Source organism: Streptomyces sp. NPDC051740, assembly GCF_044453165.1.
GTDB lineage: Bacteria > Actinomycetota > Actinomycetes > Streptomycetales > Streptomycetaceae > Streptomyces > Streptomyces atrovirens.
Genome location: NZ_JBITCL010000020.1, coordinates 1 through 54,594, shown reverse-complemented (window position 1 = coordinate 54,594; position 54,594 = coordinate 1). Strand labels below are relative to the sequence as shown.

General features: G+C 71.3%; 55 protein-coding genes and 1 tRNA gene (1 of these 56 only partly in view). 22 read left to right on the top strand and 34 right to left on the bottom strand.

Going from position 1 to position 54,594, the window contains the following annotated elements; translation table 11 throughout:
* Positions 1–356: the 3' portion of a MarR family transcriptional regulator TamR gene (gene tamR / locus ACIA6T_RS27815; protein WP_399449218.1), read on the top strand. 142 nt of this gene lie to the left of the window's left edge; 356 of the gene's 498 nt are visible here — the last part of the coding sequence; the start codon falls outside the window, past its left edge; its stop codon occupies positions 354–356.
* On the opposite strand, the gene ACIA6T_RS27810 is transcribed toward tamR, so the two are convergent.
* A complete protein-coding gene (locus ACIA6T_RS27810) occupies positions 315–1,082 on the bottom strand; it encodes a LuxR C-terminal-related transcriptional regulator (protein WP_399449216.1) in 768 nt (255 codons plus the stop codon). The genes tamR and ACIA6T_RS27810 overlap by 42 nt on opposite strands.
* A gap of 301 nt (positions 1,083–1,383) precedes the next feature.
* Between ACIA6T_RS27810 and ACIA6T_RS27805 the strand changes: the two genes are divergently transcribed.
* Positions 1,384–1,824, top strand: coding sequence for a GNAT family N-acetyltransferase (locus ACIA6T_RS27805; protein ID WP_399449215.1), 441 nt, complete (start codon positions 1,384–1,386; stop codon positions 1,822–1,824).
* A 3-nt stretch (positions 1,825–1,827) separates the two neighbouring features.
* On the opposite strand, the gene galK is transcribed toward ACIA6T_RS27805, so the two are convergent.
* From galK to galT, 3 genes are read right to left on the bottom strand one after another with little or no spacing between them, the layout of a single operon-like run.
* Positions 1,828–3,000, bottom strand: a complete 1,173-nt coding sequence (gene galK / locus ACIA6T_RS27800) for a galactokinase (protein ID WP_399449214.1) — start codon at positions 2,998–3,000, stop codon at positions 1,828–1,830.
* A 28-nt stretch (positions 3,001–3,028) separates the two neighbouring features.
* Positions 3,029–4,009, bottom strand: a complete 981-nt coding sequence (galE, locus tag ACIA6T_RS27795; protein ID WP_399449213.1) for a UDP-glucose 4-epimerase GalE — start codon at positions 4,007–4,009, stop codon at positions 3,029–3,031.
* Positions 4,006–5,067 carry a galactose-1-phosphate uridylyltransferase gene (gene galT, locus ACIA6T_RS27790; protein ID WP_399449212.1) on the bottom strand — a complete coding sequence of 354 codons (1,062 nt, stop codon included), beginning with the start codon at positions 5,065–5,067 and terminating at the stop codon, positions 4,006–4,008. The genes galE and galT overlap by 4 nt, the downstream gene beginning before the upstream one ends.
* 176 nt (positions 5,068–5,243) lie before the next feature.
* Between galT and ACIA6T_RS27785 the strand changes: the two genes are divergently transcribed.
* Both ACIA6T_RS27785 and ACIA6T_RS27780 read left to right on the top strand, forming a co-directional pair.
* Complete coding sequence (locus ACIA6T_RS27785; protein WP_399449211.1) at positions 5,244–6,923, top strand: sodium:solute symporter family protein; 1,680 nt, start codon at positions 5,244–5,246, stop codon at positions 6,921–6,923.
* A gap of 21 nt (positions 6,924–6,944) precedes the next feature.
* Positions 6,945–7,256 (top strand): hypothetical protein, encoded by a 312-nt coding sequence (locus ACIA6T_RS27780; protein WP_385195672.1) that lies wholly within the window; start codon positions 6,945–6,947, stop codon positions 7,254–7,256.
* A gap of 169 nt (positions 7,257–7,425) precedes the next feature.
* Here ACIA6T_RS27780 and ACIA6T_RS27775 read toward each other — a convergent pair whose 3' ends face one another.
* The 9 genes from ACIA6T_RS27775 to rsmI form a co-directional block, all read right to left on the bottom strand.
* A complete protein-coding gene (locus ACIA6T_RS27775; protein WP_385046599.1) occupies positions 7,426–8,106 on the bottom strand; it encodes a LuxR C-terminal-related transcriptional regulator in 681 nt (226 codons plus the stop codon).
* Positions 8,107–8,312: 206 nt separating this feature from the next.
* Positions 8,313–10,184, bottom strand: coding sequence for a PQQ-binding-like beta-propeller repeat protein (locus tag ACIA6T_RS27770; protein ID WP_399449210.1), 1,872 nt, complete (start codon positions 10,182–10,184; stop codon positions 8,313–8,315).
* A 68-nt stretch (positions 10,185–10,252) separates the two neighbouring features.
* Positions 10,253–12,028: a PQQ-binding-like beta-propeller repeat protein gene (locus tag ACIA6T_RS27765; RefSeq protein ID WP_399449209.1), complete on the bottom strand. Its 1,776-nt coding sequence runs from the start codon at positions 12,026–12,028 to the stop codon at positions 10,253–10,255.
* Positions 12,029–12,265: 237 nt separating this feature from the next.
* On the bottom strand, positions 12,266–14,080 hold the full coding sequence (locus tag ACIA6T_RS27760; RefSeq protein ID WP_399449208.1) for an ABC-F family ATP-binding cassette domain-containing protein: 1,815 nt from the start codon (positions 14,078–14,080) through the stop codon (positions 12,266–12,268).
* 130 nt (positions 14,081–14,210) lie between these two features.
* Complete coding sequence (locus tag ACIA6T_RS27755) at positions 14,211–15,110, bottom strand: 4-(cytidine 5'-diphospho)-2-C-methyl-D-erythritol kinase (protein ID WP_399449207.1); 900 nt, start codon at positions 15,108–15,110, stop codon at positions 14,211–14,213.
* Positions 15,107–15,988: a 16S rRNA (adenine(1518)-N(6)/adenine(1519)-N(6))-dimethyltransferase RsmA gene (rsmA, locus tag ACIA6T_RS27750; RefSeq protein ID WP_399449205.1), complete on the bottom strand. Its 882-nt coding sequence runs from the start codon at positions 15,986–15,988 to the stop codon at positions 15,107–15,109. The genes ACIA6T_RS27755 and rsmA overlap by 4 nt, the downstream gene beginning before the upstream one ends.
* 34 nt (positions 15,989–16,022) lie before the next feature.
* A complete protein-coding gene (locus ACIA6T_RS27745; RefSeq protein WP_399449204.1) occupies positions 16,023–16,913 on the bottom strand; it encodes a TatD family hydrolase in 891 nt (296 codons plus the stop codon).
* 30 nt (positions 16,914–16,943) lie between these two features.
* Complete coding sequence (locus ACIA6T_RS27740; RefSeq protein WP_399449203.1) at positions 16,944–17,351, bottom strand: hypothetical protein; 408 nt, start codon at positions 17,349–17,351, stop codon at positions 16,944–16,946.
* A gap of 246 nt (positions 17,352–17,597) precedes the next feature.
* Positions 17,598–18,446: a 16S rRNA (cytidine(1402)-2'-O)-methyltransferase gene (gene rsmI, locus ACIA6T_RS27735; RefSeq protein WP_399449202.1), complete on the bottom strand. Its 849-nt coding sequence runs from the start codon at positions 18,444–18,446 to the stop codon at positions 17,598–17,600.
* Between the two features lie 85 nt (positions 18,447–18,531).
* Between rsmI and ACIA6T_RS27730 the strand changes: the two genes are divergently transcribed.
* The 3 genes from ACIA6T_RS27730 (at position 18,532) to ACIA6T_RS27720 (ending at position 23,860) form a co-directional block, all read left to right on the top strand.
* Positions 18,532–20,292 (top strand): dolichyl-phosphate-mannose--protein mannosyltransferase, encoded by a 1,761-nt coding sequence (locus ACIA6T_RS27730; protein ID WP_399449201.1) that lies wholly within the window; start codon positions 18,532–18,534, stop codon positions 20,290–20,292.
* 149 nt (positions 20,293–20,441) lie between these two features.
* Positions 20,442–22,082, top strand: a complete 1,641-nt coding sequence (locus tag ACIA6T_RS27725; protein ID WP_399449200.1) for a penicillin-binding transpeptidase domain-containing protein — start codon at positions 20,442–20,444, stop codon at positions 22,080–22,082.
* A 107-nt stretch (positions 22,083–22,189) separates the two neighbouring features.
* A complete protein-coding gene (locus ACIA6T_RS27720) occupies positions 22,190–23,860 on the top strand; it encodes a penicillin-binding transpeptidase domain-containing protein (RefSeq protein ID WP_399449199.1) in 1,671 nt (556 codons plus the stop codon).
* Positions 23,861–23,864: 4 nt separating this feature from the next.
* On the opposite strand, the gene ACIA6T_RS27715 is transcribed toward ACIA6T_RS27720, so the two are convergent.
* A complete protein-coding gene (locus tag ACIA6T_RS27715; RefSeq protein WP_399449198.1) occupies positions 23,865–24,224 on the bottom strand; it encodes an SsgA family sporulation/cell division regulator in 360 nt (119 codons plus the stop codon).
* Positions 24,225–24,414: 190 nt separating this feature from the next.
* Between ACIA6T_RS27715 and ACIA6T_RS27710 the strand changes: the two genes are divergently transcribed.
* The 4 genes from ACIA6T_RS27710 (at position 24,415) to ACIA6T_RS27695 (ending at position 28,258) form a co-directional block, all read left to right on the top strand.
* Positions 24,415–25,473, top strand: coding sequence for an energy-coupling factor ABC transporter permease (locus tag ACIA6T_RS27710; protein ID WP_399449197.1), 1,059 nt, complete (start codon positions 24,415–24,417; stop codon positions 25,471–25,473).
* Position 25,474: 1 nt separating this feature from the next.
* Positions 25,475–26,236 (top strand): cobalt ECF transporter T component CbiQ, encoded by a 762-nt coding sequence (gene cbiQ, locus ACIA6T_RS27705; protein WP_399449196.1) that lies wholly within the window; start codon positions 25,475–25,477, stop codon positions 26,234–26,236.
* Positions 26,224–26,994, top strand: a complete 771-nt coding sequence (locus ACIA6T_RS27700) for an energy-coupling factor ABC transporter ATP-binding protein (protein WP_399449195.1) — start codon at positions 26,224–26,226, stop codon at positions 26,992–26,994. The genes cbiQ and ACIA6T_RS27700 overlap by 13 nt, the downstream gene beginning before the upstream one ends.
* A 103-nt stretch (positions 26,995–27,097) precedes the next feature.
* Entirely contained in the window at positions 27,098–28,258 is a 1,161-nt protein-coding gene (locus ACIA6T_RS27695; protein ID WP_399449194.1) for a serine hydrolase domain-containing protein, read from the top strand.
* On the opposite strand, the gene ACIA6T_RS27690 is transcribed toward ACIA6T_RS27695, so the two are convergent.
* Together ACIA6T_RS27690 and ACIA6T_RS27685 are read right to left on the bottom strand one after the other, a co-directional pair.
* Complete coding sequence (locus tag ACIA6T_RS27690; protein ID WP_399449193.1) at positions 28,255–28,530, bottom strand: DUF1876 domain-containing protein; 276 nt, start codon at positions 28,528–28,530, stop codon at positions 28,255–28,257. The two genes, ACIA6T_RS27695 and ACIA6T_RS27690, sit on opposite strands and share 4 nt — an antisense overlap.
* Before the next feature lie 85 nt (positions 28,531–28,615).
* Positions 28,616–29,461, bottom strand: a complete 846-nt coding sequence (locus tag ACIA6T_RS27685) for an EamA family transporter (RefSeq protein WP_399449192.1) — start codon at positions 29,459–29,461, stop codon at positions 28,616–28,618.
* A gap of 93 nt (positions 29,462–29,554) precedes the next feature.
* Between ACIA6T_RS27685 and ACIA6T_RS27680 the strand changes: the two genes are divergently transcribed.
* Positions 29,555–29,821 carry a type II toxin-antitoxin system Phd/YefM family antitoxin gene (locus tag ACIA6T_RS27680; protein WP_385046654.1) on the top strand — a complete coding sequence of 89 codons (267 nt, stop codon included), beginning with the start codon at positions 29,555–29,557 and terminating at the stop codon, positions 29,819–29,821.
* Positions 29,814–30,080, top strand: coding sequence for a type II toxin-antitoxin system RelE/ParE family toxin (locus ACIA6T_RS27675; protein WP_399449191.1), 267 nt, complete (start codon positions 29,814–29,816; stop codon positions 30,078–30,080). Before ACIA6T_RS27680 ends, ACIA6T_RS27675 begins: the two co-directional genes overlap by 8 nt.
* Positions 30,081–30,175: 95 nt before the next feature.
* Here the strand turns inward: ACIA6T_RS27675 and ACIA6T_RS27670 are convergent, their stop codons facing one another.
* Positions 30,176–32,383 carry an MMPL family transporter gene (locus ACIA6T_RS27670; protein WP_399449190.1) on the bottom strand — a complete coding sequence of 736 codons (2,208 nt, stop codon included), beginning with the start codon at positions 32,381–32,383 and terminating at the stop codon, positions 30,176–30,178.
* 103 nt (positions 32,384–32,486) lie between these two features.
* Positions 32,487–33,086, bottom strand: a complete 600-nt coding sequence (locus tag ACIA6T_RS27665) for a TetR/AcrR family transcriptional regulator (RefSeq protein WP_399449189.1) — start codon at positions 33,084–33,086, stop codon at positions 32,487–32,489.
* A gap of 174 nt (positions 33,087–33,260) precedes the next feature.
* On the opposite strand from ACIA6T_RS27665, the gene ACIA6T_RS27660 reads away from it, so the two are divergent.
* Positions 33,261–36,509 (top strand): S41 family peptidase, encoded by a 3,249-nt coding sequence (locus ACIA6T_RS27660; RefSeq protein WP_399449188.1) that lies wholly within the window; start codon positions 33,261–33,263, stop codon positions 36,507–36,509.
* A gap of 109 nt (positions 36,510–36,618) precedes the next feature.
* Here the strand turns inward: ACIA6T_RS27660 and ACIA6T_RS27655 are convergent, their stop codons facing one another.
* The 4 genes from ACIA6T_RS27655 to ACIA6T_RS27640 form a co-directional block, all read right to left on the bottom strand.
* Complete coding sequence (locus tag ACIA6T_RS27655) at positions 36,619–36,816, bottom strand: hypothetical protein (protein WP_399449187.1); 198 nt, start codon at positions 36,814–36,816, stop codon at positions 36,619–36,621.
* A gap of 76 nt (positions 36,817–36,892) precedes the next feature.
* Entirely contained in the window at positions 36,893–37,777 is an 885-nt protein-coding gene (locus ACIA6T_RS27650; protein WP_399449186.1) for an SDR family oxidoreductase, read from the bottom strand.
* The gene (locus ACIA6T_RS27645) at positions 37,774–38,703 is read right to left on the bottom strand and encodes an alpha/beta fold hydrolase (protein ID WP_399449185.1); all 930 of its coding nucleotides are present in this window, start codon (positions 38,701–38,703) and stop codon (positions 37,774–37,776) included. The genes ACIA6T_RS27650 and ACIA6T_RS27645 overlap by 4 nt, the downstream gene beginning before the upstream one ends.
* Positions 38,700–40,238 carry a flavin-containing monooxygenase gene (locus ACIA6T_RS27640; protein WP_399449184.1) on the bottom strand — a complete coding sequence of 513 codons (1,539 nt, stop codon included), beginning with the start codon at positions 40,236–40,238 and terminating at the stop codon, positions 38,700–38,702. The genes ACIA6T_RS27645 and ACIA6T_RS27640 overlap by 4 nt, the downstream gene beginning before the upstream one ends.
* Positions 40,239–40,415: 177 nt before the next feature.
* Here ACIA6T_RS27640 and ACIA6T_RS27635 point away from each other — a divergent pair, with 177 nt between their 5' ends.
* Together ACIA6T_RS27635 and ACIA6T_RS27630 are read left to right on the top strand one after the other, a co-directional pair.
* Positions 40,416–41,045, top strand: coding sequence for a MerR family transcriptional regulator (locus tag ACIA6T_RS27635; RefSeq protein WP_399449277.1), 630 nt, complete (start codon positions 40,416–40,418; stop codon positions 41,043–41,045).
* A gap of 241 nt (positions 41,046–41,286) precedes the next feature.
* Positions 41,287–42,177, top strand: a complete 891-nt coding sequence (locus tag ACIA6T_RS27630; RefSeq protein WP_399449183.1) for a recombinase family protein — start codon at positions 41,287–41,289, stop codon at positions 42,175–42,177.
* Positions 42,178–42,262: 85 nt separating this feature from the next.
* Here ACIA6T_RS27630 and ACIA6T_RS27625 read toward each other — a convergent pair whose 3' ends face one another.
* Positions 42,263–43,066: an exodeoxyribonuclease III gene (locus tag ACIA6T_RS27625; protein WP_399449182.1), complete on the bottom strand. Its 804-nt coding sequence runs from the start codon at positions 43,064–43,066 to the stop codon at positions 42,263–42,265.
* A 50-nt stretch (positions 43,067–43,116) separates the two neighbouring features.
* Between ACIA6T_RS27625 and ACIA6T_RS27620 the strand changes: the two genes are divergently transcribed.
* On the top strand, positions 43,117–43,593 hold the full coding sequence (locus ACIA6T_RS27620; RefSeq protein ID WP_399449181.1) for a GNAT family N-acetyltransferase: 477 nt from the start codon (positions 43,117–43,119) through the stop codon (positions 43,591–43,593).
* Positions 43,594–43,606: 13 nt separating this feature from the next.
* On the opposite strand, the gene ACIA6T_RS27615 is transcribed toward ACIA6T_RS27620, so the two are convergent.
* Genes ACIA6T_RS27615 through ACIA6T_RS27600 form a run of 4 tightly spaced genes read right to left on the bottom strand, consistent with a single transcriptional unit; the run spans position 43,607 to position 44,974 of the window.
* Positions 43,607–43,930, bottom strand: a complete 324-nt coding sequence (locus ACIA6T_RS27615; protein WP_399449180.1) for a hypothetical protein — start codon at positions 43,928–43,930, stop codon at positions 43,607–43,609.
* Positions 43,927–44,388, bottom strand: coding sequence for a DUF6247 family protein (locus tag ACIA6T_RS27610; protein ID WP_399449179.1), 462 nt, complete (start codon positions 44,386–44,388; stop codon positions 43,927–43,929). The genes ACIA6T_RS27615 and ACIA6T_RS27610 overlap by 4 nt, the downstream gene beginning before the upstream one ends.
* A complete protein-coding gene (locus ACIA6T_RS27605) occupies positions 44,385–44,726 on the bottom strand; it encodes a hypothetical protein (RefSeq protein WP_399449276.1) in 342 nt (113 codons plus the stop codon). Before ACIA6T_RS27605 ends, ACIA6T_RS27610 begins: the two co-directional genes overlap by 4 nt.
* The gene (locus ACIA6T_RS27600) at positions 44,726–44,974 is read right to left on the bottom strand and encodes a hypothetical protein (RefSeq protein ID WP_399449178.1); all 249 of its coding nucleotides are present in this window, start codon (positions 44,972–44,974) and stop codon (positions 44,726–44,728) included. Before ACIA6T_RS27600 ends, ACIA6T_RS27605 begins: the two co-directional genes overlap by 1 nt.
* A gap of 170 nt (positions 44,975–45,144) precedes the next feature.
* On the opposite strand from ACIA6T_RS27600, the gene ACIA6T_RS27595 reads away from it, so the two are divergent.
* The 4 genes from ACIA6T_RS27595 (at position 45,145) to ACIA6T_RS27580 (ending at position 47,997) form a co-directional block, all read left to right on the top strand.
* Complete coding sequence (locus tag ACIA6T_RS27595) at positions 45,145–45,438, top strand: GntR family transcriptional regulator (RefSeq protein ID WP_399449177.1); 294 nt, start codon at positions 45,145–45,147, stop codon at positions 45,436–45,438.
* A gap of 314 nt (positions 45,439–45,752) precedes the next feature.
* The gene (locus ACIA6T_RS27590; RefSeq protein WP_399449176.1) at positions 45,753–47,033 is read left to right on the top strand and encodes a ricin-type beta-trefoil lectin domain protein; all 1,281 of its coding nucleotides are present in this window, start codon (positions 45,753–45,755) and stop codon (positions 47,031–47,033) included.
* A gap of 128 nt (positions 47,034–47,161) precedes the next feature.
* A complete protein-coding gene (locus ACIA6T_RS27585) occupies positions 47,162–47,641 on the top strand; it encodes a hypothetical protein (RefSeq protein WP_399449175.1) in 480 nt (159 codons plus the stop codon).
* Positions 47,638–47,997 (top strand): hypothetical protein, encoded by a 360-nt coding sequence (locus ACIA6T_RS27580; protein ID WP_399449173.1) that lies wholly within the window; start codon positions 47,638–47,640, stop codon positions 47,995–47,997. The genes ACIA6T_RS27585 and ACIA6T_RS27580 overlap by 4 nt, the downstream gene beginning before the upstream one ends.
* A gap of 97 nt (positions 47,998–48,094) precedes the next feature.
* Here the strand turns inward: ACIA6T_RS27580 and ACIA6T_RS27575 are convergent.
* The 7 genes from ACIA6T_RS27575 to galU form a co-directional block, all read right to left on the bottom strand.
* Positions 48,095–48,168, bottom strand: a tRNA-Ala gene (locus ACIA6T_RS27575).
* Positions 48,169–48,228: 60 nt separating this feature from the next.
* Positions 48,229–49,431, bottom strand: a complete 1,203-nt coding sequence (gene glpR, locus ACIA6T_RS27570; RefSeq protein ID WP_399449172.1) for a gephyrin-like molybdotransferase receptor GlpR — start codon at positions 49,429–49,431, stop codon at positions 48,229–48,231.
* Positions 49,432–49,603: 172 nt separating this feature from the next.
* Entirely contained in the window at positions 49,604–50,242 is a 639-nt protein-coding gene (locus tag ACIA6T_RS27565) for a GNAT family N-acetyltransferase (protein WP_399449171.1), read from the bottom strand.
* Between the two features lie 26 nt (positions 50,243–50,268).
* Positions 50,269–50,811 (bottom strand): molybdenum cofactor biosynthesis protein B, encoded by a 543-nt coding sequence (locus ACIA6T_RS27560; protein WP_399449170.1) that lies wholly within the window; start codon positions 50,809–50,811, stop codon positions 50,269–50,271.
* Complete coding sequence (gene moaC / locus ACIA6T_RS27555; RefSeq protein WP_399449169.1) at positions 50,808–51,329, bottom strand: cyclic pyranopterin monophosphate synthase MoaC; 522 nt, start codon at positions 51,327–51,329, stop codon at positions 50,808–50,810. The genes ACIA6T_RS27560 and moaC overlap by 4 nt, the downstream gene beginning before the upstream one ends.
* Before the next feature lie 86 nt (positions 51,330–51,415).
* Positions 51,416–52,738, bottom strand: a complete 1,323-nt coding sequence (gene glp, locus ACIA6T_RS27550) for a gephyrin-like molybdotransferase Glp (protein ID WP_399449168.1) — start codon at positions 52,736–52,738, stop codon at positions 51,416–51,418.
* The gene (galU, locus tag ACIA6T_RS27545; protein WP_399449167.1) at positions 52,735–53,646 is read right to left on the bottom strand and encodes a UTP--glucose-1-phosphate uridylyltransferase GalU; all 912 of its coding nucleotides are present in this window, start codon (positions 53,644–53,646) and stop codon (positions 52,735–52,737) included. The genes glp and galU overlap by 4 nt, the downstream gene beginning before the upstream one ends.
* 167 nt (positions 53,647–53,813) lie before the next feature.
* On the opposite strand from galU, the gene ACIA6T_RS27540 reads away from it, so the two are divergent.
* Positions 53,814–54,353: a 5-formyltetrahydrofolate cyclo-ligase gene (locus tag ACIA6T_RS27540; protein WP_399449166.1), complete on the top strand. Its 540-nt coding sequence runs from the start codon at positions 53,814–53,816 to the stop codon at positions 54,351–54,353.
* The last annotated feature ends 241 nt before the right edge of the window (positions 54,354–54,594 follow it).

The following is a 54,594-nucleotide window of genomic DNA, read 5'->3' as shown; positions in this document are numbered from 1 at the left end:
ACGGCCTGGAGTCCTGGGAGTTCGACGTCCTGACCGCGCTGCGCCGCGCGGGCACCCCGTACCAGCTCTCGCCGGGCCAGCTCCTCACACAGACGCTGGTCACGTCGGGCACGATGACCAACCGCATCGACCGCCTCACCAAGAAGGGCCTGGTGGAGCGGCTGCCCGACCCCAGTGACCGGCGCGGTGTCCTGGTCCGGCTCACGGACGAGGGCCGTGACCGCGCCGACCAGGCACTGGCCGGACTGCTGGCGCAGGAGCGGGCGATCCTCGGGGAGCTCACCCACGCCCAGCGCAGCGAACTGGCCGGGCTGCTACGCCAGTTGACCGCCCCGTTCGACAACATTCCCGGTTAGGTCGGCGGGTCCGACACCCGCCCGCCGGGCGAGGGCCACCGCGGCGAGGGTGGAGTGCACGCCCAACTTCCCGAGGACGTTCTGCATATGGGTCCGTACGGTGTGCGGGGACAGATACAGGCGCTCGGCGACCGCCTTGCGCCCCAGCCCCGCGACCATGCACCGCAGCACCTCCCGCTCGCGCGGGGTCAGGGACTCCACGAGCCGTTCGCTCTCCGTGCGGTGCCGCCGGGCGGCGGTCAACTCCCTCAGCACGCCGGTGAGCAGCGCGGGCGGCAGATGCGTCTCGTCGCGCAGCACCCCCCGTATGACGGTGAGCAGCCGGTTCAGCGAGCAGTCCTTGGCCACCCATCCGGAGGCTCCCGCCTGGAGGGCGAGCGCGGCCCGGGCCGGGTCGTCCTTCTCGGCGAGGACGACGATCCGTACCTGCGGCTGCGCCGAACGCACCCCGGTGACCAGCGATATCCCGTCGACGAGCCCGTCCTCGTCACCGGCCTGCACGGGTACGGCCGGCCGGCCGCCCGGCACCTTGCCGCCCAGGTCGGCGTCGACGAGCAGCACGTCGAACCGCCGCCCCTCGGCGGCCGCCCGCTCCAGACAGCGCAGCGCGGCCGGGCCGCTGCCCGCCGCGGACACGTCGACGTCCGGCTCCGCGGCCAGGGCCGCGGCCAGTGACTCGGCGAAGATGCGATGGTCGTCGACGACCAGGACTCGAACGCGAACCACGAAACCCCCTTCCCCAAGCTCCCCTCGGAGCAGGGGACTACCCCGTCGTCGGAGGACGACACCGGCGCGGGTACGACGCCGAGGCCCTGTCACCCCACTCACCGGACGTGGGACGGGCCGCCGCGGCCGCACGGCCGCCGCCGCGCGACAACCGCCGCCCCACCTCGGACGCCGTACCCGACTGTCTCGCCCCCTGAACGGCGCCGGCCCCCACCGGCGCTGTTCATCAGAGTACGGGCGGGGGCCGGGAGCGGAAGGTTATTTGCAGAACTGGCGGCCTTACGCGTTTATGGTGAGCCGCATGTTTCGTCTTGAGACAGAAGTCGACAGAGCCCGACGTGATCTGCTCCACAAGCGGCTGAAGGACACCAATACGGCGGCCTCACCGGTCCTGCGCGCCCTGCGCGGAACCCCGGCCGAACGTGAGACGCCTTTGCACGTGTGGGCATCGGACGCGAACGGTGATCTCGCGGGCGGTCTGGTCGGCCACACCTGGACCGCCTGGCTGCACGTGACCTACCTGTGGGTCGACGCCCGCCACCGGGGAGCGGGCCTGGGCTCCCGCCTGCTGACGGAGGCGGAACGCCTCGCCACCGGCCGCGCCTGCACGGCCTCCCGCGTGGAGACCTGGGACTTCCAGGCCCCGGCCTTCTACCGGAAGCACGGCTACGAGGTGGTGTGCGTGATCCCCGACTACCCGCCGGGGATCACGGAGTACACCCTGACGAAGCGGCTGGGCTGAGACTCAGCGCAGCCGCCGCGCGCCCGCCGCCGGGACCGCCTCGAAGACGCGGGGGGCGGTGAAGCCGGCCGCCGCGAAGGCCTCCTCCACCGCCTTGGTGATCGTCGGGACGTCGGCCTCCTCCGCCAGGACGATGGCCGAGCCGCCGAAGCCGCCGCCGGTCATGCGGGCGCCGAGGGCGCCGGAGGTGACGGCGGTCTCCACCACCAGGTCGAGTTCGGGGCAGGAGACGCGGAAGTCGTCGCGCAGGGAGGCGTGGCCCTCGACCAGGACGGGGCCGATGGCCCGGGTGTCGCCCGACTCCAGCAGGGAGACGACCCGTTCGACCCGTGCGTCCTCCGTCACCACGTGGCGGACCAGCCGGCGGACCTCCTCCTCGTCGCCGAGCCGCTGAAGCGCCGTCTCCAGTTCCTCGTACGGCAGGTCCCGCAGCGCGTCGACGCCCAGCAGGGCCGCGCCCTTCTCGCAGCCGGCGCGGCGCTTGCCGTACTCGCCCTCGCTGTGGCTGTGCTTGACCTGGGTGTCGACGACGAGCAGGCGCATGCCCTCGGCGGCCAGGTCGAAGGGGATCTGGCGCTGGGAGAGGTCACGGGTGTCGAGGAACAGGGCGTGGCCGGTCTCGCAGCAGGCGGAGGCCGTCTGGTCCATGATGCCGACGGGGGCGCCGACGTAGACGTTCTCGGCGCGCTGGGACAGGCGGGCCAGCTGCCAGCCGCGCAGACCGAGGCCGAACAGGTCGTTCAGCGCGAGCGCGACCACGACCTCCAGGGCGGCCGAGGACGACAGGCCCGCACCCGCCGGGACCGTCGAGGCGAGGTGGACGTCCGCGCCGGTGACGGTGTGTCCGGCCTCGCGCAGCGCCCACACCACGCCCGCCGGGTAGGCGGTCCACCGCTTGTCGGACTCGGGGGCCAGGGCGTCGACCGTCAGTTCCACGACCGGGCCGTCCACGTCGGCGGAGTGCAGCCGCAGGACGCCGTCGTCGCGCCGGGACACCGCCGCGACCGCGGTGTGCGGCAGGGCGAAAGGCATGACGAAGCCGTCGTTGTAGTCGGTGTGCTCGCCGATGAGGTTGACCCGGCCCGGTGCCGCCCACACTCCGTCCGGTGCGGACCCGTACAGCTCCTCGAACCGCTCGGCGACGGACCCCGCGACGGCCCCGCTGGACTCGCTCATGCCCTGACCCCTGCCCCTTCGTGACGTTCTACTTGGCCTGTTCGGCCTGCTTGGCGCGCTGCTGCGCGAACTCCCACGCGTCCGCGACGATTCCCGCGAGGTCGGCGCGCGACGGGTTCCAGCCCAGCTTCTCGCGGGCGGTGGCGGCCGACGCCACCAGGACCGCCGGGTCGCCGTCCCGGCGGGGTGCCACGACCTCGGGGATCGGGTGGCCGGTGACCTGACGGACCGTCTCGACGACCTCGCGGACGGAGAAGCCGTTGCCGTTGCCGAGGTTGCAGATCAGGTGCTCGCCGGGCGCGGCGGCCCGCAGCGCGAGCAGGTGGGCCTCGGCCAGGTCGGCGACGTGGATGTAGTCGCGTACGCAGGTGCCGTCGGGCGTCGGGTAGTCGTCGCCGTAGACGGAGATCGCGTCGCGCCGGCCCTGGGCGACCTGGAGCACGAGCGGGATGAGGTGCGACTCGGGGTCGTGCCGCTCGCCGTACCGCCCGTAGGCGCCGGCCACGTTGAAGTAGCGCAGGGAGACCGCGCCCAGTCCGTGGGCGGCCGCCTCGCCGGTGATCATGTGGTCGACGGCGAGCTTCGAGGCGCCGTAGGGGTTGGTGGGGCTGGTCGGCGCGGTCTCGACGATCGGGACCTGCTCGGGCTCGCCGTACGTCGCCGCCGTGGAGGAGAACACCAGCCGGCGCACGCCCGCCTCGCGCATCGCGGCGAGCAGCGCCATGGTGCCGCCGACGTTGTTGTCCCAGTACTTCTCCGGCTTCACCACCGACTCGCCGACCTGTGAGGAGGCGGCGAAGTGCAGCACGCCGTCGAACGACGGGTCCAGCCATTTGGCGGCGTCGCGGATGTCGCCCTCGATGAACGACGCGCCCGCGGGAACGCCCTCCCGGAAGCCGGTGGAGAGGTTGTCGAGGACGACGACCTCGTGACCGGCCTCGATCAGATGCTGGGCGACGACACTGCCGACATACCCCGCACCCCCGGTGACCAGGTACTTCCCGCTCATGAACTCGCTACCTCTCGCAGTCGCTCGGCCGCGCGCTCCGGCGGCACGTCGTTGATGAACACGTTCATGCCGGACTCGGAACCCGCGAGGAACTTCAGCTTGCCGGACGTACGGCGGATGGTGAAAAGCTCGAGGTGGAGCGCGAAGTCGTCACGCGTGACGCCGTCGAACTCCTCCAGCGCGCCGAACGGGGCCTGGTGCCAGGCCGCGATGTACGGCGTCGGAGGCTCGCCCTCCCCGAAGATCCGGTCGAAGCGCTTCAAGAGTTCCAGATACACCTGGGGGAACTCTGTGCGCGCCGCCTCGTCCAGTGCGAGCAGGTCGGGCACCCGGTGCTTGGGGTAGAGGTGGACCTCGTAGGGCCAGTGCGCCGCGTACGGCACGAAGGCCACCCAGTGTTCACCCTCAAGGACGATCCGCTCGTCGGCCCGTTCCCGCTCCAGCACGGCGTCGAACAGGTTCTCGCCGCCCGTCGCCTCCTTGTGTGCGGCCACTTGGCGCAGCATCAGGGCGGTGCGGGGGGTGGTGAAGGGGTAGGCGTAGATCTGCCCGTGCGGGTGCTGGAGGGTGACGCCGATCTCGGCCCCCCGGTTCTCGAAGCAGAAGACCTGTTCGACGGAGGGCAGATGCGACAGCTCGGAGGTCCGGTCGGTCCAGGCGTCGAGCACCAGTCGCGTCTGCCGCTCGCTCAGACCGGCGAAGGAGGAGTTGTGGTCGGAGGTGAAGCAGACGACCTCGCACCGGCCCGAGTCCCCGGCCAGCGAGGGGAAACGGTTCTCGAAGACGACCACGTCGTACGACGAGTCCGGGATCTCGCTCAGCCGGTCGCCCTCGGAGGGGCACAGCGGGCACTCGTCGGCCGGCGGGTGGTACGTACGCCCCTGGCGGTGCGAGGCGATGGCGACGGAGTCGCCCAGCAGCGCGTCGCGGCGGATCCCGGACGTGGTGACGGTGGCGTCCAGCGGACGGCGGTCGGCGGCGTCGCGGACGGTGTCGTCGGCCAGGTCGTAGTAGATGAGCTCGCGGCCGTCGGCCAGCCGGGTCGAGGTCTTCTTCACTGCCGCACTCCTCTGCACCCGCCAATCACTCAACACAATCAAACATAACACATCACAACTCACCAGCAAGCCCTGTTCATCACGATCAAACAAAGAACGCCATGGGAAGTGTTCAGTCGCTGAACACGGAGGCATAGGTTCCGCGCCGGATCAGTTCGCGAACGAAGCGAGTGTGTATGCAAACCCCCACATACCTAGCCGCAGAGCTTCGACTCCCCACCAACTGGCTGGACTACACGATCCTCGGGATCTACTTCGTCGTCGTGCTGGGCATCGGCCTCGCCGCCCGCCGCTCGGTCAAGACCAGCCTCGACTTCTTCCTCTCCGGCCGCTCCCTGCCCGCCTGGGTCACCGGCCTGGCCTTCATCGCGGCCAACCTCGGCGCCACCGAGATCCTCGGCATGGCGGCCAACAGTGCCCAGTACGGCGTCTACACGACCCACTGGTACTGGATCGGCGCCATCCCCGCGATGGTCTTCCTGGGCCTGGTGATGATGCCGTTCTACTACGGCAGCAAGGTCCGCTCGGTCCCCGAGTTCCTGCTGCTGCGCTTCGACAGGGCGGCCCACCTGCTCAGCTCGATCCTCTTCGCGGCCGCGGCCATCCTGATCGCCGGCGTCAACCTCTACGCCCTCGCGATCGTCGTCGAGGCCCTCCTCGGCTGGCCGCAGTGGGTGGCGATCGTCGTCGCCGGCTTCTTTGTTTTGGCCTACATCACCCTCGGCGGCCTGTCCTCGGCGATCTACAACGAGGTCCTGCAGTTCTTCGTCATCCTCGCCGCGCTCATCCCGATCACGGTGCTCGGCCTGAAGAGCGTGGGCGGCTGGGACGGCCTGTCCGACTCCCTCACCGAGGCGCGCGGCGACGACTTCATGACCGCCTGGGGCGGCACCGGCATCGGCAGCGACAACCCGCTCGGCGCCAACTGGCTGACCATCGTCCTCGGCCTCGGCTTCGTCCTCTCCTTCGGCTACTGGACGACGAACTTCGCCGAGGTGCAGCGCGCGCTGTCCGCCAAGAACCTCTCGGCGGCCCAGCGCACCCCGCTCATCGCCGCGTTCCCGAAGATCTTCATCGTGTTCCTGGTGATGATCCCGGGCCTGGTCGCCGCCGTGATGGTCCCCGCGATCGGCACGGCCGACTCGGACCTGCAGTACAACGACGCGATCCCGTACCTGATGCAGCAGCTCCTGCCCAACGGAGTCCTGGGCATCGCCGTCACCGGCCTGCTGGCCGCGTTCATGGCCGGCATGGCCGCCAACGTCTCCTCCTTCAACACCGTCTTCACCACCGACATCTGGGCGAAGTACGTGGTGAAGCACCGCGAGGACGCGTACTACGTCCGCTTCGGCCGCCTGATCACCGCGATCGGCGTCCTCGCCTCCATCGGCACGGCGTTCCTGGCCAGCTCCTTCTCCAACATCATGAGCTACCTGCAGACGCTGTTCTCCTTCTTCAACGTGCCGATGTTCGTGGTCTTCATCATCGGCATGTTCTGGAAGCGGGCGTCCATGAAGTCCGGCTTCTGGGGCCTGCTCGCCGGCACCACCGCCGCGATGGTGAACTACTTCTGGATCTACAAGCAGGGCATCATCGACATCCCCACCGACCAGGGCGCCAACTTCGTCTCCGCGATCGCCGGCTTCGTCGCGGGCGCGGTGGTCATGGTCGCCGTGTCCCTCTTCACCGCGCCCAAGCCGGCGGAGGAACTCGAGGGACTGGTCTACGGCACGCGCTCCCCGGGCATGGCGGAGCCGCCCGCGGAGGGCGACGACGCGTGGTACCGGAAGCCGGCGTTGCTGGGCTGGGGTGCGGTGATCCTGGCTGCCGCCTGCTACATCCCGTTCTCGTTCTGACCGCGGGAGGATGGAGAGAGCATGTCCGAGCACTATTCCGAGCGTGATCTTCAGCAGGAGGTCTCCGAGCTGGAGACCAAGTCCGCGACGGCCGCGCGGTTGTTCGACATCCGGCGGATCATCGGTGGGCTGTTCGTCGTGTACGGCGTGATCGTCACGATCGCGGGGTTCACCGCGTCCGATGCGGACATCGACAAGGCCGAGGGGGTCAACATCAACCTCTGGACGGGGTTGGGGATGCTGATCCTGGGCCTGCTGTTCCTCCTCTGGCTGAAGCTGAGGCCGACGGCTCCGCCGCCGCCGGACGCTGTTCCGGGGGAGCGGGAGGAGTAGGGGCGCTGTACGGGGTTGCGTGATCCGGGGTGCCCCCTGCAGGTGTGGGCCCCGGGGGCGGGGCTGCGCGGCCCGGCGCGGCCCCGCCCCACCCACCGGCCGTGGGCGCTGCCCAAGCCCTCACCGGACCGAAAGCCGCACCACAGGCACAAGACCCGCGCCGCGGGGCCTAAGCGCCGCCCCCCACCGGCCCCGCGCGGTCCAGTAAGCCCGTTCGGGCGGCCAGGGCCGCCGCCTCCAGGCGGGAGCCCACGCCCAGTTTCATCAGGACCCGCTGGACATGCGTCCGGGCCGTGGACGGTGCGATGCCCATGCCCGCCGCGATCAGCCGGGTGTCCTCCCCGTCGGCGACCCGCACCAGCACCTCCACCTCCCGAGGCGTCAGCATCCGCAACAACCGCGCACCCTCGTCATCCGGCTGCGCCGCAGGATTCAGCAGCTCCCCGAACGCCCCCTGCAGCAACTGCGGCGCCACCGCCGCCTCCCCCGCCCGCGCCTTCATGATCGCCCGCTCGACCCCCTCGATGCGCTCGTCGTGCCGCACGTACCCCGACGCCCCCGCCGCGAACGCCGCCGCGATACCCCGCGGCGACGGCACCGGCCCCAGCACGACCACCGCCACCTGCGGCCGCTCCCGCTTGATCTTCACCACCGGATCGAAGGCCCCCGCCTCCGCCGGCGCCGCCGTCCCCAGCAGACACACCTCGGGCGCCCTGCTGATCACCAGATCCGCCGCCCCGGAAGCCGGCGCCGCAGCCGCCAGCACCCGGTGCCCCCGCAGCTTCAACGCCGAGGCCAGCGCCTCGGCGAGCAACCGGTGGTCGTCGACCACCATCAGCCGCACTCCCATCGAACAACCAACCCCCCACGACAACGCACCCCCGGATGCCCCCGGAAGCTACACGCTTGTTCGACATCGCGCTCCCCCTACCGGCGAGAACCGCCCCGGACCGCCGAAATTCTCGCATTCGACGGCGATGAGCACATGATGCGCGATACGCCCGTGGCCCCGTCCCTGACCAGGGACGGGGCCACGAAAAGCAGGAATCCGAACGATCAGCTCGTACCGAAAGCGATCACGAGATACTCCTTCTCGTCCGAAGTCGACGAGAAATCACTGGCGTATATATCGGACATGTACAGACCGCCCCGCGAGAACAGGATCTCCGAGTACTCCGGGGACATCCGCGACTCCACGTCCCGCACGGTCTCCGTCGCCGGGTTCTCCATCAGCGTCGTCTGCTCGAAGGTCCCCCCGTCGATGCTGACGATCTGCCCGCCCTTGTCGTACGGCGGACGCTTGTACGCCAGGATGTTGCCGCCGTCCGTCCGCAGCGGAATGATCGTGTAGCTGTCACCCGCGTCGGCCCGCTGACCGGTCTGCTTGCCGGTCGCCAGGTCGAAGGCGACGATCTCGTTGGTCTGGCTGTACGACTCCCCGCCGACCTCGTGCTCCTCGGTGGCGATGTACAGCCTGTCGTTGCCGACCGCCAGCCCGCTGCACTTCTCGAGCTTGTAGATGCCGTCGCAGCGGGCCCCGAACTCGTCGCCCGGCGCGGAGATGCGCGCGCGCAGCTTGCCGGTCTTGTTGTCGATGGAGAAGAAGTCGGAGATCCCGCTGCCGTCACCCGCGGACTCGTTGACGTCGGCCGCCACGACCAGTGGGTCGGTGGAGACGACGGCGGCGTACTCGATGCCCTCGTCCATCTTGTACTCGGCGATCACCTTCCCGCTCTTCGGGTCGATGTTCTGGATGTGCAGCTGCCGCTGGTCGTACGAGCCGCACTTGCGCACCGCGACGAGCTTCTCGCCGCCGCCGTACCCGGAGTCGTAGCAGGAGTCGGACGTCGTGGGCGCCCACAGCTGCTCACCGGAGGCGACCTCCCAGGCGGCGCCGCCGCTGGTGCTGCCCGCCGCGACGGTACCGCCGCTGATGGTGACGTTGTTGAAGCTGATCGGCATGGTGCCGGACTTGGCGGTCTTGGTCCACAGCTCCTTGCCCGCCTCCAGGTCGATCACCGCGACCTGCGTGCAGGCCTGCGGGTTCCCCTTGGTCGGCATGGCGGGCTTGAAGGTGATCGCCGTCTTGTTGTCCTCGGTGACGCGGTGGGTGGCCTCGCACACCGGTCCGGGCAGGTCGATCGTCCACTTCTCGGTGCCCTTGGCGCGGTCGTAGCCGACGATCTCGGCGATCCCGCTCTTGGCGTACACCGTGTCGGTCAGCCAGGAACCGGAGGTGGAGATGGTCGTGACGTCCTTGGGGGTCTTGGGCGCGGGCACCTGGAACAGCACCTTGGAGTTGGTGTCGGCCGGCGCCTTCTCCTTCGCTTCGGAGGAGTTGTCCCCTCCCCCTCCGCCTCCGCCACCACCGTTCGTCTTGTTCTTGCCGTCGCCGGAATCCGCGGTGGTCTTCTTGTCGTCGTCCTTTCCGGACGAGGACGCGTACCAGACACCGCCGCCGACGATCAGGGCGATGGCCACGACCGCCGAGACGATGATGGCGGCCTGCGCGTTGAACTTCTTCCCGCCACCCCCCGGCTGCGGCTGCATCGGCATGGTCGGAGGCTGCGGGTACCCGTACCCGGGCTGCCCGTACGGCCCGGGCTGCTGCCCCGGATACCCGTAACCGGCGGCCGGCGGCTGCTGCCCCGGATACCCGTATCCAGCGGCCGGCGGCTGCTGCGGATACCCGTACCCGGGCCCCTGCGGAGCCGACGGCGGCGCGACCGGAGGCTGCGGAGCGACCGGAGGAGCCGCCGGAGGCTGCGGGGCCTGCGGAGGCTGCGGGGCCTGCGGGGCCTGCGGATACCCGTATCCAGGCTCCGGAGCCTTGTTGAGATCGGGTCCACCAGGAGTGGACGGCGGCTGCGGCGGCCCGAACCCCGGCTGCTGCGGGGGCTGGTTGGGCGGCGGAGGCGGCTGGGTCATGACGTGAGTACCTCGGGGGAAGGGGGACGGCGGACGACGGACGGCGAGAAGAGGACGAACCGCGACTCTCACTTGCCGTAGGCGAGCATCAGCTTCTCCTTCGACTCGTCATTGCCGGTCAGCCGCGTGGTCGAGATGTAGAAGCGTCCGTCGACCCAGTCGATCGACTTGCTGAAGAAGCTGTTCTCGATGTCCGCGACGCCCTGCGGGTTCCGCATCAGTCCGGCCGGCCTGTGGTCGCTGCCGCCGACGGGGACGGCCACGACCTGCCCGCCCGCGTCGTACGACGGCCCGACGTAGGCGATGAGCCTGCCGCCCTCGATCTTCATGGGCTGCATGGACTCCTCGGCGGGGGACTTGACCCGCCACCGCTCCTTGCCGTTGTCGAGGCTGATGGCGACGATCTCGTTGGCCCCGGTGGTCGCCTCGGTGGGCAGGTAGAGGGTGTTCCCGTCGACGACGACGCCCTCACAGCCCTGGAGGTCGCGCGCGAGGATGGCCCAGCCGCAGCCGGGGGCGAAGTCCTCGTCGACGGTGACCTCGGAGCGGAACTTGCCGCTGCCGCCGGTGAAGACGGATATGTTCCAGGCCTTCTTCTCCTCGTTGGTGCTGTAGACGACCACCGGGTCGACGGAGTAGGCGCGCTCGACGCGCCACCCCTTGTCGAACTTCTGGGTCCACTTCACCTTGCCGGTCCTCGGGTCGAGCTCCTGGAGCTCGTCGTGCTCGTTGGTGCCGCCGGCGCCGCAGGCCGCGACCTGGAGCAGCCGCTCACCGCCCGCGAAGGCGGCGGGGAAGCAGGGGGCGTCGCCGTACTTCTTCGCGTCGAACAGCTTCTTGCCGCTGGTCACGTCGTACGCCGTGCCGGACTGCGAGCGGCCCACCATCAGCGTGTTGCCGGTGAGGGTCATCTCGATGGAGAGCGTGGAGTCGAACAGCGCGCCGTCGGCGACCTCCTGCTTCCAGCCCTTCTCACCGGTGTCGAGGTCGACGAGCTGGAGCTGGTTGCACTCGGCGCTGTCGCTCTTGCCGTCCTTGTAGGCGATGACGACCTTGTCGTCGGCCGTCTTCTCCTGCGTGACCGCGCAGATCTCCTGCGGGAAGGCGATGGTGTCCCAGGTGGGCTTGCCGTCACCGACGTCGTAGGCGAAGAGCTCCTTGTAGGCGGCCTTCACCGCCGTCTTGTCGGTGACCCACATGCCGGGGGCCTCGGCGCCGGAACCGGGCGCGTCGGGCGCCTCCTTGTACCAGAGCACCTTGGACTCACCGGCCTGGCGGCCCTCGTTGAGGTTCTCCGGTTCCTCGCCGCCGTCGCCGCTGCCGTCGCCCGGGTTGACCGGGGCGCCGGAGGAGCCACCCGGCTTCGGGTCGTCGGTCTGCTCGGCGACGGGCTTCTTGTCCTTCTTGCCGTCGTCACCGGAGACGGCCCACACGGTGCCGCCGATCACCAGCAGCGCGGTGACCGCGGCACCGATGACCATGGCGGGCTTGCCCTTGAAGGGGTTCCGGGAGCCGGACCCGCCGGGCGGCGGCGTGCCGGGCGCCCCGGGGAACTGCGGCTGGGTCGGGTACCCGTATCCGGGCTGCTGCCCGTACGGCCCCGGCTGCTGCGGCTGCCCGTAGGACCCGGGGGCGTACGGCCCGGAGTTGTACGGTCCGGAGTTGTACGGACCCGGCTGCTGCGGAGGCTGCTGCGGATATCCGTATCCGGGCTGCGGCGTACCGGCCGGCGAACCCTGCGGAGGCGGAGGGGGCGTCTGCGGAGCCCCGAAGCCACCCCCCGGCGGCGGATCCTGCGGCGCTCCGAAGCCTCCCTGCGGCGGCTGGTTCGGCGGCTGCGTCATCAGCGCGTTCCCCCTTACATCACTGATTTCTAGCCACGCCCTGAGGTGCGCGATGAACCCAGAGCCGTATTCAGACGTTTCTCAGACTGGGCCCTTTCTATCACCCGGTACGGACACGCCACCGGGCCGTATCCACCCCTGTTCCCAAGGGAGGACCGGCCCGTGATGCCCCCGTTACGCGCCCTCACGCCCTCTTCACACCACGCGCGCCCCCGCGCGCGAACGGGCAGGGGAGGCTCAGGCGTCCTCCGCCAGTTCCAGCCAGCGCAGCTCCAGCTCGTCCCGCTGTCCGGCCAGTTCCCGCAGCTCGGCGTCGAGTTCGGCGACCTTCGCGAAGTCGGTGGCGTGCTCGGCGATGGCGGCGTGCAGCTTGGTCTCCTTCTCGGAGACCTTGTCGAGCTGCCGCTCGATCTTCTGCAGCTCCTTCTTGGCGGCGCGCTGGTCGGCGGCGCTCCTCTCCGGCGCGGAACCCTGGGGCACCGCGGCCGGTACGGAGGCCGCAGCGGCGGCGGCCTCCTCCATGCGCTTGCGGCGCTCCAGGTACTCCTCGATCCCGCGCGGCAGCATCCGCAGGGTGCCGTCGCCGAGGAGGGCGAACACGCGGTCGGTGGTGCGCTCGACGAAGAACCGGTCGTGGGAGATGACGATCATCGAGCCGGGCCAGCCGTCGAGGACGTCCTCGAGCTGGGTGAGGGTCTCGATGTCGAGGTCGTTGGTGGGCTCGTCGAGGAAGAGGACGTTGGGCTCGTCCATGAGCAGCCGCAGCAGTTGCAGCCGCCGCCGCTCACCGCCCGACAGGTCGCCGACCGGCGTCCACTGCTTCTCCTTGTTGAACCCGAACGTCTCGCAGAGCTGCCCGGCGGTCATCTCGCGTCCCTTGCCGAGGTCGACGCGCTCGCGCACCTGCTGCACGGCCTGGAGCACCCGCCAGGTGGGGTCGAGCTCGGCGACCTCCTGGGAGAGATAGGCGAGCTTGACCGTCTTGCCGACGCGGACGTGACCGCCCGCGGGCTGCGTCTCCCCCTCGCTCCGGGCGGCCTCCGCCAGCGCCCGCAGCAGGGACGTCTTCCCGGCCCCGTTGACACCCACCAGACCGATGCGGTCCCCGGGCCCGAGCTGCCAGGTGACGTGCTCGAGCAGCACCTTGGGTCCGGCCTGGACGGTGACGTCCTCCAGGTCGAACACCGTCTTGCCGAGCCGCGAGGAGGCGAACTTCATCAGCTCGCTGCTGTCGCGGGGCGGCGGAACGTCCTTGATCAGCTCATTCGCGGCCTCGACGCGGAACCGCGGCTTGGACGTCCGCGCGGGGGCGCCGCGCCGCAGCCAGGCCAGCTCCTTGCGGACCAGGTTCTGCCGCTTGACCTCCTCGGTGGCGGCGATGCGCTCACGTTCCGCGCGGGCGAAGACGTAGTCGGAGTAGCCGCCCTCGTACTCGTACACGTCACCGCGCTGCACGTCCCACATGCGGGTGCAGACCTGGTCGAGGAACCAGCGGTCGTGGGTGACGCAGACGAGCGCGGACCGCCGCGCCCGCAGGTGCTCGGCGAGCCAGGCGATGCCCTCGACGTCGAGGTGGTTGGTCGGCTCGTCGAGGACGATCAGGTCCTGCTCCTCGATGAGCAGCTTGGCGAGCGCGATCCGGCGCCGCTCACCACCGGACAGCGGTCCGATGACCGTGTCGAGGCCCTTCGGGAACCCCGGCAGGTCCAGCCCGCCGAACAGCCCGGTCAGTACGTCCCTGACCTTGGCGTTCCCGGCCCACTCGTGGTCGGCCATGTCCCCGATGACCTCGTGCCGCACGGTGGCGGCCGGGTCGAGCGAGTCGTGCTGGGTGAGCACCCCGATCCGCAGCCCGCCGGAGTGCGTCACGCGCCCGGTGTCGGCCTCCTCCAGCCGGGCCAGCATCCGGATGAGCGTGGTCTTGCCGTCCCCGTTCCTCCCCACGACCCCGATCCGGTCCCCTTCGGAGACGCCGAGGGAAATCCCGTCGAGCAGCGCACGCGTGCCGTACACCTTGCTGACGTTCTCGACATTGACCAGATTGACGGCCATTACTCTCCTGCCCGGTGGATCGATCAGCTTTCAAGCGTAGGCCCTGGCGGAACGCGCCCGGGACGTGAGGAGCCGGTCGCTCCTGGACCGGCGGACCTTCCGGGGCACGGCCGGAACGCGGCCCCGATCCTCAGACGACCGTCGCCCCCGGCGCCGGCCCCGCCGCCCTGCGCACCGTGCGGCAGGTGCCGGAGGCCCTCAGGGCTCCCGCGATCACGTCGGCCGCCTCCGCGTCCCGGGCGAGGAACGCCGTGGTCGGCCCCGAACCCGAGACCAGGGTGGCCAGCGCCCCCGCCGCCCGCCCCGCCGCGAGCGTGTCCGCCAGTTCCGGGAACAGCGACAGCGCCGCCGGCTGAAGGTCGTTGGAGCCGGAGACGGCGGCGGCGAGCGCGTCGACGTCACCCTTGGCGAGCGCGTCGAGCAGTTCCTGCGAGGCCACGGGCTCGGGGATCTCCCGTCCCTCCCCCAGCCGGTCGAACTCCCGGAACACCGCCGGTGTCGACAGCCCCCGCGAGGCCATCGCGAACACCCAGTGGAAGGTCCCCCCGGCCTCCAGCCCCGTCAGCCTCTCGCCCCGTCCGGTGCCGAGCGCCACACCTCCCACCAGGCTGAACGGCACATCGCTGCCCAGCTCGGCGCAGATGTCGAGGAGCTCTTCGCGTGAGGCGCCCGTCCCCCACAGCGCGTCGCACGCCAGCAGCGCGCCCGCGCCGTCCGCGCTGCCACCGGCCATGCCCCCGGCGACGGGGATGTCCTTGGCGATGTGGATGTGGACGTCCGCGTCCCGGCCGTACCGCTCGGCGAGCACCAGGGCGGCGCGGGCGGCGAGGTTCGTGCGGTCGAGGGGGACCTGGTCGGCGTCGGGGCCGGCGCAGGTCACCCGCAGCCCGTCGGCCGCCGTGACGGTGACCTCGTCGTACAGGCCCACCGCGAGGAAGACGTTGGCCAGGTCGTGGAAGCCGTCGGGGCGGGCCGCGCCGACCGCGAGCTGGACGTTGACCTTGGCGGGGACGCGGACGGTGACGCTCACTGCTGGCCCTGCTCCTTGCTCGTGGCGTGCTCGGCGATGCGCGCGAACTCCTCGACGGTCAGGGACTCCCCGCGTGCCTGCGGCGAGACCCCCGCCGCGACCAGGGCGGCCTCCGCCGCGGCGGCCGAACCCGCCCACCCGGCGAGCGCGGCCCGCAGCGTCTTGCGGCGCTGGGCGAAGGCGGCGTCGACGACGGCGAACACCTCGCGCCGGGAGGCGGTGGTCTTCAGCGGCTCCGTGCGGCGGACCAGCGAGACCAGTCCGCTGTCGACGTTGGGCGCGGGCCAGAAGACGTTCCGCCCGATGGCCCCGGCCCGCTTGACCTCCGCGTACCAGTTGGCCTTGACCGAGGGCACGCCGTACACCTTCGAGCCGGGTGCGGCGGCGAGCCGGTCGGCGACCTCCGACTGGACCATGACGAGGGTGCGCTCGATGCTGGGGAAGGTTTCGAGCATGTGGAGCAGCACCGGGACGGCCACGTTGTAGGGCAGGTTCGCGACGAGCGCGGTGGGGGCGGGTCCGGGCAGCTCGGTGACGCGCATCGCGTCGGAGTGGACCAGCGCGAACCGCTCGGCCCGCCCGGGTGTGCGGGCGGCGACGGTGGCGGGCAGCGCGGCGGCGAGGACGTCGTCGATCTCGACGGCGGTGACCCGGTCGGCGGCTTCGAGCAGCGCCAGCGTGAGCGAGCCGAGCCCCGGGCCGACCTCGACGACCACGTCGTCGGGGCGGACCCCGGCGGTGCGCACGATACGGCGCACCGTGTTGGCGTCGATGACGAAGTTCTGGCCGCGCTGCTTGGTGGGCCGCACGCCGAGGGCGGCCGCCAGTTCACGGATGTCGGCGGGGCCCAGGAGGGCGTCGGGGGTGGGGCTGGTCACGGGACAAGGGTACGGGGCACGGCGACCGGGCAGGTCACGCCTGTGGATAACCGAAGGCGCGGGCCGTGTTCGCCCCGAGGGCGGTGGCGAGGGTGTCCTCGTCGATGCCCCGTACGGCCGCCATGGCCCGCACGGTCACCGGCACCAGGTAGGGGGCGTTGGGCCGGCCCCGGTACGGCGCCGGTGTCAGGAACGGCGCGTCGGTCTCCACCAGGACCAGCTCCAGCGGGGCCACGGCGAGCGCGTCCCGCAGGTTCTGCGCGTTCTTGAAGGTGACGTTGCCGGCGAACGACATGTAGTACCCGGCGCCCGCGCAGATCTCCGCCATCTCGGCGTCCCCGGAGTAGCAGTGGAAGACGGTGCGCTCGGGGGCGCCCTCCTCCTTGAGCACGCGCAGGACGTCGGCGTGGGCGTCGCGGTCGTGGATGACGAGGGTCTTGCCGTGGCGCTTGGCGATCTCGATGTGGGCGCGGAAGGACCGCTCCTGCGCCTCCCTGCCCTCCGGCCCGGTGCGGAAGTGGTCGAGGCCGGTCTCGCCGACGCCCTTGACCTGGGGCAGCGCGGCCAGCCGGTCGATCTCGGCGAGCGCCTCGTCCAGTCCCGCGTCCCCGCCGGGTTCGCGGGCGCCCTGCCGGGACCAACTGTCCGGGTCCCCGTGGACGATGCGCGGGGCCTCGTTGGGGTGCAGCGCGACCGTCGCGTGGACGGCGTCGTACGCCGCCGCCGTCTCCGCCGCCCACCGGGACCCCTTGAGGTCGCAGCCGACCTGCACCACGGTCGTCACACCCACCGACGCGGCCTTGGCGAGACCCTCCTCCACGGTGCCGGACTGCATGTCGAGGTGGGTGTGCGAGTCCGCGACCGGCACCCGCAGGGGCTCCGGGAGCGGCGGGGCGGCGTTCTTGTCGGGGGCGTTCGAAGGCATGCCCCCGATCCTACGGAAGCGGCGCGGGCGTCAGGCCGCCCGGCGGAAGGGGCGGAGGAGGCCGGACAGGTGCCAGTGACGGTGCTCCACCGCCGGGTGGGCTCCCTCGGGCTCCCACACCGCCTCGACGGGCCCGGCGGACGGCACCCGGTGCTCGCGGTGGGCGGCGTCCCGCGCGGAGGCGACCCGGCCCGGCCGCATGATCCGTACGACGTGGCCGTCGCAGTTCTGGCACGTCGGCCGGTTCAGCGGGGAGGGGACGATCCGGCCGTCCGCCACGTACATCACGAAGTCGTGGCCGTCGGCGTCGGTGTGGTGCTCTATCTCGTACGACTGCTCCCAGCCGTATCCGCATCGCATGCAGGCGAAGGAATACGCCTCGTCGACCACGGCGGTGGCGCCCGCCCGCAGCCCGCTGTACCCCGAGATCTCAGTCATGCCGGCTCCTGTCGGTCCGCTGGCAGAAGGATCGGATCCGATCCTTCTGCTCCAGTGGACTCCTCCGCGGACAGGAGCGCAGGAGGGGCAGCCGAGTATTGGCGACGATTTGGTGCCCCCTTGCCCGACCGCCGCGCGGACGGCACCGGAGCTTTGCCTTCCGCTGGACCGCTTCACCCGTCCGCGGGGCGTCCGCTCACCGGAGAAGCGACCTGCTCAGAGGCTGTTCCGCGCCCCCGGAGCCGTTCACGCCCCCGCGTTCTTCGCGGCCACCACCGCGTCGAACACCTGCCTCTTGGGAAGCCCCGCTTCCACGGCAACCGCGGCGATCGCCTCCTTGCGCCGCTCCCCCGCCTCCTCCCGCACCCGCACCCGCCGCACCAGCTCGGCCGCGTCGACCTCCTCGGCCCCCTTCTCCGGCGCCCCCTCGACCACCACCGTGATCTCCCCGCGCACGCCCTCCGCCGCCCACGCGGCCAGCTCCGCCAGCGGACCGCGCTTGACCTCCTCGTACGTCTTGGTCAGCTCGCGGCAGACGGCGGCCCGCCGCTCCCCGCCGAACACCTCGGCCATCGCGGCGAGGGTGTCGTCGAGGCGGTGCGGGGCCTCGAAGTAGACGAGGGTGCGCCGCTCCTCGGCGACCTCCCGCAGCCGTCCCAGCCGTTCCCCCGCCTTCCGGGGCAGGAACCCCTCGAAGCAGAAGCGGTCCACGGGCAGCCCGGACAGGGCGAGCGCGGTGAGCACGGCGGACGGGCCGGGCACGGCGGTGACCTTGACGTCCCGCTCGACGGCCGCGGCGACCAGCCGGTAGCCGGGGTCGGACACGGACGGCATCCCGGCGTCCGTCACCAGCAGCACGCGCGCGCCGCCCGCCAGCTCCTCGACCAGTTCGGGCGTGCGGGCGGACTCGTTGCCCTCGAAGTACGACACGACCCGCCCCTTGGGGGTGACGCCGAGCGCCTGGGTGAGGCGCCGCAGCCGCCGCGTGTCCTCGGCGGCGACGACGTCGGCGCCCGCGAGTTCCTCCGCGAGCCGGGGCGGGGCGTCGGAGATGTCGCCGATGGGGGTGCCTGCGAGTACGAGGATTCCGGTCACGCCCCCATCCTCCCAGTACGGAACGGAGCCGGGGCATACCGGTCATGCGCGGGACTCACACAGCCCTGTTCCCTACGATGGCGCGGTGACCAGTACCGCGTCCTCCACGGACACCCGGCAGGATCGGCCGCCGTACGAAGAGCGGCCGTCGTGGCAGCAGCGGCTGCACCGTTTCGGCTACCGGGCGCCGGGCCGGGCCAGAGGTGATGTCCGCGGGGACGACGTGTACGACCGCCTGGTACCGCCGTACACGGAGCCGTCGAAGCGGCTGTGGGACACGCTCGGGGTGCCGCCGCTGCTCGCGGAGCGCCTCACCCGCTGGTCGGGGTGGGGCGGCCCGCTGCTGGTCACGCTGCTGGCGGGGGTGCTCCGGTTCTGGAACCTGGGCAGCCCGAAGGCGGTGATATTCGACGAGACGTACTACGCCAAGGACGCGTGGGCGCTGGTCCACCGCGGGTTCGAGGTCAACTGGGAGAAGAACGCCAACGATCTGATCCTCTCGGGCGGCGCCGTCCCCATCCCGACGGACGCGGCGTACGTCGTGCATCCGCCGGTCGGCAAGTACGTGATCGGGCTGGGCGAGCTGATGTTCGGCTTCGACCCGTTCGGCTGGCGGTTCATGACGGCCCTGCTCGGCACGCTCTCCGTGCTGATGCTGTGCCGGATCGGCCGGCGCCTGTTCCGTTCCACGTTCCTCGGCTGTCTCGCGGGCGCGCTGATGGCGGTGGACGGGCTGCACTTCGTGATGAGCCGGACCTCGCTGCTCGACGGGGTGCTGATGTTCTTCGTGCTGGCGGCGTTCGGCGCTCTGGTGGTCGACCGGGACCGGGCGCGCGAGAAGCTCGCCGCCGCGCTGCCCGTGGACGCCGACGGCCGGGTCCGCCCGGACGCGTACGTCGCCGAGAACACCCGGATCGGCTTCCGCCCCTGGCGGCTGGTGGCGGGTCTGATGCTGGGTCTGGCGATCGGCACGAAGTGGAACGGCCTCTACGTCATGGCCGCGTTCTGTGTGATGGCGGTGCTGTGGGACGTCGGCGCGCGCAGGGTCGCCGGCGCGCACCGGCCCCGCCTCGCGGTCCTGAGGCGCGACCTGGGCTGGGCGTTCCTGTCGACCGTGCCGGTGGCGGTGGTCACCTACTTCGCCTCCTGGATCGGCTGGATCCTCTCCCCGGCCGACGGCACCGGCGGCTACTACCGCGACTGGGCGGCGAAGGACGGCAAGGACAGCGACTGGTCGTGGCTGCTGCCCGACTGGTGGCGCAGCCTGTGGCACTACGAGAACCAGGTCTACGACTTCCACGTGGGCCTGTCCTCGCCGCACACCTACGAGTCCAACCCGTGGAGCTGGATCGTCACCGGCCGCCCGGTCTCCTACTTCTACGAGTCCCCGGCCCCCGGCACGGACGGCTGCCCGGTCGACGCGGGCGAGAAGTGCGCCCAGGAGGTGCTGGCCCTCGGCACCCCGGTGCTGTGGTGGACGGCCTGCTTCGCGATCCTGTACGTCCTGTGGCGCTGGCTGTTCCGCCGCGACTGGCGGGCCGGCGCGATCGCCTGCGGCATCGCGGCCGGCTACGCCCCCTGGTTCCTCTACCAGGAGCGCACGATCTTCTTCTTCTACGCCGTCGTCTTCCTCCCCTTCCTCTGCCTGGCCGTGGCGATGCTCCTGGGCGCCCTCGTCGGCCCGCCCCGCTCCACCGACACCCGCCGCGTCGCGGGCGCGACGGCGGCGGGCGTACTGACCCTGCTGATCGCCTGGAACTTCATTTATTTCTGGCCCATCTACACCGGCACCCCGATCCCGATAGACGACTGGCGCGCTCGGATGTGGCTGGACACCTGGGTTTGAGCCGTTCCGGCGTCCGGACTGATCTCTGTTCGGACAACAAACGGAAACAGCCGCCCCGGTCGTCACCCCCTCCGCATAGAGTGCTCACCCACCGGGCTTTTTGAACACGTTCATAAGGCGTGGGGGGTCCGGCGGAGGGGGAGCGTCCGATGGGCAAGGGGGTCAAGGCCGCCGTCATCGGCGGTGTGTTCGCGGTGATGCTGGGCGGGGCCGGGTACGGCGCCTACAACATCGTGTCGGCCGTGAGCGGCGGCGGTGGTTCGAGCGCCGCGGGGACGAAGGAGACCGGGCCGCCGGACGAGGGGGAGGTCGAGGAGACCACCAGGAGTTTCTTCGCGGCCTGGGAGAAGGGGGAGGCGTCGCAGGCGGCGTCGTACACGAACAACGCGCAGGAGGCCGGCGCGCTGCTGACGGCGTACGGCGACGACGCCCACATAGGTGAGGTCGGCATCACGCCCGGCAAGGCCACCGGCACCACCGTGCCCTTCACGGTGAAGGCGACCGTCACCTTCGACGGGAAGTCCGAGGCGCTGAGCTACGAGAGCAGACTGACCGTCGTGCGCGGGAAGACCACCGGGCGGGCGCTGGTCGACTGGCAGCCGTCCGTCGTCCACCCGGACCTGAAGGAGGGCGACACCCTCGTCACCGAGGAGTCCGCGCAGCCGCCCATCGAGGCGGTGGGCCGGAACGGCACGGTACTGACGAAGGAGGAGTACCCCTCGCTCGGGCCGATCCTGGACACCCTGCGCCAGAAGTACGGCGAGAAGGCGGGCGGCACCCCCGGTGTCGAGCTGGTGATCAGGCGCTCCGCGGGCACCACGGGCGAGCCGGCCGCCGACACCCCGCTGCTGACCCTCGCCGAGGGCAGGCCGGGCAAGCTGCGCACCTCCCTCAGCGCCACGGCGCAGGCCGCGGCCGAGAAGGCGGTGCGGCAGTACCCCGAGTCGTCGGTGGTGGCGGTCAAGCCCAGCACGGGTGAGGTGCTGGCGGTGGCCAACCACCGCGACGACGGGTTCAACGCGGCCTTCCAGGGGCAGGTCGCCCCCGGCTCCACCATGAAGATCATCACCGCCGCCATGCTCATCGACAACGGCGTGACCGCGATGAACGGCCCGGCGCCCTGCCCGCCCAGCGCCATATGGCAGGGCCAGACCTTCAAGAACCTCACCGACATGGAGCCGAACGAGGGCGCCAGCCTCGCCAACAGCTTCCTGCGGTCCTGCAACACGGCCTTCATCAAGCTCGTCGACGAGAAGCCGCTCGGCGACGCCTCGCTCACCCAGGAGGCGCAGGAGCGGTTCGGGCTCGGCCGCAACGACTGGAAGACCGGCATCGACTCCTTCGACGGCAGCGTCCCCGCCGTCGCCGGACCGGACCGCGCGGCGAACGCCATCGGCCAGGGCCGGGTACAGATGAACCCGCTGAACATGGCCTCCGTGACGGCCACCGCCATCACCGGCACCTTCCGCCAGCCGTACCTGGTCCCCTCCGACCTCGACGGCCGGCAGTTCGCACAGGCCAAGGGGCTCCCGGCGGGCACCGCCTCCCAGCTCAGGCAGATGATGCGGCTCACCGCCACCCAGGGCACCGCCCAGGAGGCCATGTCCGGGCTCCGCGGTGACATCGGCGCGAAGACCGGTTCCGCCGAGGTCGACGGCAACGCCACCTCCGACAGCTGGTTCACCGGCTTCCGCGACGACGTCTCGGCGGCGGCCATGGTCCAGCAGGGCGGCCACGGCGGCGACGCGGCCGGGCCGATTGTCGCAGCCGTGCTACGAGCGGCCGGCTGACCGCGCCCGGCACGCGGCGGGACTCTAGTGTGGTGGCCGTCGTCGGCACACGTGAGCACCACGAGGGGCCACGGGGAGCCCGGCGGACAGCGGAGGAACGGGAAGCAGTGGGGAACAGAAAGAACGCCGCCGAGGGGCGGAAGACACGGCCCGTCGTGCTCGGCGGGGTGATCGCCGTGGTCGTCGGTGGCGCCGGGTTCGGCGCCTACGCACTCCTCGGCGGCGGTGCCGCCGAGGACGGCACGCGGACGTCGTCCGCCGCGCAGGCGGAGAACGTCAGAACCGGTCCTCTGTCCACCGCCGAGGTCACCGGCACGGCCGAACGCTTCCTCACCGCCTGGCAGTCCGGGAAGGTGAAGGAGGCAGCCGCCGCCACCGACGACCCCGAGGCCGCGACCGCCCTGCTCACCGCCTACGCCGAGGACGCCCGGATCACGGACGTCACCCTCACCGCCGGCACCCGCACCGGCGGCAAGGTCCCCTTCGCCGTCAAGGGCACGGTGTCGTACGAGGACGCCGGCAAGCCACTGGCGTACGACAGCGCGCTGACCGTCGTACGCCGGGCCGGGGACGGTGAACCGCGGGTGGCCTGGCAGCCGGCCGTGGTGCATCCCGAGCTCAGGGACGGCGACAAGCTGGCCACCGGCGAGGCGGGCACCCCGCCGGTCAAGGCGCTGGACCGGGACGGCAACGAGCTGACCACCGCCGCGTACCCGTCCCTGGGGTCGGTGCTGGACGGGCTGCGCGAGAAGTACGGCGAGAAGGCGGGCGGCGAGGCCGGCGTCGAGCTGCGGATCGTGCGCGGCAAGGAGTCGAAGAAGGCGGAGCTGTCCGACAAGACCCTGCTCGAGCTGAGCGAGGGCACGCCCGGCACGGTGAAGACCACGCTGAGCCCGTCCCTGCAGGCCGCCGCCGAGGCGCAGGTGGCGCGGAAGGAGCGGGCGTCGGTGGTGGTGCTGCGCCCGTCGACCGGCGAGATCCTGGCGGTGGCGAACTCCTCGCACGGGTTCAACACCGCGTTCTCGGGTTCGCTGGCCCCGGGTTCCACGATGAAGGTGATCACCTCCTCGCTGCTGATCGAGAAGGGCCTCGCCTCGATGGACGAGCAGCACCCGTGCCCGAAGTACTTCACCTACGGCGGCTGGAAGTTCCAGAACGACGACAAGTTCGAGATCAAGGACGGCACGTTCAAGGCGAGCTTCGCCCGCTCCTGCAACACGGCCTTCATCAGCCAGGCGCCCGAGCTGGCGGACGACGACCTGACCAAGCAGGCCCAGCAGGTCTTCGGGCTGTCGATGAACAACTGGCAGGTCGGCGTGCCCACCTTCGACGGCTCGGTGCCGGTGCAGTCGAAGGCCCCGATGGGAGCCTCCCTGATCGGCCAGGGCGGGGTGCGGATGAACCCGCTGAACATGGCGTCGGTGTCGGCGACGGTCCAGTCGGGCGTCTTCCACCAGCCGTACCTGGTCTCCCCGGAGGTCGACGGGCGGAAGCTGGCGACGGCCTCGCGCACCATGTCGGCCGGCACGCTGGCGCAGCTCCGGGAGCTGATGTCGTACACCGCCTCCTACGGCACCGCCGCGGAGGCGATGGCCGGGGTGAGCGGCGAGAAGGGCGCGAAGACCGGGTCGGCCGAGGTCGACGGGCAGAAGAAGCCCAACGGCTGGTTCACCGCGTACCGCGGGGACCTGGCGGCCGCGGGTGTGGTCCAGCAGGGCGGTCACGGCGGTTCGACGGCCGGACCGCTCGTGGCGGCACTGCTGAAGAGCGCCGGCTGAGAGGTCAGTGCGGGACGGGTTCGGCGGCGGCCGCGTAGGTCCGCCGCAGGAACCGGGTCAGGGTCTTGGTCTCGAACTGCACCACCGACACGCCGCCCTGCGCGGTGTGGAACTCGACCACGGTCTGGACCCGGCCGCACGGCCACACCCGTATCTCGTCCCGGCCCGCGGGGGCGCGCAGGCCCCGCTCCAGCAACTCCCGGTCGACGGCCCACTCGCGGGGCGCGGCGCCCGGAAGCGCCATGCGGACACGGCGGGGGTCCTGTCCGGGGTCGTAGCGCAGTACCACGGGTACCGCTCCGCGGTCCTCTTCCAGGACGTCGGTGACGATATGGGCTCGCGCGTACTGCTCGACTGCGGACATCGGGTGGGCCCCTTACGCTGCGTGAACCTGCATGAAGGCGTGCAATCCGTATACCCACCCCCCGTCCCATCGTGCACCCGATCCGGAATTCGCGCGTCCGAGAGGCGCATATCACAGCCGGGCTGTGCGTGAGGTAAAACAAGCGGCTCGCTCTTGCGCAACGTTTGCAACAGGCCACATCATCGAGTCCGTGCACGCACCTGACGGATTCATCAACGCCCCCGTGTCCGCCGCGGCCGGAGTCGTCGCCGCCGGCGCGATCGCCGTGAGCCTGCGCGGCGCCCGCCGCGAACTCGACGAGCGCACCGCGCCGCTGGCCGGACTGGTGGCGGCGTTCATCTTCGCCGTGCAGATGCTGAACTTCCCCGTCGCGGCGGGAACCAGCGGCCATCTGCTCGGCGGCGCCCTCGCCGCGATCCTCGTCGGCCCCTTCACCGGGATCCTGTGTGTCTCCGTCGTCCTGCTGATGCAGGCCGTCCTCTTCGCCGACGGCGGGCTGACCGCGCTCGGCGTGAACATCACCGACATGGCGATCGTCACCACGGTCGTCGCCTACGCGCTCTTCCGCGGCCTGGTGAAGGTGCTGCCGCGCACCCGCCGCTCGGTGACCGCCGCGTCCTTCGTCGCCGCCCTGGTCTCCGTCCCGGCCTCCGCCGTCGTCTTCACGCTGCTCTACGCGATCGGCGGCACCGCCGACGTCTCCCTCGGCAAGGTCGCCACCGCCATGGTGGGCGTGCACGTCCTCATCGGCATCGGCGAGGCCGTGATCACCGCCCTGACCGTCGGCGCGGTCATCGCCGTCCGCCCGGACCTGGTGCACGGGGCGCGCGGCCTGACGCGGAAGCTCAAGCTGCGGGTGAACGGCGAACTGGTCGACGCCCCGGACGCCCCGGAGCCGGAACCCGTCCCCGCCCGCTCCCCGCGCAAGGTGTGGATCACCGGCCTGGTCACCTCGCTGGTCCTCGCCGGGTTCGTCAGCTTCTACGCCTCCGCCGACCCGGACGGCCTGGAGAAGGTCGCCACCGACCACGGCATCGACGAGAAGGCGGAGGAGCACGCGATCGCCGACTCCCCGCTGGCCGACTACGGCGTCGAGGACGTCGACGACGCCCGCCTCTCCGGCGGTCTGGCCGGTGTGATCGGCGTGGGCGTGACGGTCGTCGCGGGCACCGGCGTGTTCCGGGTGGTCCGCAGGCGCCGTACCGGCGAGGAGACCGAGGCCGCCTCCCCCACCGGCACGAGCGTCTGACGTGGGAGCGGGTCACGCGCACAAGCTCTACCGGCACGGGCACTCCCCCGTGCACGCCCTGCCGCCGCACACCAAGCTCGCCGCGGTCTTCGCCTTCGTCCTGGTCGTGGTGTCCACCCCGCGCGAGGCGATGTGGGCGTTCGCGGTGTACGCCGGACTGCTCGCCCTCGTCGCGTACGCCGCCCGCGTCCCGGCCGGCTTCCTGCTCGAGCGGCTGCTGATCGAGGTCCCGTTCGTCGCCTTCGCCGTCCTGCTGCCGTTCGTGGCGGAGGGCGAACGGGTCGACGTCCTCGGGCTGTCACTGAGCGTGAACGGACTGTGGGGCGCCTGGAACGTGCTGGCCAAGGGCACCCTGGGCGTGGCCGCCTCGGTCCTCCTCGCCTCCACCACCGAGCTGCGCGAACTCCTGCTCGGCCTCCAGCGGCTGAGGCTTCCGCCGCTGCTGGTGCAGATCGCCTCCTTCATGGTCCGCTACGGCGACGTCATCACCGACGAGATGCGGCGCATGCGGATCGCCCGCGAGTCCCGCGGCTTCGAGGCACGCGGGGTGAGGCACTGGGGTGTGCTCGCCAAGTCGGCGGGCGCGCTGTTCATCCGCTCCTACGAACGCGGCGAGCGCGTGCACCTGGCCATGGTGAGCCGCGGTTACGCCGGTTCCATGCCGGTGATCGACGAGGTGACCGCGGACCGGACGCAGTGGTCGTACGCCCTCGCCCTCCCCTCGGCCGCCCTCGTCGTCTGTCTGCTGGGATGGACCTTGTGAGTACTGCTTCCCTCGAGGTCTCCGGCCTCGCCTTCGCCTACCCCGACGGCCACCAGGCCCTGTTCGGCGTCGACTTCTCCCTCGCGCGCGGCGAGCGGGTCGCGCTGCTCGGCCCGAACGGCGCCGGCAAGACGACCCTCGTCCTCCACCTCAACGGCATCCTGACCGGCGGCACCGGCACGGTGACGGTGGCCGGCCTCGAGGTCGGCAAGCGGCACATGGCGGAGATCCGGCGCCGGGTCGGCATCGTCTTCCAGGACCCGGACGACCAGCTCTTCATGCCGACGGTGCGCGAGGACGTGGCGTTCGGTCCGGCGGCGGCCGGACTCAAGGGGCCCGAGCTGGAGGAGCGGGTGGACCGGGCGCTGGGCCTGGTCGGCATGGCGGAGTTCAAGGACCGCCCGCCGCACCACCTCTCCTTCGGCCAGCGGCGCCGGGTGGCCGTGGCGACCGTACTGGCGATGGAGCCGGAGATCCTGGTCCTGGACGAGCCGTCCTCCAACCTGGACCCCGCCTCCCGCCGCGAACTCGCCGACATCCTGCGCTCCCTGGACGTCACCGTCCTGATGGTCACGCACGACCTGCCCTACGCCCTCGAACTGTGCCCGCGCTCGCTGGTCCTCAGCGACGGCGTGATCGCGGCCGACGGCGCCACGGCGGACCTGCTCGCCGACGACGAGCTGATGCGCGCCCACCGGCTCGAGCTGCCGTACGGCTTCGATCCGCGCTCGGTGCCGGCCGCGCCCGGCCGTTCGTAACGATCGCGCGCAGCCGCCCCCGCCCAGGAATCGCAGGCGGACCGGCACTGTTGCACGCACCGTCACAGGCGAGTGTCACAGGCGAGTGGAAGGACCGAGGGACGTGGACGTGCACGGCACGGTGGCCGGGGGTTTCGAGCCGGTCCGGGAGGCGTTCGCGCGGAACTTCGAGGCGCTCGGGGACCGGGGCGCGGCCGTCGCCGTGTACCGGGACGGACGCAAGGTCGTCGACCTGTGGGCCGGGGTGAAGGACGTCGACGGCACCGGGCCCTGGGAGCGGGACACCGCGCAGGTCGTGCGCTCGGCGACCAAGGGCGTCGCCGCCGCCGTACTCCTGCTGCTGCACCAGCGCGGCGAGCTGGACCTGGACGCGCCGGTCGGCCACTACTGGCCGGAGTTCAAGGCGCACGGCAAGGAGCGACTGCTGGTCCGGCACGTACTGAACCACCGCGCGGGGCTCCCCGTCCTGGACCGTCCGCTCACCCCGGACGAGGCGGCCGACCCCGTGCGGGCCGCCGGGGCGGTCGCCGCGCAGGCCCCCGCGTGGGAGCCGGGCACCGGCCACGGCTATCACGCGCTGACCTACGGCTGGCTGGTCGACGAGCTGGTGCGCCGCGTGACCGGCCGGGGTTCCGGCGAGTGGATCGCCTCGGAGATCGCCGGCCCGCTGGGCCTGGACCTGTGGGTGGGACTGCCGGACACACAGGCCCACCGCGTCGGCACGGTCGGCGGGATCGAGGGGCCCGAGCCGTCCGGGACGCTCCGCGCCCGCCCCAAGCGCTCGGTCACCGACGCCTACGCCGACCCGTCCTCCCTCACCCGCCGCGCCTTCGCCGCGATCACCCCCTTCCCGGACCAGAACGACCCGGTGTTCCGCGCGGCGGCCCTGCCCGCCGCCAACGGCATCGCGACGGCGGACGGACTGGCTCGCTTCTACGCGTCACTGACCGGCCCGGTCGACGGCGTACGCCTCCTCGACCCGGCCACCGTGGAACTCGCCCGCGCCGAGGAGTCGGCCGGCCCCGACCGGGTGCTGGTCGTCAACACCCGCTTCGGGCTCGGCTACATGCTGCACGGCGGCGCCTCCCCCCTCCTGGCCCCGGGCTCCTTCGGCCACCCCGGCCGCGGCGGCTCCCTCGGCTTCGCCGACCCGGAGTCGGGCATCGCCTTCGGCTATGTCACCAACGGCTTCCGCAGGACGGTGACGGCGGACCCCAGGGCCCAGGCGCTGATACGGGCGGTACGTCAGGCCCTGACGGACTAGACGTGGATCGGGTGCGAGATACGGCCCGACGCGTCGTCGATCTCGCCGTGTGCCTTGGTCAGCATCTGCATGGCGAGTTCGTTCAGCGCGCGTGCGCCGGCGATCTCCTCCCCGACCCGTGGCTGATTGGAGTCGGTGTGGTGCCGGTTCGCGTGGCCGTTGGCCCGCACCTCGGTCCCGTCGGGCAGCCGGACCAGCGCGGCGGCGCGCGTCTGCCGGTCGTCCTCCTCGAACTCCAGGTCCACGTGCCATCCCACTGCGGTGTGCGTCATGAGGATCACCTCCGGAATCCCTCTCACTCCAGGGTGCCCCTCGTACCGCGCCCGCGCACCCGCCCGTACGGCGGCGCGTGCCGCGCTACCCCGCGCGGAGCATCAGTCCGATCCCGACGACCAGCAGCCCGGCCGCGGCGATCCGCGGGGCACCGAACCGCTCCTTGAAGAACAGCGCCCCGATGGCCGCGCCCACGATGATCGACGACTCGCGCAGGGCCGCGACGGGGGCGAGTGCCGCGCGGGTCTGGGCCCACAGGACGAGCGCGTACGCGGCGACGGACAGCGCGGCGCCGAGCAGTCCGAGACCGGCGTGCGGACGGAGCCGGGCACCCGTCTCCCGCCGCCAGCGCCAGAGGGCGTACGCCGGGATCACCGTGCCCTGGACCGCCATCAGCCAGGCGATGTAGCCGAACGACGACCCCGAGGCCCGTACGCCGAGCCCGTCGACGACGGTGTACACGGCGATGGTCAGGCCGGTCGCCAGGGCCGCCCCGATCGCCGCCCAGTCGGGCCGGCGCCCGCGCAGTCCCCACAGGGCGACGCCGGTCAGGCCCGCGCAGGACAGGGCGATCCCGGCGGCGGCCCAGCCGTCGGGCACCTCGTGCGCGAACACGGCGGCCAGGAGCGTGACCACCAGGGGCGCGCTGCCCCGTGCGATGGGGTACGCCTGACCGAAGTCGCCCAGCCGGAAGGACTTCATCAGCAGCGCGTAGTACGCCATGTGGATCGCGGCCGAGCAGAACAGGTACGGCCACGCCCCGGCCGCCGGGAACGGCACGAACGGCACCAGCGCCAGCCCGATCAGCAGCCCGCCGCCGGAGATCAGCGTGAACCCGACGAGCTTGTCGGTGATCCGGTGCGCGATGGCGTTCCAGCCGGCGTGGGTGACCGCGGCGAGCAGGACGGCCGCGGTCACCAGCGGGGTCACGGGGTGCGCTCGCGCACGTCGTCCCGGAGCGACCGGGAACGCCGACAACAACGAGCCGGTGTGTACACATGGAACACCATGTACCTTTGGTGCATGACGCAGATGCCCATAGAGTCCATCCGTGACGTGCGCGCCCACCTGGCCGAGGTGGTCGAGCGGGCCGACCGTGACGACACACCCACGGTCATCACCCGGCGTGGCAGGCAGGTGGCCGCAGTCGTGTCGATAGAGGTCCTTCGCAGGTACCAGGAATGGGAAGAGCGCGAGATCAACCGGATCATCGACGAGCGCATGGCGAATCCGGCGGCCGGCATCCCGATCGAGGACGTCATGAGGGAGACGCTGGAGCGCGGTGAGTAACACGTATCGCACCGTCTTCCGGCCGGAGGCTCAGGCGGAGCTGCGCAAGATCCCCCGGGACATGGCACTCCGGATCCTGGTCAAACTGACGGAACTGGAGACCGACCCGCTCGGCTTCCACACCACGGCGCTCGTCTCCCAGCCCGACCGGCGCCGACTCCGTGTCGGCGATTACCGCGTCATCTACACGGTCGACAACGGAGAATTGGTGGTCTGGGTCGTTCACGTCGGACATCGCTCCACGGTATACGGCACCTGACACGGAGTCCCGGAACTCCCGCAGAAGGAAGCCGGTGAGGGCGCCCCGTCCCCACGGAGCCCTCACCGGCCGGTTCTGCGTACTCGCTCGGGCCGTCAGGCCCGTACGAGTTCCCGGTCCCCGTCCTTCCTGTCGTCGTCCGTGCGCAGGCCCTCGCCCTCGACGTCCACGTTGGGCAGGATCCGGTCCAGCCACTTCGGCAGCCACCAGGCCCGCTTGCCGAGCAGGGCCAGCACCGCCGGGACGATCGCCATGCGGACGACGAACGCGTCGAAGAGGACGGCGACCGCGAGGCCGAAGCCGATCATCTTGACCATCGCCTCGCTGGAGCCGATGAAGCCGGAGAACACGGCCATCATGATCACCGCGGCGGCGGTCACCACCCGGGCGCTGTACTTGAAGCCGGTCACCACGGCCTGCCCCGGCTTCTCGCCGTGGACGTAGGCCTCCCGGATCCGGGTCACGAGGAACACCTCGTAGTCCATGGCCAGTCCGAAGACCACGCCGACCATGAAGATCGGCATCATCGACATGATCGGACCGGTCTCCTCGACGCCCATCAGGCCGGACAGCCAGCCCCACTGGTAGACGGCGACGACCGCGCCGAGGGCCGCGAGGACCGACAGCAGGAAGCCGAGGGCGGCCTTCAGCGGGACCAGGACCGACCGGAAGACGACGATCAGCAGCAGGAACGCCAGACCGACCACCAGGACCAGATACGGCACCAGCGCGTCGTTGAGCTTCTGCGAGACGTCGATGTTCATGGCCGTGGAGCCGGTGACCAGGACGCCGGCACCGGTGCCGGCCTTGATGTCCGCGCCGGTGTCACGGATGTCGTGCACCAGGTCCTCGGTGGTCACCGAGGAGGGCTTGGAGTCGGGAATGACGGTGATCGTCGCCGTGTCGCCGGCCTTGTTGGGGGCGGCCGGGGCGACGTTCACGACGTTGTCGAGGCCCTTGATGTCGTCGCCGGCCTGCTTGAAGACGGCATCCGGGTCGTCGCTGTCCTTGGCGTCGACCACGACCACCAGCGGGCCGTTGAAGCCGGGGCCGAAGCCCTCGGAGAGCAGGTCGTAGGCGCGGCGCTGGGTGGTGGACGTCGACTGCGAGCCGTCGTCGGGCAGACCCAGTTCCAGCGAGGCCGCCGGGACGGCCGCGGCACCCAGGCCGACCACGCCGAGCAGCAGCACGGCCAGCGGGCGGCGCACGACGAAGCTGGCCCAGCGGGTGCCCATGTTCGGGCGCTGCGGCTTCTTCCCGGCGCGGCCCCCGCCGAGCAGCTTGCTCTTCTCGCCGGCGGGGCGGACCCGGCGGCCGGCGTAGCCGAGCAGGGCGGGGATCAGGGTGAGGGCGATCAGGACCGCGATGGCGACGGTGCCGGCGGCGGCGATGCCCATCTTCGTCAGCATCGGGATGTTGACGACCGACAGACCGACCAGGGCGATGACGACGGTGAGACCTGCGAAGACCACGGCGGAGCCCGCGGTGCCGACGGCCCGGCCGGCCGCTTCCTCGCGCCCTCGGCCCTCGGCCAGTTCGGCCCGGTAGCGGGAGACGACGAACAGCGCGTAGTCGATGCCGACCGCGAGGCCGATCATCGAGGCCAGGATGGAGGTGGTGGAGCCGAGGTCCAGGGTGCTGGCGAGGGCGGTGATGCTGGAGACTCCGATGCCGACACCGATGATCGCGGTGAGCAGCGGCAGCCCGGCCGCGAGCAGCGAACCGAAGGTGATGACGAGGACGACCGCGGCGACGCCGATGCCGATGATCTCGGCGGATCCGGTGTGCGGGACGGCCTGGAGGGCGTCACCGCCGATCTCCACGGTCAGCCCGGAGTCACGGGCGTCCTCGGCGGCGCCCTCCAGGGCGTCGCGGGAGGTGTCCTCCAGCTCCATGCCGGAGACCTTGTAGCTCACCGAGGCGTAGGCGATGGTGCCGTCCTGGCTGACGCCGCCGCCCTGGTACGGGTCGGTGACGCGGGCGACCTCGGAGCCGTCGGAGAGCTCGTCGACGGTCTTCCGGACGGTCGCCTTGTTGTCGGCGTCGGTCATCTTCTCGCCGGCGGGCGCCTTGAAGACGACACGTGCGGTCGCCCCGTCGGCACTGGAGCCGGGGAAACGTTCTTCCAGCAGGTCGAAGGCCTTCTGGGCCTCGGTGCCGGGGATGGAGAAGGACGAGTTGCCGGCCGCCGGGGCGCCGGCGGCGCCGACGCCCGCGAGCGCCAGCAGCGCCACCCAGACGAGGGCTACGAGGTGCCGTCGCCTGAAGGCGAACCGGCCGAGTCGATAGAGGAAAGTGGCCACGAGGGCGTACTCCCGGTCAGGTCGTGGTTGCTTCGGGGCAGGTGTGATCAGCCCGACGACGTGAGCGGTGACGTCAGGTGGTGACGGCTGACCGTGGGGACGGTCAGTGAGGGGTCACGCCGAGGGCGGGGAGCACCACGGCGTCGATGTACGAGGTGAGGAACTCCCGCGTGGGCGGCAGGTCGTCGATCAGCGTCCGGGTGGCGAACGCGCCGACGAGCATGTGCACCATGTAGTCCAGCGCCGGGTTGTCCGGGCCGATCTCGCCCCGGTCGACCGCGCGCCGGATCATCCGCCGGAACTCCTCCATCTCCGGTTCGACCAGGAGCTCCTTGAACGCCTGGCGGAGATCGTCGTTCATGTGCACGGCCATGGCGAGCGCGCGCATCAGGGCGGCGTTCTGCTCCATGACGCAGTCGTCCTCACGGCCGACGACGGCGTGCAGGTCGCCGCGCAGGGACCCGGTGTCGATGTCGGCGATGCCGCCCGGCTTCTGGCTGCGCATCGCTCTCACCACCAGCTCGGCCTTGCCGCCCCACTGACGGTAGAGGGTGGCCTTGCTGGACCGGGTGCGGGCGGCCACGGCGTCCATGGTGACGGCGTCGTAGCCGACCTCGCGGAGCAGGGCGAGCACGGCGCCGTACAGCTCGGCCTCGCGCTCGGGGGTGATCCGGCTGCGACGCGTCGTCGCTGTTTCACTCATACCGCTCACCTTTCCGCTCCGGCGCCCACCGCGTCAAAGAAACGACACGGTTTCGTACAAGACGAAGGTACTCCACCCCCTAGCGAAACGAAACGGTTTCGTTCGTGGTCTGCGTCACGGTTGTCGCTTTCTTATAAGTTGCCGGGCCCGGGGCCCCGGCAAAGCATGGGAGAGGTGAGCTATCTGCGTCTGCCCCACCTCAAGGACGACCTGCTGTGCTTCGTGGCCGAGGACGACCTCTGGCTCTCCCCGCTCGACGGACCGGGCCGCGCCTGGCGGCTCACCGTCGACCGCACCAAGCTCGGCCACCCCCGCTTCTCCCCCGACGGCCGCCACATCGCGTACACGAGCTGGCGCAGCCTCGACCCCGAGGTGCACCTGGTCCCGGTGGACGGCGGACCGGGCCGGCGCCTCACCTACTGGGGCAGCTCCGACACCCGGGTCTGCGGCTGGGCACCCCCCGACGAGGAGGGCCACGCCGAGATCCTCGCCGTCGCCTCGCACGGCGAGCCCTTCTCCTACTTCACCTGGGCCTACAAACTCGCCTGCGACGGCAGCCCCGGCCGCAAACTGCCGTGGGGCCCGGTCTCCGACATCCAGGTCGCCGACATCGAAGGCGAGCGCAAGTCGCTGCTGCTCACCGGCACCCCGCCGCACGAACCGGCCTCCTGGAAGCGCTACCGGGGCGGCGCCACGGGCAGGCTCTGGCTGCACGGACACCGGCTCCTCGACGGCCTCGACGGCCATCTGCACTCCCCCATGTTCGTCGCCGGCCGGATCGCCTTCCTCTCCGACCACGAGGGTGTCGGCAACCTCTACTCGTGCGCGTACGACGGCTCCGACCTGCGCCGCCACACCGACCACGACGCCTTCTACGCCCGGCACGCCGCCGGCGACGGCACCCGGGTCGTCTACCAGTGCGCCGGCGACCTGTGGCTCGTGGACGACCTGTCCCCCGGCGCCACCCCGCGCCGGCTCGACGTGACGCTGAGCGGGCCGCGCTCCGGGCGGCGCCCCTACCAGGTGCCCGCCGCCCGCCACCTCGACGGCATCTCGGTCGACGAGACCGGCCGCGCGAGCGCCGTCGTCGTACGCGGCAGCCTGTACTGGCTCACCCACCGCGACGGTCCCGCGCGCACCCTCACCGACACCCCGGGCGTACGGGTCAGGCTCCCGGAGATGCTCGGCGCGGGCGACCAGGTGGCGTACGTGACGGACGCCGAGGGCGAGGACGCCGTCGAGATCGCCTCCCTGCCCCGGGCCACCGGCCAGCGCGCCCCCCGGCGGCTGGCCGCCGGGAAGCTGGGCCGGGTGCTGGAGATGGTCGCCGACCCCGACGGGCAGCGGCTGGCCGTCGCCGCGCACGACGGACGGCTGCTGCTGGTCGACACCGACGAGGAGGGCCAAGGAGAGGTCACCGAGCTGATCCACTCCGGCAACGGGCCGGTGCGCGACCTCGCGTTCTCCCCCGACGGGGCCTGGCTGGCCTGGTCCCACCCGGTGATCGGGCGGTCGCTGCGGCAGATCAAACTCGCCCGGATCAAGGACCTGCTGGTGCTCGACGTCACCAACGGCCGCTTCGAGGACGAGAACCCGGTCTTCACCCTCGACGGCCGCTATCTCGCCTTCCTCTCCTGGCGCGGCTTCGACCCGGTGTACGACGTGCACACCGGAGACCTGTCGTTCCCGCTGGGCTGCCGCCCCTATCTGGTGCCGCTGTCGTCGGCGACCCCCTCCCCGTTCGCCCTGAACCCCGAGGGCCGCCCGGCCGCCGGCGGGCTGGACCCGGTCGAGCGCGAGGACGCCGAGGAGGGCGGCGAGGCCGGCACGGTGACCGTCGAGGCGGAGGGCCTGGAGAGCAGGGTCACGCCCTTCCCGGTCTCCGCCTCCAAGTACTCGGGGCTGTACCCGGTCGCGGGCTGCGGTCTTGTCTGGCTGCGCTGGCCGATCTCCGGCGCGCTCGGCGAGACCTTCGCCAACCCCGGTGACACCAGCGGCCGGCCCACGCTGGAACACTTCAACATCGGCAAGGCGAAGAGGTCCGAACTCGTCGGCGACCTCGACTTCTTCGCGGTCAGCGGCGACGGCACCCGGCTGGTCGTGGTCGACGAGGGTGAGCTGCGCGCGGTGCCCGCCACCGAGCCCGGCGACAGCGACTCCACGGTGTGGATCGACGCCCGCCGCATCCTGCACGAGGCCGACCCGGCCGCCGAGTGGCGCCAGGCCTACGCGGAGGCCGGACGGCTGATCCGCGCCTACTTCTGGGAACCCGGCATGGGCGGCATCGACTGGGACGCGATCCTGGAGCAGTACCGTCCGCTGGTCGAACGGGTCGCCTCCCCCGACGACTTCGCGGACCTGCTGCGCGAGGTCCTCGGCGAACTCGGCACCTCCCACGCCTACGTCACCGCCGCCCGCCGCAACGAGGGACCCCCGCACTACCAGCGCCGCCAGGGCCTGCTCGGCGCCAACCTCGTCCCGAGGGAGCAGGGCTGGACCGTCAAGCGGATCCTGCCCGGCGACTCCTCCGACTCCCGCGCCCGCTCCCCGCTGGCCGGCACCGGCATCCGCGAGGGCGCGGTCCTCACCCACGTCGACGGCCGCCCGGTGGACCCGGTCACCGGCCCCTACCCGCTGCTCGCGGGCGCGGGCGGTACGACCGTGGAGCTGACCTTCCTTCCGGCAGAGGGCCCGCCCCGCCGGGTCGCCGTCGTCCCGCTCGTCGACGAGACGCCGCTGCGCTACCAGGACTGGGTCGCCAAACGCCGCGCGGTGGTGCGGGAGTTGAGCGGTGGCCGCTGTGGCTACCTGCACATCCCCGACATGGGCGGCTCCGGCTGGGCCCAGTTCAACCGCGACGTGCGCATGGAGATGTCCCGCCCCGCGCTGATCGTGGACGTGCGCGGCAACGCCGGCGGCCACATCAGCGAACTCGTCGTGGAGAAGCTGACCCGCACCATCATCGGCTGGGACCTCACCCGCGACGCCCAGCCCGTGTCGTACGCCTCCAACGCCCCGCGCGGACCGCTCGTGGCGCTCGCGGACGAGGCGACCAGCTCCGACGGCGACATGATCACCGCCGCGTTCAAACTGCTGGAGCTGGGCCCGGTGGTGGGCCAGCGCACCTGGGGCGGGGTGGTCGGCATGACCGGCCGGCACCGGCTCGGCGACGGCACGGTGATCACGGTGCCGATGAACGCGGCCTGGTTCGACGCGTACGGCTGGTCCGTGGAGAACAAGGGCGTCGCCCCCGACCTGGAGGCGCTGCGCACCCCGCTGGACTGGGCCGAGGGCCGGTACGCGGTGCTCGACGACGCGGTACGGCTCGCCCTGGAGCTGCTGGAGGCCGAACCCCCGGCGACGCCCCCGGCCTACCGCGACCTGCCCGACCGCTCCCGGCCGAAGCTGCCGCCCCGGACGTGAGGAAGGGGTGCCCCCTTCGCCATGGGGCACCCCTTCCGCTTCAGCGCACGACGCGTTCAGACGTCCTCAAGCGTCTTCGATCGTCTTCGGACGTCTTCGCCGCTCGACGTCAGACGTCGTAGTCCTGGTCGAAGCGCTCCTCGGACTCCCGGGGCTCCCGGGGCTCCCGCTGGCGGTGCTGCTCGTCCATGCCCTCGTCCCGCCGGCGGCCACGGCCCTGCATCTGCTCCTTGCCCTGCTGGGCACGCTGCTTGGCCTGCTGCTGGAACTGCTCGGACTTCTCCTGGAACTGATCCTTCATACCCATGTGGGTTCACTCCCGTTGTGGGGTGGGGGAACTTGCCCGATCAGATTCACACGCCCCGTCACCCCACGCATGTCGATCAGTCACGCACCGTGTTCCGGTGCTGCTCATCGGCGTCGCCGCCCGCCCCGACCAACCCCGTGCGGACGCCCGCGAGCCGGTCCCCGAAGCGCCGCATCTCCCGCTGCCCCACCGTCCCGATGACCGCGGGCAGGCAGCCGCGCACGCCCTGCATCCCGCGCAGCCACCACTGCCCGTACACATGGCTCGCCCGCCGCTCGATGCCGGCCACCAGCCGGTCCACCGCGGGCCCCAGCGGATAGGTCTTGTTCGACGGCCACGGCAGCCGCTGCCGCAACTCCCGCATCACGTCGTCCTGATCGGCCCCGCGCACCATGTCGGTGTCGGTCCACGACAGATAGCCGACGCCCACCTTCACGCCCCGGTGGCCGACTTCGGCGCGCAGCGCGTGCGCGTACGCCTCCACACCGGACTTGGAGGCGCAGTACGCCGTCATCATCGGCGCCGGGGTGATCGCGGCGAGGGAGGCTATCTGGAGCAGATAGCCGCGGCTCTCGGCGAGCAGCGGCAGGAACGCCCGCGCGGTGACCGCCGATCCGATCAGGTTCACCTCGATCACCCGCCGCCAGGACTCCGGATCGGATTCGGTGAACGGACCGCCCGTCGCCACACCGGCGTTGGCGACCACGATGTCGACCCGGCCGAACCGCTCCCGGACCTCCTCGGCGACCTTGGCCATCGCCTCGTGGTCGGTGACGTCCGCGTACCAGTGGTCGCTGTCGCTGTGCAGCCGCGCGGAGACGTCCTTGAGCGCGTCCGGCTCCAGCCCGACGAGCGCCACCTTCACCCCGCGCGCGGAGAGCTTGCGGGCCAGCAACTCCCCGACCCCGCGCGCCGCTCCGGTGACGACGGCGACCCTTCCTTCGAGACTGACCCTGCTCATGCGCTCTCCTCGACGGCGGGTACGGGGTTGATGTGGGCGGCGGCCAGGGCGCGGATCCTCCCGGTGACCAGGCCGGGCGCCTCGACGGGGGTCATGTGGCCGATGCCGGGCAGCTCGGTGACGCCGAGGCAGTTCGGCAGCGCGGCGGCGAGCGACCGGGCGTGCACCGGCGGGGTGAGCCGGTCCGCGCCGCCGACGACGATCTCGACCGGTACCCGCAACTCGGCTAGTCCGTGGTCGAGATCGAGCCCGTCGAGCACGTGCGACCAGGCGTGGCGCACCGCGCGCGGGCAGGCGTGCACGATACGGGCGCACGCCTCGACCATGTCCGGGGCGGAGGCGGGGCCCATCGTGGCGTACTTGAGGATCCGGCGGGCGAGCGGGGTGACCGGCCCGAGCGGGGCCCGGGAGCCGAGGATGTGCCCGGTCAGCCAGGTCCGCGCCCGGCCCGCCCGTATCGGCAGCACCGTCGACTCGGCGACCAGCCGCGAACTGCCGGTGCTGCACAGCAGGACGGCGGCCACGTGCGCGCGGAACGCGGGCCTCGTGGCGGCGGCCATCACCGTCATCCCGCCCATGGAGTGCCCGGCGACCACGGCCTGTTCGCCGGGCGCGAGGGTGGCGGTGAGTACGGCTTCGAGGTCGTCGGCGAGCGCGTCGGTGCCGCACGCCGGGCTCGCGGGGGTGCGTCCGTGGCCGCGCTGGTCGTAGGCGATGACCCGGTGGTCGGCGGCCAGTTCCCGGATCTGCGCCGCCCAGAACGCGGTCGAGCAGGTCCAGCCGTGGGCGAGGACGACCGCCGGCGCCTCCTCGGGGCCGTGCACCTCGACGTGCAGCCGGGCGCCGTCGGCGGAGAGGGCGGTCAGTTCACGGGCGGCGGCGGGCGGGGCGTACGGCCCGGAGGTGACGTGGGTGCGGCGGCTCACGCGGTCACCTCGGCGTTCTCCTGGGTGACCACGGTGTTGGGGTGCGCCCGCAGGACGGCGTACTCGGCGAGGTCGACCCGCCGGGTCTCACGCCGGAACTCGCTCGTCGTACCGGGCCAGATGGTGGTGTTGCGCCCGCTCTCGTCGAGGTACCAGCTGGTGCAGCCGCCGGTGTTCCACACCGTGCGCTTCATCCGCTCCTGCACCCGGTGGTTCCAGGCGCGTACGGCGCTGGGGCGGGCGTCGAGGGCGACCCGGCCGCCCAGGACGTCCAGCTGCCGCATGTAGTCGGCGAGGTAGTTCAGCTGGGACTCGATCATCAGGATCATGGAGGAGTTCCCGAGGCCGGTGTTGGGCCCGATGATCGTCATCCAGTTGGGGAACCCGGCGGCGGCCGCACCGCGCAGGGACTGCATCCCGCCCGCCCAGCTCTCGGCGAGGGTCTTCCCCTCGGCGCCGACGACCCGCTCCGCGATGGGCATGTCGGTGACGTGGAACCCGGTCCCGAAGACGATCGCGTCGACCTCGGCCTCGCTCCCGTCGGCACCGACGACGGTGGACCCGCGGATCTCGCTCAGACCGCTCGCGACGACGTCGACGTTGGGCTGCGCGAGCGCCGGATAGTAGGTGCTGGACAGCAGGATCCGCTTGCAGCCGATGCGGTAGTCGGGGGTGAGCCTGGCGCGCAGGGCCGGGTCCTTGATGGCGCGGGCCATGTTCCGCTTGGCCAGCTGCTCGACGAAGCCGAGCTCGCCGGGGTGCTTGGTGAACGCCTGGACCTGCAACTCCCTGATGCCCCAGAGCAGTCCGCGGCGCAGCTTGGTGGTGACGGGCAGCGCCCGGTGCAGGGCGCGCTCGGCACCGCTGATGGGCCGGTCGACGCGGGGCAGGACCCAGGCGGGGGTGCGCTGGAACAGCGTCAGCCGCGACACGAGCGGCTGGATGGAGGGCACGATCTGGATCGCGGACGCCCCGGTGCCGACCATGGCGACCCGCTTGCCGCGCAGGTCGTAGTCGTGGTCCCACTGGGCGGAGTGGAACACCTTGCCGGGGAAGGTGTCGAGGCCGGGGATGTCCGGCAGCCTGGGTTCGGACAGCGGCCCGGTGGCGGACACCACCACATCCGCGCTGAGGTTCCCGCTGCTGGTCTCGATCTCCCACCGCACCCGTTCGCTGTCCCACACCATCCGCTTCACCTCCGAGTCGAGGCGGATGTGGGGCCGCAGCCCGAAGACGTCGGTGACGTGCTCCAGGTAGGCGCGGATGTGCCGCTGCCCGGAGAAGGAGCGGGGCCAGTCGGGATTGGGCGCGAAGGAGAACGAGTACAGGTGCGACGGCACGTCGCAGGCGCAGCCGGGGTAGCTGTTGTCGCGCCAGGTGCCGCCGACACCGCCCGCCCGCTCCAGGACGACGAAGTCGGTGATCCCCTCGCGCCGCAGCCGCACGGCGGCCCCGAGCCCGCCGAACCCGGACCCGACCACCGCCACCCGTACATGCTCGTGCCCTTGTTCGTGCTCGTGCTCGTGCTCGGCCATCCCGAAGCCTCCACGCATCGCTCAGAACTCCGCCAGTGAACACTGGCGCAATGGGGAGCGTAGAGCAGCTCCGTACTGATGGGTAGGGGGCACGCGAGGAAAGTTACCGCCGGTACGCCCTAGGCTTCAGGCGTGGCAGAAGAGAGCGAAGGACCCGGTGAGCGGCGCGAGTACCGCATGGACGAGCTGGCCCGGCTGGCCGGCATCACGGTGCGCACGCTGCGCTTCTACCGCGAGCGCAAGCTGATCCCGCCACCGCGCCGCGAGGGCCGTATCGCCTGGTACGACGACCACCACCTGGCCCGTCTGCGCACGATCACGGCGCTGCTGGAACGCGGCCACAACCTGAACGGCATAGCGGAACTCGCCGAGGCCTTCGACCACGGCCGCGACGTCGGCGAACTCCTCGGCATGGACACCCCCACCGACGAGGTCCCCGTCCGCCTCACCCCCGAGGAACTCGCCGACCACTTCGCCGGCGAGGTCACCCCGGAGAACCTGGCCGCCGCGCTGGACCTCGGCTACCTCGGCGTCGACGGCGAGGAGATCGTCCACATCAGCCGGCGCCTGCTGGACGTGTCGTCGGCCCTGGTCCGCGAGGGCATCCCGCTCGCGGAGGTGCTCCGCGCCGGCGCGGAGGTCCGCACCCACGCCGACGCCCTGGCCGACCTCTTCGCCGGCCTGATCCTCCGCCACGCCCCGGAGGAGTCCCTCCACCGCCTGCGCCCGCTGGCCCGCAGCGTGGTCGACGCGGAACTGTCCCTGGCCCTGGACCGGCGCCTGCGCAAGCAGGCTGAACCCTCGTAAGCCCTTCACTCCATCGGGGTGTATTCCGGGAATTGGCGGACGGAAGCCAGTTCGCACTCCGACAGTGAGAACGAAAGGCCCCGGCGACTGTTCCACCAGCCCCGGGGTGCGGCCGACACTGTCGAGGAGTGCCGACATGCCCAAGCGTAACCACCGACCGGCTCCGCGACCTTCGCGTCCCGTATTCTCCGCCGAGCGGCCCAGAGCCCTCGCAGCCCTGCGCCTCAGCCGACTCACAAACGTGACCACATCGCCGGAACGACAGCGCGGTACGGTCCGACTGTGCGCCGAACAGCTCGGATTCACGCTGATCGCCGAGACAGCAGATCTCGGTGTCTCGGCCCGCAGCACATCGCCGTTCGAACGGCCGTCCCTGTCGACTTGGCTGCAGCAACCTGACGCCTACGAGGCCATCGTGTGGTCCCACGTGGACCGCGCCGTCCGGTCCGTGGCCCACATGGCCGAGTTGATCGCATGGGGGCAGAAGCATGCCCGAACTCTCGTCTTCGGCAACCCGGACGGTGACAGTCCCCTCGTGCTGTCACCGCAGGCGGACAGCTCATCAGCCCGGCGCTGCATGGACCTGGCCCAGGTCGCCGAACAGGAAGCCCGCACACTTTCCTCCCGGCTCACCAGCAGTCATGAGGCGCTGCGCATGGTTGGCCGCTACGGAGGCGGTCTGGTTCCGTTTGGCTACCAGAAGTCGCCCCACCCCTCGGGTAGCGGCTGGTGTCTGACACCCGATCCTGGCTCCGCCGTCATCGTCCGAGCAATCGTCGACGATGTGCGCTCGGGACTGTCCCTGATCACCATCGCGCGCCAGCTCAACGACACGGGCGTACCAGTGCCACGAGACCGCCATGCCCAGCTTCAAGGGCGCCCCATGGGAGGCCGCCGCCACGGGCGCGACTTCGAGCGATTCCGCTGGACGTCCGGCACTCTCTCCAAAGTGTTGCGCAGCCCTTCACTGATGGGGCATCGAGTCCATCAGGGCCGGACTGTTCGCGACCCCGATGGCACACCGGTGCTGATCGGTCCGCCCCTGCTCACCCAGGCGGAATTCGACAGCCTGCAGGACCTGCTGCGATCACGCTCCACCGGCAGCCACCGCAGGATCCGTTGTCCTTCGTGATCGGCGATGGCGCACGGCCGAACCGCTGAGTCACCGGTGCTCGGTGTGAGCACTCGCCACACTCCGCGTGCTCACACCGAGACGGTCACGCGTCGAAGACCACCGTCACCGGCGCATGGTCCGACCACCGTGCTTCATGGCTGGCAGCCCGCTCGACGAACCCCTTGACCGCACGCGCGGCAAGCCCTGGCGTCGCGACAGCCAGGTCAATCCTCCATCCGGTGTCATTGTCGAAAGCCCGCCCCCTATAGGACCACCAGGAGTACGGCCCCTCCGTGTCCGGATGCAGCGCCCGCACGACGTCGACGTACCCGCCGTCGTTCGGATCGAACACCCGGGACAGCCACTCCCGCTCCTCCGGAAGGAACCCTGAACTCTTGGTGTTCCCACGCCAGTTCTTCAGGTCGGCCTTCTCGTGGGCGATGTTCCAGTCCCCACAGACGACGACCTCCCGCCCGTCGGCGGCGGCCCGCTCGCGCAGCTCCTTCAGGTGGACGAGGAACTGGTCCATGAACCGGACCTTCTCGTCCTGCCGCTCGGTCCCGACATCCCCGGACGGCAGGTACAGCGAGGCGACGGTCACACCGGGCAGGTCGATTTCCACGTACCGCCCACTGTCGTCGAACTCGTCCGACCCGAACCCCACCTGAACACGCTCGGGCTCACGCCGGGAGTACAGGGACACCCCCGCACGCCCCTTGGCAGCGGCGGGCGCGTGCGTCACGTACCACCCCTCGGGCTCCCGCACCTGCTCCGGAAGCTGCTTCGCCTCCGCCCGCACCTCCTGCAGGCACAGCACATCGGCGGGGGTCCCGGCCAGCCACTCCACGAAGCCCTTCTTGGCGGCGGCCCGCAGTCCATTGACGTTGACGGAGGTCACAGTGAGCATCAGGGCACGATACGACACTCCAGGTCCGGGCATGTTTTACGGTTCTGGGCATGGATATCCGCCCGGTCCCCTACGACCACCCCGACGCCGTGAAACTGGACGCCGAAGTCCAGGCCGAGTACCACGTCCGCTACGGCGACGGCGGCGACGCCACCCCCATGGACCCGGCGGACTTCAGGCCTCCCAACGGCACCTACCTGATCGCCTACGACGAGTCCGACGTCCCCGTGGCCTCCGGCGGCTGGCGCGTCCAGGACGCCAACGACGAGGGCAACCGCGACGGCGACGCCGAGCTCAAGCGCATGTACGTGACCGAGCAGATGCGCGGCCGGGGCCTGGCCCGCCGCATCCTGGCCGCCCTGGAGGAGGACGCCCGCGCGGCCGGCCGCACCCGCATGGTCCTGGAGACCGGCACCAAGCAGCCGGAGGCCATCGCCCTGTACACCTCCAGCGGCTACGAGCCCTGCGAGAAGTTCGGCTACTACCGCTTCCACGAGGACAGCCGCTGCTACGCGAAGACGCTCTGAGACCGGCGCCGGGTCATTGCCAGAAGACCTCTTCCGCGATGATCCGGGGATCCTTGGCGCGGCGAACGAAGGTGTAGATCAGCCACGCCCGATGGTTGTCGAAGTACAGGATGTGCGACCCCTTGGGGTCGGTGGACCGTACCGGTTCGACGTACACGTTCTTCGGGAGGCCGGCATCGGCGTCGATCCCACGGAAGTACGGATCTTCCGCGGTGACCAGTTCGGCACGGGCTTCGTCCACCATCTTCTGCGTGAGCTCCGGCAGGCCGTCGCGGTCGGCCAGGGCGTCGAGCCGCCAGTCCATCTGCCAAGGCGGTCCCATGAACTCGTCGGTCACTGACCGGGCTCCATGTCCCGCACCCGGTAGCGGATCCTCGACGCCTCTTCGAAAAGGGCCACGGACTCGGCGATGTCGGTGGACTCTGTCGCGCGGTGATGAAGATCGGCCATATGGGCATCGAGGTCCGGGTCACGGGCAATCGCGTACTCACCCCACCAGCGGGCCATGAACGCGGGCAGAGGGCCGATGTCGAAGGTGTCGGCGATCGCCCGCTTCCAGTGCTCGTCGAAGTCCGGAAGAAGCTGGGGAGCGTGCTGAGCGATGGCAGCACGCAGCGCCTTGGGGTTCCGCTCGGGCATGGGCGGGACGGCCGGCGTGGGTTCTGCTGCGTGTGCGGAAATGACCGGGTGTACTCCTTCGTGCTCCTTCGGTGCGCCGTGCCTACGACGATAGCCCTCCCCGACGACCCGGGTGAGCCGTTCGATACCGGCCCACCGCACGGCCTGGAGACTCATGAACACGCTCCACCCGTCCCACTGTTGACGATGCTCCCGGTGCCACGTGCGTCCGACGAGGACAGGCGCCGGCCCCGGGACTCCGCGACGCGCAGTGCGTCCGCCAGGCACTCGGTGAGCCGGACGGCGGTGTAGCACACCTCGACGTTCGGGGACAGAGGATCGTCCAGCACCCGTCGAGCGCGGCCGAGCATCTCCAGGCCGTCGGCCAACTGCCGTGCCTCCGTCTCGTCGGCCAGCCGCGAGACGTATCCGCCCTCGCCGCCGTTGACGAGGAAGCAGGGCTTTCCTTCCAGCGAGGACCAGGGCAGCAGCCTCAGCGAGGGGGTCGACTCCATCACGCGGCCGCCCTCCCCGCCCCGACGACGTACTGGTCGGGGTCCAGGTACGGGCGAACGAGCCGGGACTCGGCTCCGTCGAGCGGAAGGTGCCGGCAGTACGGGGAACGGCGGAAGGGGAGGCGGACGGACTCGGTGGGGCGGATGGTGACGTTGACGGGGCGGGGGTCGCCCGCGCGGTGGGTTCCGGTTCCGGGGCCGAAGAGAAGGTCCAGCCACCGAGCGATACGGCGGATAAGGTCATGCATGTCGACGCTCCTTGTCAGCGTTGGCCGCGCCCCGGGAGGTCTGGCCACCTCGCCGGGGTCTTTTCATTGCTTCGAGACTACTCTGCATTAGCAAGCACTGGGGTGCAATAGGTAGCAGACAACTGCACCCGTACGTGGCCGCCTGTTAAGCACCGCTTTAGCGTGCGGTTATGGCCGACAAACGTGAGTGGCGACCCGACCCGACGAGTCACGTGTACGTGTACCTGCAGGTGGCACACCACATCGCCGAGCAGATTCAAACGGGGCGCCTTCCCGTGGGCGCACGTCTCGCCGGAGAGCGCGACCTTGCGGAGGAGTACGGCGTAGCGGTCAACACCGTCCGCCGGGCCATCCGCGACCTACGGGATCAGGGACTGCTTATCACCGTCCCCGTCAAAGGAACCTTCGTCCGCCCCGAAGCACCTTCCGAGGCACCCGGAAGCGAGGACGGGACCGCCGGCTGAGGACCTCCGCTGCGATGAACGCCTCGTCGTCCGGAGCCACCCCTGCCCGGAGCGGGCACCTTTCGGCGCGTCGACGACCGCGGGTACGTGATCTCCCGGCGGATCGCCGGGCTGTGGCGTCGACCCGTTCCTCCTCCGCCCGCTTAAGTCGGCCTTAACCGCTCATTAAGCGATCAGCCGAAGACCTTATGGCGTCAAGTAACCGCAGGTCAGGGCTGCTTGAAGCGCAAACCGGGCAGTTGGTTGCACCGTCAACCGTCCGTAGCATCGGGGCTCCCCCACGGAACTTCCCCACAGACAAGGTGTGTTCACCCATGGCCGCTCACCGCGCACGCCGGTGGTCGCTCGGCGGGTTCGTCCTGCTGGTCTCCGCCGCGGTCGTCGCCGCCTTCGCCTTCCTCACCACGGGACCGTCCGCCGACCGGGCCGACGCCGCCACCCCCACCGCACTGACCTGGTCCGACGAGTTCGAAGGCCCGGCCGGCAGCTCCCCGGACCCCGGCAAGTGGACGCTGGAGACCGGCGGCAGCGGCAACGGGAACCACGAGCTGCAGTACTACCGCGACAGCAGGGACAACGCCGCCCTCGACGGCGACGGCAACCTCGTCATCACCGCCCGCAAGAACACCGACACCGGGCTCCAGTGCTGGTACGGCACCTGCCAGTACACCTCCGCCCGCCTCAACACCGCCCAGACCTTCACCCAGGCCTACGGTCACTTCGAGGCACGTATCAAGGTGCCCCGCGGTCAGGGCATGTGGCCCGCGTTCTGGATGCTCGGCGACGACCTGGGCACGGCTGGATGGCCCAACAGCGGCGAGATCGACATCATGGAGAACGTCGGTTACGAACCCGGGATCGTCCACGGCACCGTCCACGGCCCCGGCTACTCCGGTGGCGGTGGCATCGGCGCCGCGTACACGCTCCCGGGCGGCGCGGCCTTCGCCGACGGCTTCCACGTCTTCGCGGTCGACTGGAGCCCCGAGAAGATCACCTGGTCCGTCGACGGCACCACCTACCAGACCCGCACCCCTGCCGATCTCGGCGGCAGGAAGTGGGTCTACGACCACCCGTTCTTCCTCATCCTCAACCTCGCCGTCGGCGGCGACTGGCCCGGCAGCCCGAACGCCGGCACCGCGTTCCCGCAGACGATGACCATCGACTACGTACGCGTCTCCGCCTCCGGCGGCTCCTCCGGGAACGGCGGCACCACCAGGACCGGCTCCATCAAGGGCATCGGCGACATGTGCGTCGATGTCGCCGGTGCCTCGACCGCGGACGGGACCCCGATCCAGCTGCACGACTGCACCGGCGTCGACGCGCAGAAATGGACCCTGGGCAGCGACGGCACCCTACGCGCCCTCGGCAAGTGCCTCGACGTCCGGGACGCCTCCACCGCGGACGGGACGCCCGTGCAGCTCTACACCTGCAACGGCACCAAGGCCCAGCAGTGGGCCTACACCTCCGCCCGCGACCTGACCAACATCGGTGCGGACAAGTGCCTGGACGTCAAGGGCGGCTCCTCCGCCGACGGCACGCCCCTGCGGATCTGGACGTGCACCGGCGCCGCCCACCAGAAGTGGACGGTCGCCTGACCTCACGGTCCACCGACACCACGCCCCCGGCTCGATCCCGAGCCGGGGGCTTTCGGCATCCGGTCGGCCGGCGCTCCCCCTCTTTTGGCCGATAGCGCAGGCCTCACTTTCAAAGTACTTTCGAAGTCATGAGCGCTGACAACGCCGCCGTGAACTTCTCCGAGCTGGTGAACAAGAACAAACAGACGCTGGCCCGGCTGAAGGAGTCGCCACGTCTGCTGCTGCACCGCAGGGACGGCGAGGATCTGGTCCTCACCACCGCGGCACGGGCCGAGCAGGATCAGACTGTCGTATCCGCAGCCACTCGGATGCTCGCCGCGATGACACGCCGGGAACCGGGGAGTACGGAACTACTCCTCGACATACTGCCGGACGCCTTTCCCTGGGTCCGGTTCCTGCCGGAGTCCGACCTCCACGCCTTCGCCGTCGAACTGGTCGACACCATGCGGGCCGCCGACTCACTCGGCAACAGCGCCTCCGTCGCCCAATTGCTCACCGCCTGGCAGCACACGGCGGAGGTCCACTCGGATCCCGAGCTTCTGGCCGCGTTGACCAGGGATCACGGTGAGGATTACGGGCCGGTGCCCGACCCGCGGGACGCCGCATGACGGCGGGCCTCGGCGACCGAGTCGCGCCTCCGGCACCAGAGGGGCACTGGGAGGTCCGCTTCGCGGACGCCGCCTCGGCCAAGGGCTGGGAGAGCCTGGCCCAGCAGGCCCGTGAGAACACCTACCGCGCCTGGCTCGCCATGCGGACCACGCCCAGGCCGGCCGTGGAGTCACCCCGGCACCATCGGCTCAAGGGCAGCCTGGCACACGGTACTCATCGCGGGCAGACCTGCGAGCAACGGCAGATCGAGGTCACCGGCGGCGGTCGTGTCTGGTATCTCCCGGACATCGCCCGGGCAACATGCTGGATCACCTTCGCCAGTACCGGTCACCCTCGGGCCACGGACCGCCGTTGACGTTCATGTGACGACTGCCACGGAGCCATGAGGGCGGCCCTCGAGCAACACGAAGAAGCCCCCGCCGATTTCTCGGCGAGGGCTTCCAACTGTGCAGTGGACCTGAGGGGATTTGAACCCCTGGCCCCCTCGATGCGAACGAGGTGCGCTACCGGACTGCGCCACAGGCCCTTGCAACGAGTGAAACTTTAGCATCCCGATCGGGGTGCCCGGAAATCCGTCGGCCCGGCACTACTCGTTGGCGGCCTTCGGGCGGTCGCCGTCCTCGTACTGGTCGAAGAGGGGGGTGCGGCCGCGTTCGCGGGAGCGGCGGGCCGAGGCGGCCCGGCGGGCGTCGCTGCGGTCGTCGGCGGGGGCGGCCGGGTCCGGGTCCGCTTCGTCGGCCGGGCCCTGTGCCTCGTCCGCCGGTACGGCGCTGGAGCGGGCCGAGCTCCAGGTGTCCGGGGCGCCCAGGTCCACGTCGCCCGTGGCACGGGGGGCGACCGGGGCGGTCACGTACGTCGGGAGCGGTACCGGGACCGGGTCCCAGCTGTCGCCGCCCTGGCCGGGCCGCCGCTGCCGCTCGCGCTGCTGGTCGACCCACTCGGCGTGGTCGGTCTGCTCGACGAGCGCGCGCCGGTCCGCGGCGAGCGCGGTCATGCCCGGGTCGACGTCGACTCCCGCTTCCGGTCCCTCCGGTTCGTCGGGGTCGGCGTCCTCGACGGACGGGCGGCGGCGCGGCTGGCGCTCCCGCTCGCGCAGCCGCTGCGCGGCGACCTCGGCCTGGCGGCGGTCCATCTGGTAGGCGAAGCGGCGGCGCTCCTGGGAGCGGAGGTAGGCGATGTACGCGCTCAGCAGTACGGCAGGCACGCCGGGCGCCCAGAGGAAGGCCAGTCCGCCGACCGCCGCGACGATCGCGCCGAGCGTGAAGGCGGCGAAGAGCATCGTGGTGGTGCGCCGGCGTCGGGCGAGCGCCTTGGAGCGCTGGGCGCGCGCGGCGGCGGCCTGTGCCGCCTGTGCCCGCTGGGCGTCCGGTCCGCGGCGGGCGGCCGGGACGTGTCCCCGCGCGGCGGCCGGTCCGGGCGTCCGCCCGTCCGCGTGCTCACGCGGAGGACGGGCAGGTGCCGGTTCCGGCCGCTCCTCGGGGAGCGACGGTACGGGCGCCTGGGTCTGCGGACGGGTCTGGGACACGGCGAAGGCCCGGACGTCCACCGTGTCGGTGACCGCGTCCGGGTCGTGGACGTCGTACTCCCCCTCGTCGGCGGAGCGCGCCCGCAGGTCCTTGGCGTACCGGCGCTCCATGCCCGCCCGTCCGGACAGCAATCGGATGGCGGTGCTGAAGCGTTCCGTCGGACGGGCCTCGTTCAGCTCGTCCTGCCTACGGAGCCACATCGGCACCAAGTAGGCGGCCCAGGCCCCGACGATGACTGCGTAGATGAGGCCGCTGCTGCTCACATCTCACACGGTAGAGGGGTTTGCACGGGGCCATCCGCCAATTGGGCCGGTGTGTCGCACGATCTGGCTGATATTTCGAACTTTTCTTGTGACCGGCGCGATCAGGGACCCCCTCAAAGCGGGAATTCCACGCCTGAAGGCGGTCACCTTCCGCTCAAATTCGAACGTTTATTCAATTTCCGGGGCCGTGCGGGATTCCCGGATTACGCCGCTCGTGGCCGGACCGCCCCTGGGAACGTGCCCGGCGCCACCGGGCGAGCAAACCGTCGGGGACCTCCTCCGCCGTGAGCGCGAAGACGAGGTGGTCGCGCCAGGCGCCGTCGATGTGCAGATATCGCGGGCGCAGGCCCTCCTCGCGGAATCCGAGTTTCTCCACGACCCTGCGGCTCGGCCCGTTCTCGGGGCGAATGCAGACCTCGACGCGGTGCAGTCCGACGGCGCGGAAACAGTGGTCCACGACCATCGCCACGGCCGTCGGCATCACTCCGCGGCCGGCCACCGACTCGTCCACCCAGTAGCCGACGTGGCCCGAGCACATCGAGCCCCAGGTGATCCCGGCGACCGTCAACTGGCCGACGAGACGGCCCTGGTACTCGATGACGAACGGCAGCATCCGGCCCGCGTTGGCCTCGGAGCGCAGATGGCGGACCATCTGACGGTAGGTCGGCCGGTGGGTGACCGGGCCGCTGGGCGTGGGCGGCGGGATCGTCGCCTCCCAGGGCCGCAGCCAGTCGCGGTTGCGGCGGTTGACCTCGCGCCAGGCCTTCTGGTCGCGCAGCCTTATCGGCCGGAGGACGATGTCGCCGTCCACCAGCTCGACCGGCCAGTGTGGGCTGTTCAGCTCGCACCCCCGCCCGTGGTGTCCGGTCTCGGGTGGTCCCCGCCGCGCAGCTGGTCCACGGCGTGCTTCAGCAGCGGCTCCAGGACGGCGAGACCGTCCTTCACCCCACCGGTGGAGCCGGGCAGGTTGACGATCAGCGTGGAGCCCGCGACCCCGGCGAGGCCCCGGGAGAGGGCGGCGGTGGGCACCTTGTCGCGGCCGTACGCCCGGATGGCCTCCGCGATGCCGGGGACCTCGCGGTCGATGACCCGGCGGGTCGCCTCGGGGGTGCGGTCGGTGGGTGAGATGCCGGTGCCGCCGGTGGTGACGACGACGTCGTACCCGGCGTCGGCGCCCGCGCGCAGGGCGGCCTCCACGGGGTCGCCGTCGGGGACGACCCGCGGGCCGTCGACCGCGAAGCCGAAGCGCCGCAGCCCCTCCGCGATCAGCGGGCCGCCCTTGTCCTCGTAGACGCCGGCGGCGGCCCGGTTGGAGGCGGTGACCACCAGCGCGCTGTACGGAGCGGGCAGCGCGCCGCCGGCCGAAGCGTCGAGAGTCATGCCCGGCTCCAGTCGCCCGACTTGCCGCCCGTCTTCCCCTCGACCCGTACGTCCGTGATGACCGCCTCCTTGTCGACCGCCTTGACCATGTCGATCACGGTGAGCGCGGCGACGGAGACCGCGGTGAGCGCCTCCATCTCGACGCCCGTACGGTCCGTCGTCTTCACGGTCGCCGCGATCTCCACGGCGTCGTCCGCGACCGACAGGTCCAGTTTCACACCGGACACCGACAACGGGTGACAGAGCGGGATCAGATCGGGGGTGCGCTTGGCGCCCATGATGCCCGCGATGCGCGCGGTGGCCAGCGCGTCACCCTTGGGGACGCCCTCGCCGCGCAGCAGCTCGATCACACGCGGTGAGACGAGGACGCGGCCGGTGGCCCGCGCGGTGCGCGCGGTGACGTCCTTGCCCGACACGTCGACCATGCGGGCGGCGCCCGCCTCGTCGATGTGGGTCAGACGGGACTGCTCGGAGGATTCGGAGGGTCCGGGGGTCTCCCCCCGGGAAGGCACGGTCATGATCGTGTGGTGCTCCCGGTCCTGGCCCGTCGCGGTGCGGCGCACGGGCCTGCTGTGCGCGACACGGTACCGCCAACCGGTCGCGCTCAGCCGAGCAGGACCACCTCGACCTCGGTGCCGGGCGCGACGGACTCGGCGTCCTCGGGGACGACGATCAGCGCGTTCGCCTGCGCGAGGGCCGCCACGAGGTGGGAGCCGGCGCCGCCGACCGGGGTCACCGTGCCGTCGGCGTACCGGCCGCGCAGGAACTGGCGGCGGTCCTTGGGAGAGGTCAGCGCCCGGTCCGCGGTGAGCTTCGCGCGGACCCTCGGCCGGTGGACGTCCGTCAGGCCCATCAGGGTGCGGATGGCGGGACGGACGAACAGCTCGAAGGAGACGTAACTGGAGACCGGGTTGCCGGGCAGGGCCAGCAGCGGGGTGTGGTCGGGGCCGATGGAGCCGAAGCCCTGGGGCTTGCCCGGCTGCATGGCGAGCTTGCGGAAGTCGACGCCGCTGCCGGGCTCGTCCTCGTCCCCGGCGTACGACAGCGCCTCCTTGACGACGTCGTACGCCCCGACGCTCACGCCGCCGGTGGTGACCATCAGGTCGGCGCGCACCAGCTGGTCCTCGATGGTGTCCCGCAGGGTCGTGGCGTCGTCGGCGACGGCGCCCACGCGGTAGGCGATCGCGCCGGCGTCCCGCGCGGCGGCGGTGAGGGCGAAGCTGTTGGAGTCGTAGATCTGACCGGGGCGCAGTTCCTCGTCGGGCTGGACGAGTTCGCTGCCGGTGGAGAGCACCACCACGCGCGGGCGCGGGCGCACGCGTACCGTGCCGCGGCCGATGGCGGCCAGCAGGGAGATCTGCGGCGGGCCGAGGACGGTGCCGGCCGCCAGGGCGCGGTCACCGGCCTTGACGTCGCTGCCCTGGGCGCGCACGTGCGCGCGTGCCTCGGCCGGGCGGTACACGTTCACCTGCCCGGTGGCGCCCTCGGGGGCGAGGCTGCGGGCGCGCATCCCGGTGGCCGGGCCCTCGCCGAGCCCGCCGTCGGTCCACTCGACGGGGACGACGGTCTCGGCGCCGGGCGGGAGCGGGGCGCCGGTCATGATGCGGGCGGCCTGGCCGGGGCCGACGTGGAGGAGGCCGGCCGCGCCGGCGGCGACGTCCCCGACGACCTCGAGGGCCGCCGGGTACCGTTCGCTCGCGCCGGCGACGTCCGCGACCCGCACCGCGTACCCGTCCATGGAGCTGTTGTCGAACGGGGGCAGGGAGACCGGCACCGTGACGTCCTCGACCAGGACGCAGCCCTGGGCGTCGAGGAGGTGCAGCTCGATGGGTTCGAGGGGCCGGACGGTCGCGAGGATGTCGTCCAGGTGCTCGTCCACCGACCAGAGGTGGTCCGGGCCTGCGGTGCGGGGCGCGGCGGTGCTCAACGTTGCTGCATCTCCTCGGTGACGTATCGCTGGAGCCAGGTCCGGAAGTCCGGGCCCAGGTCCTCACGTTCGCACGCGAGTCGGACAATGGCACGCAGGTAGTCGCCGCGGTCGCCGGTGTCATAGCGGCGGCCCTCGAAGACGACACCGTGCACCGGGCCGCCGGCCTTCTCGTCCGTCGCGAGCTGCTGGAGGGCGTCGGTGAGCTGGATCTCGCCGCCGCGTCCGGGCTCGGTCTTGCGCAGTATGCCGAAGACGGCGGGGTCGAGGACGTAGCGGCCGATGACGGCGTAGTTCGAGGGCGCGTCCTCGGCGGCGGGCTTCTCGACCAGACCGGTGACCTTGACGACGTCGGAGTCCGCGGTGGCCTCGACCGCGGCGGAGCCGTAGAGGTGGATCTGCTCGGGGGCCACCTCCATGAGCGCGACGACGCTGCCGCCGTGCTGCTGCTGGACCTCGATCATGCGCTGGAGCAGGGGGTCGCGCGGGTCGATCAGGTCGTCGCCGAGGAGGACGGCGAAGGGCTCGTCGCCGACGTGCGGGGCGGCGCACAGCACGGCGTGGCCGAGGCCCTTGGGGTCGCCCTGGCGGACGTAGTGCATGGTGGCCAGGTCGCTGGACTCCTGGACCTTGGCGAGGCGGTCGGCGTCGCCCTTCTTCTGGAGGGCGGACTCCAGCTCGTAGTTGCGGTCGAAGTGGTCCTCCAGGGGGCGCTTGTTGCGGCCCGTCACCATGAGGACGTCGTCGAGACCGGCGGAGACGGCCTCTTCGACCACGTACTGGATCGCCGGCTTGTCGACGACCGGCAGCATCTCCTTGGGAGTGGCCTTGGTGGCCGGCAGGAACCGGGTGCCGAGACCGGCTGCGGGGATGACAGCCTTGCTGATCCGAGGGTGTGACTGAGACATGTCCGCCACCATATCGGGCCCCTTTGCAGTGAATCTGGGGCTCCGATTAATTACTTCTCATATGAGCACATTGGAACGGTACGGGGACAGATTTGAAACACGCGGAAGGTCCGAGCGATCTTGACAAGCGGGCATGGCGTCGAGAGCTCCTCACGGTGAGGAACGGGTTGACGGCGGATGACGTGCGGGAATCCGCGACCGCGCTGGCCCGGCAGGCACTCGGACTGCCCGAACTGGCGCACGCGCGCACGGTGGCGGCGTACGTCTCCGTGGGGGGCGAGCCCGGCACGCTCGCGCTGCTCGACGCGCTGCGCGCGCGGGGCGCACGCGTACTGCTGCCCGCGCTGCTGCCCGACAACGACCTGGACTGGGGGGTGTACGAGGGCGAGGACTCGCTCACACGGGTGCGGCACGGCGCGAAGATGGCGCTTTTCGAGCCCTCGGGGCCGCTTCTCGGACCGGACGCCGTCACGGAGGCGGACGTCGTGCTGCTGCCGGGCCTCGCCGTCGACACGCGCGGGACGCGCCTGGGACGCGGCGGCGGCTCCTACGACCGTGTCCTCGCCCGGCTGGACCGCGCGGGCGCGCGTCCGGCGCTGGTGGTGCTGCTGTACGACACGGAGGTCGTCGCGCGCGTCCCCGCCGAGCCGCACGACCGGCCGGTGCACGCGGTGGTGACACCGTCGGGGGTACGCCGGTTCGGCTGAGCCCCCGCACACGCGGAAGCGGGGGGGGGGGGGGGGGGGGGGGGGGGGGGGGGGGGGGGGGGGGGGGGGGGGGGGGGGGGGGGGGGGGGGGGGGGGGGGGGTTTGGGTCCTGTTTTCGCGCTCCCCCAACCGAACACGGGGGGCCCCCGGCCCTCCGGGGGGGGGGCCCACCCCTTCTTTCCGGCGGGTCAGCCGGTGTTGCGCAGGCCGGCCGCGACACCGTTGACGGTGAGCAGCAGGG

What these genes read in the sequence shown, in the direction of transcription:
- ACIA6T_RS27765 (WP_399449209.1), bottom strand. Translation starts at nt 12,028, where the DNA reads ATGACGCAGCCGCCGAACCAGCCGCCGCAGGGAGGCTTCGGAGCGCCG.
- ACIA6T_RS27700 (WP_399449195.1), top strand. Translation starts at nt 26,224, where the DNA reads ATGGACCTTGTGAGTACTGCTTCCCTCGAGGTCTCCGGCCTCGCCTTC.
- ACIA6T_RS27690 (WP_399449193.1), bottom strand. Translation starts at nt 28,530, where the DNA reads ATGACGCACACCGCAGTGGGATGGCACGTGGACCTGGAGTTCGAGGAG.
- ACIA6T_RS27590 (WP_399449176.1), top strand. Translation starts at nt 45,753, where the DNA reads ATGGCCGCTCACCGCGCACGCCGGTGGTCGCTCGGCGGGTTCGTCCTG.
- ACIA6T_RS27770 (WP_399449210.1), bottom strand. Translation starts at nt 10,184, where the DNA reads ATGACCCAGCCGCCTCCGCCGCCCAACCAGCCCCCGCAGCAGCCGGGG.
- ACIA6T_RS27680 (WP_385046654.1), top strand. Translation starts at nt 29,555, where the DNA reads ATGACGCAGATGCCCATAGAGTCCATCCGTGACGTGCGCGCCCACCTG.
- moaC (WP_399449169.1), bottom strand. Translation starts at nt 51,329, where the DNA reads ATGACCGTGCCTTCCCGGGGGGAGACCCCCGGACCCTCCGAATCCTCC.
- ACIA6T_RS27740 (WP_399449203.1), bottom strand. Translation starts at nt 17,351, where the DNA reads ATGACTGAGATCTCGGGGTACAGCGGGCTGCGGGCGGGCGCCACCGCC.
- ACIA6T_RS27665 (WP_399449189.1), bottom strand. Translation starts at nt 33,086, where the DNA reads ATGAGTGAAACAGCGACGACGCGTCGCAGCCGGATCACCCCCGAGCGC.
- galK (WP_399449214.1), bottom strand. Translation starts at nt 3,000, where the DNA reads ATGAGCGAGTCCAGCGGGGCCGTCGCGGGGTCCGTCGCCGAGCGGTTC.
- ACIA6T_RS27760 (WP_399449208.1), bottom strand. Translation starts at nt 14,080, where the DNA reads ATGGCCGTCAATCTGGTCAATGTCGAGAACGTCAGCAAGGTGTACGGC.
- ACIA6T_RS27715 (WP_399449198.1), bottom strand. Translation starts at nt 24,224, where the DNA reads ATGTCCGCAGTCGAGCAGTACGCGCGAGCCCATATCGTCACCGACGTC.
- ACIA6T_RS27745 (WP_399449204.1), bottom strand. Translation starts at nt 16,913, where the DNA reads ATGCCTTCGAACGCCCCCGACAAGAACGCCGCCCCGCCGCTCCCGGAG.
- ACIA6T_RS27620 (WP_399449181.1), top strand. Translation starts at nt 43,117, where the DNA reads ATGGATATCCGCCCGGTCCCCTACGACCACCCCGACGCCGTGAAACTG.
- ACIA6T_RS27600 (WP_399449178.1), bottom strand. Translation starts at nt 44,974, where the DNA reads ATGCATGACCTTATCCGCCGTATCGCTCGGTGGCTGGACCTTCTCTTC.
- ACIA6T_RS27560 (WP_399449170.1), bottom strand. Translation starts at nt 50,811, where the DNA reads ATGACTCTCGACGCTTCGGCCGGCGGCGCGCTGCCCGCTCCGTACAGC.
- ACIA6T_RS27780 (WP_385195672.1), top strand. Translation starts at nt 6,945, where the DNA reads ATGTCCGAGCACTATTCCGAGCGTGATCTTCAGCAGGAGGTCTCCGAG.
- ACIA6T_RS27775 (WP_385046599.1), bottom strand. Translation starts at nt 8,106, where the DNA reads ATGGGAGTGCGGCTGATGGTGGTCGACGACCACCGGTTGCTCGCCGAG.
- ACIA6T_RS27655 (WP_399449187.1), bottom strand. Translation starts at nt 36,816, where the DNA reads ATGGGTATGAAGGATCAGTTCCAGGAGAAGTCCGAGCAGTTCCAGCAG.
- ACIA6T_RS27605 (WP_399449276.1), bottom strand. Translation starts at nt 44,726, where the DNA reads ATGGAGTCGACCCCCTCGCTGAGGCTGCTGCCCTGGTCCTCGCTGGAA.
- ACIA6T_RS27635 (WP_399449277.1), top strand. Translation starts at nt 40,416, where the DNA reads ATGGACGAGCTGGCCCGGCTGGCCGGCATCACGGTGCGCACGCTGCGC.
- ACIA6T_RS27595 (WP_399449177.1), top strand. Translation starts at nt 45,145, where the DNA reads ATGGCCGACAAACGTGAGTGGCGACCCGACCCGACGAGTCACGTGTAC.
- ACIA6T_RS27580 (WP_399449173.1), top strand. Translation starts at nt 47,638, where the DNA reads ATGACGGCGGGCCTCGGCGACCGAGTCGCGCCTCCGGCACCAGAGGGG.
- ACIA6T_RS27650 (WP_399449186.1), bottom strand. Translation starts at nt 37,777, where the DNA reads ATGAGCAGGGTCAGTCTCGAAGGAAGGGTCGCCGTCGTCACCGGAGCG.
- ACIA6T_RS27610 (WP_399449179.1), bottom strand. Translation starts at nt 44,388, where the DNA reads ATGAGTCTCCAGGCCGTGCGGTGGGCCGGTATCGAACGGCTCACCCGG.
- ACIA6T_RS27805 (WP_399449215.1), top strand. Translation starts at nt 1,384, where the DNA reads ATGTTTCGTCTTGAGACAGAAGTCGACAGAGCCCGACGTGATCTGCTC.
- ACIA6T_RS27585 (WP_399449175.1), top strand. Translation starts at nt 47,162, where the DNA reads ATGAGCGCTGACAACGCCGCCGTGAACTTCTCCGAGCTGGTGAACAAG.
- ACIA6T_RS27785 (WP_399449211.1), top strand. Translation starts at nt 5,244, where the DNA reads ATGCAAACCCCCACATACCTAGCCGCAGAGCTTCGACTCCCCACCAAC.
- ACIA6T_RS27625 (WP_399449182.1), bottom strand. Translation starts at nt 43,066, where the DNA reads ATGCTCACTGTGACCTCCGTCAACGTCAATGGACTGCGGGCCGCCGCC.
- galU (WP_399449167.1), bottom strand. Translation starts at nt 53,646, where the DNA reads ATGTCTCAGTCACACCCTCGGATCAGCAAGGCTGTCATCCCCGCAGCC.
- ACIA6T_RS27725 (WP_399449200.1), top strand. Translation starts at nt 20,442, where the DNA reads ATGGGCAAGGGGGTCAAGGCCGCCGTCATCGGCGGTGTGTTCGCGGTG.
- galE (WP_399449213.1), bottom strand. Translation starts at nt 4,009, where the DNA reads ATGAGCGGGAAGTACCTGGTCACCGGGGGTGCGGGGTATGTCGGCAGT.
- ACIA6T_RS27640 (WP_399449184.1), bottom strand. Translation starts at nt 40,238, where the DNA reads ATGGCCGAGCACGAGCACGAGCACGAACAAGGGCACGAGCATGTACGG.